The organism is Terrabacter sp. P2_E3 (assembly GCF_056403915.1).
Window position 1 is genome coordinate 336673 of sequence record NZ_JBFUEN010000009.1, and the last position, 56584, is coordinate 393256.

At 72.3% G+C, this 56584-nt stretch carries 56 protein-coding genes and 1 riboswitch (2 of these 57 running past the window's edge); of the genes, 28 read left to right on the top strand and 28 right to left on the bottom strand.

Annotated features, from left to right (window positions below; translation table 11 throughout):
• Positions 1 to 1162, bottom strand: partial view of a leucyl aminopeptidase gene (locus AC1DW8_RS14010; RefSeq protein WP_056825729.1) — the 5' portion only. 308 nt of this gene lie to the left of the window's left edge; the window shows 1162 of its 1470 coding nt (coding positions 1-1162); the start codon lies at positions 1160 to 1162; the stop codon falls past the left edge of the window.
• 186 nt (positions 1163 to 1348) lie between these two features.
• Between AC1DW8_RS14010 and gcvT the strand changes: the two genes are divergently transcribed.
• On the top strand, positions 1349 to 2467 hold the full coding sequence (gene gcvT / locus AC1DW8_RS14015; protein ID WP_478094758.1) for a glycine cleavage system aminomethyltransferase GcvT: 1119 nt from the start codon (positions 1349 to 1351) through the stop codon (positions 2465 to 2467).
• Between the two features lie 81 nt (positions 2468 to 2548).
• Here the strand turns inward: gcvT and AC1DW8_RS14020 are convergent, their stop codons facing one another.
• A complete protein-coding gene (locus tag AC1DW8_RS14020) occupies positions 2549 to 3685 on the bottom strand; it encodes a DmpA family aminopeptidase (protein WP_056781205.1) in 1137 nt (378 codons plus the stop codon).
• Positions 3686 to 3826: 141 nt separating this feature from the next.
• Between AC1DW8_RS14020 and AC1DW8_RS14025 the strand changes: the two genes are divergently transcribed.
• Together AC1DW8_RS14025 and AC1DW8_RS14030 are read left to right on the top strand one after the other, a co-directional pair.
• A complete protein-coding gene (locus AC1DW8_RS14025; protein ID WP_056781201.1) occupies positions 3827 to 5074 on the top strand; it encodes a Mur ligase family protein in 1248 nt (415 codons plus the stop codon).
• Positions 5071 to 5856, top strand: coding sequence for a hypothetical protein (locus AC1DW8_RS14030; RefSeq protein ID WP_478094761.1), 786 nt, complete (start codon positions 5071 to 5073; stop codon positions 5854 to 5856). The genes AC1DW8_RS14025 and AC1DW8_RS14030 overlap by 4 nt, the downstream gene beginning before the upstream one ends.
• A gap of 246 nt (positions 5857 to 6102) precedes the next feature.
• On the opposite strand, the gene AC1DW8_RS14035 is transcribed toward AC1DW8_RS14030, so the two are convergent.
• From AC1DW8_RS14035 to AC1DW8_RS14065, 7 genes are all read right to left on the bottom strand, one after another.
• Positions 6103 to 6321 (bottom strand): hypothetical protein, encoded by a 219-nt coding sequence (locus AC1DW8_RS14035; RefSeq protein ID WP_056781195.1) that lies wholly within the window; start codon positions 6319 to 6321, stop codon positions 6103 to 6105.
• 306 nt (positions 6322 to 6627) lie between these two features.
• On the bottom strand, positions 6628 to 7434 hold the full coding sequence (locus AC1DW8_RS14040) for an adenosylcobinamide-GDP ribazoletransferase (RefSeq protein WP_478094763.1): 807 nt from the start codon (positions 7432 to 7434) through the stop codon (positions 6628 to 6630).
• Entirely contained in the window at positions 7427 to 8023 is a 597-nt protein-coding gene (locus AC1DW8_RS14045; protein WP_478094765.1) for a bifunctional adenosylcobinamide kinase/adenosylcobinamide-phosphate guanylyltransferase, read from the bottom strand. The genes AC1DW8_RS14040 and AC1DW8_RS14045 overlap by 8 nt, the downstream gene beginning before the upstream one ends.
• The gene (locus tag AC1DW8_RS14050; RefSeq protein ID WP_478094767.1) at positions 8020 to 8877 is read right to left on the bottom strand and encodes an ECF transporter S component; all 858 of its coding nucleotides are present in this window, start codon (positions 8875 to 8877) and stop codon (positions 8020 to 8022) included. The genes AC1DW8_RS14045 and AC1DW8_RS14050 overlap by 4 nt, the downstream gene beginning before the upstream one ends.
• Positions 8874 to 10496, bottom strand: coding sequence for an ABC transporter ATP-binding protein (locus AC1DW8_RS14055; RefSeq protein ID WP_056825158.1), 1623 nt, complete (start codon positions 10494 to 10496; stop codon positions 8874 to 8876). Before AC1DW8_RS14055 ends, AC1DW8_RS14050 begins: the two co-directional genes overlap by 4 nt.
• Complete coding sequence (locus AC1DW8_RS14060; protein ID WP_478094770.1) at positions 10493 to 11578, bottom strand: energy-coupling factor transporter transmembrane component T; 1086 nt, start codon at positions 11576 to 11578, stop codon at positions 10493 to 10495. The genes AC1DW8_RS14055 and AC1DW8_RS14060 overlap by 4 nt, the downstream gene beginning before the upstream one ends.
• Before the next feature lie 15 nt (positions 11579 to 11593).
• Positions 11594 to 12337 (bottom strand): SCO2322 family protein, encoded by a 744-nt coding sequence (locus AC1DW8_RS14065; RefSeq protein WP_478094772.1) that lies wholly within the window; start codon positions 12335 to 12337, stop codon positions 11594 to 11596.
• Between the two features lie 110 nt (positions 12338 to 12447).
• A riboswitch (cobalamin riboswitch) is annotated at positions 12448 to 12561 on the bottom strand.
• A 53-nt stretch (positions 12562 to 12614) separates the two neighbouring features.
• Between AC1DW8_RS14065 and AC1DW8_RS14070 the strand changes: the two genes are divergently transcribed.
• Both AC1DW8_RS14070 and AC1DW8_RS14075 read left to right on the top strand, forming a co-directional pair.
• Positions 12615 to 12830, top strand: coding sequence for a hypothetical protein (locus tag AC1DW8_RS14070; RefSeq protein ID WP_056781174.1), 216 nt, complete (start codon positions 12615 to 12617; stop codon positions 12828 to 12830).
• Positions 12827 to 14200: a serine hydrolase domain-containing protein gene (locus AC1DW8_RS14075; protein ID WP_056781172.1), complete on the top strand. Its 1374-nt coding sequence runs from the start codon at positions 12827 to 12829 to the stop codon at positions 14198 to 14200. The genes AC1DW8_RS14070 and AC1DW8_RS14075 overlap by 4 nt, the downstream gene beginning before the upstream one ends.
• A 44-nt stretch (positions 14201 to 14244) precedes the next feature.
• On the opposite strand, the gene AC1DW8_RS14080 is transcribed toward AC1DW8_RS14075, so the two are convergent.
• The 3 genes from AC1DW8_RS14080 to AC1DW8_RS14090 all read right to left on the bottom strand — a co-directional run bounded on the left by AC1DW8_RS14080 (position 14245) and on the right by AC1DW8_RS14090 (position 16365).
• Positions 14245 to 14826: a DUF3043 domain-containing protein gene (locus tag AC1DW8_RS14080; protein ID WP_056781169.1), complete on the bottom strand. Its 582-nt coding sequence runs from the start codon at positions 14824 to 14826 to the stop codon at positions 14245 to 14247.
• Between the two features lie 74 nt (positions 14827 to 14900).
• Complete coding sequence (locus AC1DW8_RS14085) at positions 14901 to 15482, bottom strand: protein-L-isoaspartate O-methyltransferase family protein (protein ID WP_478094775.1); 582 nt, start codon at positions 15480 to 15482, stop codon at positions 14901 to 14903.
• 73 nt (positions 15483 to 15555) lie between these two features.
• Positions 15556 to 16365, bottom strand: coding sequence for a methyltransferase domain-containing protein (locus AC1DW8_RS14090; protein WP_056781163.1), 810 nt, complete (start codon positions 16363 to 16365; stop codon positions 15556 to 15558).
• Positions 16366 to 16479: 114 nt separating this feature from the next.
• Here AC1DW8_RS14090 and AC1DW8_RS14095 point away from each other — a divergent pair, with 114 nt between their 5' ends.
• On the top strand, positions 16480 to 17850 hold the full coding sequence (locus AC1DW8_RS14095; RefSeq protein WP_056825168.1) for a dipeptidase: 1371 nt from the start codon (positions 16480 to 16482) through the stop codon (positions 17848 to 17850).
• A 144-nt stretch (positions 17851 to 17994) separates the two neighbouring features.
• Here the strand turns inward: AC1DW8_RS14095 and AC1DW8_RS14100 are convergent, their stop codons facing one another.
• Positions 17995 to 18774 carry a metallophosphoesterase family protein gene (locus tag AC1DW8_RS14100; RefSeq protein ID WP_056781159.1) on the bottom strand — a complete coding sequence of 260 codons (780 nt, stop codon included), beginning with the start codon at positions 18772 to 18774 and terminating at the stop codon, positions 17995 to 17997.
• Positions 18775 to 18780: 6 nt separating this feature from the next.
• Positions 18781 to 20001, bottom strand: a complete 1221-nt coding sequence (gene nadA, locus AC1DW8_RS14105) for a quinolinate synthase NadA (RefSeq protein WP_478094778.1) — start codon at positions 19999 to 20001, stop codon at positions 18781 to 18783.
• A 109-nt stretch (positions 20002 to 20110) separates the two neighbouring features.
• Here nadA and AC1DW8_RS14110 point away from each other — a divergent pair, with 109 nt between their 5' ends.
• The 6 genes from AC1DW8_RS14110 to aat all read left to right on the top strand — a co-directional run bounded on the left by AC1DW8_RS14110 (position 20111) and on the right by aat (position 25656).
• Positions 20111 to 20833 (top strand): SDR family NAD(P)-dependent oxidoreductase, encoded by a 723-nt coding sequence (locus tag AC1DW8_RS14110; protein ID WP_478094780.1) that lies wholly within the window; start codon positions 20111 to 20113, stop codon positions 20831 to 20833.
• Complete coding sequence (locus AC1DW8_RS14115) at positions 20830 to 21924, top strand: S-adenosylmethionine:tRNA ribosyltransferase-isomerase (protein WP_478094782.1); 1095 nt, start codon at positions 20830 to 20832, stop codon at positions 21922 to 21924. The genes AC1DW8_RS14110 and AC1DW8_RS14115 overlap by 4 nt, the downstream gene beginning before the upstream one ends.
• A gap of 124 nt (positions 21925 to 22048) precedes the next feature.
• Positions 22049 to 23215 (top strand): glycerate kinase family protein, encoded by a 1167-nt coding sequence (locus AC1DW8_RS14120; protein WP_478094953.1) that lies wholly within the window; start codon positions 22049 to 22051, stop codon positions 23213 to 23215.
• A 129-nt stretch (positions 23216 to 23344) separates the two neighbouring features.
• On the top strand, positions 23345 to 23722 hold the full coding sequence (gene erpA / locus AC1DW8_RS14125) for an iron-sulfur cluster insertion protein ErpA (RefSeq protein WP_020145450.1): 378 nt from the start codon (positions 23345 to 23347) through the stop codon (positions 23720 to 23722).
• A gap of 196 nt (positions 23723 to 23918) precedes the next feature.
• Entirely contained in the window at positions 23919 to 24905 is a 987-nt protein-coding gene (locus AC1DW8_RS14130) for a carbohydrate kinase family protein (RefSeq protein ID WP_478094784.1), read from the top strand.
• A gap of 76 nt (positions 24906 to 24981) precedes the next feature.
• Positions 24982 to 25656, top strand: a complete 675-nt coding sequence (gene aat, locus AC1DW8_RS14135; protein ID WP_478094786.1) for a leucyl/phenylalanyl-tRNA--protein transferase — start codon at positions 24982 to 24984, stop codon at positions 25654 to 25656.
• Here the strand turns inward: aat and AC1DW8_RS14140 are convergent.
• Both AC1DW8_RS14140 and AC1DW8_RS14145 read right to left on the bottom strand, forming a co-directional pair.
• The gene (locus tag AC1DW8_RS14140; protein ID WP_056781144.1) at positions 25625 to 25882 is read right to left on the bottom strand and encodes a sulfurtransferase TusA family protein; all 258 of its coding nucleotides are present in this window, start codon (positions 25880 to 25882) and stop codon (positions 25625 to 25627) included. The two genes, aat and AC1DW8_RS14140, sit on opposite strands and share 32 nt — an antisense overlap.
• Positions 25879 to 27117 (bottom strand): cysteine desulfurase family protein, encoded by a 1239-nt coding sequence (locus AC1DW8_RS14145; RefSeq protein WP_478094789.1) that lies wholly within the window; start codon positions 27115 to 27117, stop codon positions 25879 to 25881. The genes AC1DW8_RS14140 and AC1DW8_RS14145 overlap by 4 nt, the downstream gene beginning before the upstream one ends.
• Before the next feature lie 249 nt (positions 27118 to 27366).
• Here AC1DW8_RS14145 and ctaC point away from each other — a divergent pair, with 249 nt between their 5' ends.
• Genes ctaC through AC1DW8_RS14160 form a run of 3 tightly spaced genes read left to right on the top strand, consistent with a single transcriptional unit; the run spans position 27367 to position 30433 of the window.
• The gene (gene ctaC, locus AC1DW8_RS14150) at positions 27367 to 28257 is read left to right on the top strand and encodes an aa3-type cytochrome oxidase subunit II (protein WP_478094955.1); all 891 of its coding nucleotides are present in this window, start codon (positions 27367 to 27369) and stop codon (positions 28255 to 28257) included.
• Positions 28257 to 30026: an aa3-type cytochrome oxidase subunit I gene (ctaD, locus tag AC1DW8_RS14155; protein WP_200959053.1), complete on the top strand. Its 1770-nt coding sequence runs from the start codon at positions 28257 to 28259 to the stop codon at positions 30024 to 30026. The genes ctaC and ctaD overlap by 1 nt, the downstream gene beginning before the upstream one ends.
• Positions 30027 to 30031: 5 nt before the next feature.
• Positions 30032 to 30433, top strand: a complete 402-nt coding sequence (locus tag AC1DW8_RS14160) for a cytochrome c oxidase subunit 4 (RefSeq protein WP_056781137.1) — start codon at positions 30032 to 30034, stop codon at positions 30431 to 30433.
• A 460-nt stretch (positions 30434 to 30893) separates the two neighbouring features.
• Here AC1DW8_RS14160 and AC1DW8_RS14165 read toward each other — a convergent pair whose 3' ends face one another.
• The 6 genes from AC1DW8_RS14165 to ctaE form a co-directional block, all read right to left on the bottom strand.
• Positions 30894 to 31244 (bottom strand): metallopeptidase family protein, encoded by a 351-nt coding sequence (locus AC1DW8_RS14165; RefSeq protein WP_056781133.1) that lies wholly within the window; start codon positions 31242 to 31244, stop codon positions 30894 to 30896.
• Between the two features lie 78 nt (positions 31245 to 31322).
• Positions 31323 to 31883, bottom strand: a complete 561-nt coding sequence (locus AC1DW8_RS14170; RefSeq protein ID WP_478094792.1) for a DUF2231 domain-containing protein — start codon at positions 31881 to 31883, stop codon at positions 31323 to 31325.
• Between the two features lie 177 nt (positions 31884 to 32060).
• Complete coding sequence (qcrB, locus tag AC1DW8_RS14175) at positions 32061 to 33824, bottom strand: cytochrome bc1 complex cytochrome b subunit (protein ID WP_056781126.1); 1764 nt, start codon at positions 33822 to 33824, stop codon at positions 32061 to 32063.
• Entirely contained in the window at positions 33821 to 34930 is a 1110-nt protein-coding gene (qcrA, locus tag AC1DW8_RS14180; RefSeq protein ID WP_056781123.1) for a cytochrome bc1 complex Rieske iron-sulfur subunit, read from the bottom strand. The genes qcrB and qcrA overlap by 4 nt, the downstream gene beginning before the upstream one ends.
• Positions 34931 to 34979: 49 nt before the next feature.
• Positions 34980 to 35789 carry a cytochrome bc1 complex diheme cytochrome c subunit gene (qcrC, locus tag AC1DW8_RS14185; RefSeq protein ID WP_056781121.1) on the bottom strand — a complete coding sequence of 270 codons (810 nt, stop codon included), beginning with the start codon at positions 35787 to 35789 and terminating at the stop codon, positions 34980 to 34982.
• A gap of 61 nt (positions 35790 to 35850) precedes the next feature.
• A complete protein-coding gene (ctaE, locus tag AC1DW8_RS14190) occupies positions 35851 to 36513 on the bottom strand; it encodes an aa3-type cytochrome oxidase subunit III (protein WP_081633962.1) in 663 nt (220 codons plus the stop codon).
• A 214-nt stretch (positions 36514 to 36727) separates the two neighbouring features.
• Between ctaE and AC1DW8_RS14195 the strand changes: the two genes are divergently transcribed.
• A complete protein-coding gene (locus AC1DW8_RS14195) occupies positions 36728 to 37198 on the top strand; it encodes a response regulator (RefSeq protein WP_056781286.1) in 471 nt (156 codons plus the stop codon).
• Positions 37199 to 37201: 3 nt separating this feature from the next.
• Positions 37202 to 38251 carry an anthranilate phosphoribosyltransferase gene (trpD, locus tag AC1DW8_RS14200; protein WP_478094796.1) on the top strand — a complete coding sequence of 350 codons (1050 nt, stop codon included), beginning with the start codon at positions 37202 to 37204 and terminating at the stop codon, positions 38249 to 38251.
• Between the two features lie 93 nt (positions 38252 to 38344).
• Here trpD and AC1DW8_RS14205 read toward each other — a convergent pair whose 3' ends face one another.
• The gene (locus AC1DW8_RS14205; RefSeq protein ID WP_020145466.1) at positions 38345 to 38629 is read right to left on the bottom strand and encodes an Lrp/AsnC family transcriptional regulator; all 285 of its coding nucleotides are present in this window, start codon (positions 38627 to 38629) and stop codon (positions 38345 to 38347) included.
• Between the two features lie 19 nt (positions 38630 to 38648).
• A complete protein-coding gene (locus tag AC1DW8_RS14210) occupies positions 38649 to 40448 on the bottom strand; it encodes a DEDD exonuclease domain-containing protein (RefSeq protein ID WP_478094798.1) in 1800 nt (599 codons plus the stop codon).
• 320 nt (positions 40449 to 40768) lie between these two features.
• Here AC1DW8_RS14210 and AC1DW8_RS14215 point away from each other — a divergent pair, with 320 nt between their 5' ends.
• Together AC1DW8_RS14215 and AC1DW8_RS14220 are read left to right on the top strand one after the other, a co-directional pair.
• Positions 40769 to 41032 (top strand): hypothetical protein, encoded by a 264-nt coding sequence (locus tag AC1DW8_RS14215; RefSeq protein WP_478094800.1) that lies wholly within the window; start codon positions 40769 to 40771, stop codon positions 41030 to 41032.
• Positions 41033 to 41088: 56 nt separating this feature from the next.
• On the top strand, positions 41089 to 42447 hold the full coding sequence (locus AC1DW8_RS14220) for a hypothetical protein (protein ID WP_056825183.1): 1359 nt from the start codon (positions 41089 to 41091) through the stop codon (positions 42445 to 42447).
• Positions 42448 to 42451: 4 nt separating this feature from the next.
• Here AC1DW8_RS14220 and AC1DW8_RS14225 read toward each other — a convergent pair whose 3' ends face one another.
• Entirely contained in the window at positions 42452 to 44242 is a 1791-nt protein-coding gene (locus AC1DW8_RS14225; protein WP_478094802.1) for an AMP-dependent synthetase/ligase, read from the bottom strand.
• A gap of 220 nt (positions 44243 to 44462) precedes the next feature.
• Here AC1DW8_RS14225 and AC1DW8_RS14230 point away from each other — a divergent pair, with 220 nt between their 5' ends.
• The 4 genes from AC1DW8_RS14230 to AC1DW8_RS14245 are packed head-to-tail and all read left to right on the top strand — an operon-like array spanning position 44463 to position 47222.
• Complete coding sequence (locus tag AC1DW8_RS14230) at positions 44463 to 44906, top strand: SRPBCC family protein (protein ID WP_478094804.1); 444 nt, start codon at positions 44463 to 44465, stop codon at positions 44904 to 44906.
• A 6-nt stretch (positions 44907 to 44912) separates the two neighbouring features.
• Positions 44913 to 45524 carry a hypothetical protein gene (locus tag AC1DW8_RS14235; RefSeq protein ID WP_478094806.1) on the top strand — a complete coding sequence of 204 codons (612 nt, stop codon included), beginning with the start codon at positions 44913 to 44915 and terminating at the stop codon, positions 45522 to 45524.
• Complete coding sequence (locus AC1DW8_RS14240; RefSeq protein WP_478094808.1) at positions 45521 to 46489, top strand: ROK family glucokinase; 969 nt, start codon at positions 45521 to 45523, stop codon at positions 46487 to 46489. The genes AC1DW8_RS14235 and AC1DW8_RS14240 overlap by 4 nt, the downstream gene beginning before the upstream one ends.
• Positions 46490 to 46538: 49 nt before the next feature.
• Entirely contained in the window at positions 46539 to 47222 is a 684-nt protein-coding gene (locus AC1DW8_RS14245; protein ID WP_478094810.1) for an endonuclease/exonuclease/phosphatase family protein, read from the top strand.
• Positions 47223 to 47246: 24 nt separating this feature from the next.
• Here AC1DW8_RS14245 and AC1DW8_RS14250 read toward each other — a convergent pair whose 3' ends face one another.
• Positions 47247 to 47936: a hypothetical protein gene (locus tag AC1DW8_RS14250; protein WP_478094812.1), complete on the bottom strand. Its 690-nt coding sequence runs from the start codon at positions 47934 to 47936 to the stop codon at positions 47247 to 47249.
• Positions 47937 to 48125: 189 nt separating this feature from the next.
• Between AC1DW8_RS14250 and AC1DW8_RS14255 the strand changes: the two genes are divergently transcribed.
• From AC1DW8_RS14255 to AC1DW8_RS14275, 5 genes are all read left to right on the top strand, one after another.
• Positions 48126 to 48998, top strand: coding sequence for a lysophospholipid acyltransferase family protein (locus AC1DW8_RS14255; protein WP_478094814.1), 873 nt, complete (start codon positions 48126 to 48128; stop codon positions 48996 to 48998).
• A gap of 4 nt (positions 48999 to 49002) precedes the next feature.
• On the top strand, positions 49003 to 50376 hold the full coding sequence (gene macS, locus AC1DW8_RS14260) for a MacS family sensor histidine kinase (protein ID WP_478094816.1): 1374 nt from the start codon (positions 49003 to 49005) through the stop codon (positions 50374 to 50376).
• Positions 50373 to 51086 carry a response regulator gene (locus tag AC1DW8_RS14265; protein WP_478094818.1) on the top strand — a complete coding sequence of 238 codons (714 nt, stop codon included), beginning with the start codon at positions 50373 to 50375 and terminating at the stop codon, positions 51084 to 51086. The genes macS and AC1DW8_RS14265 overlap by 4 nt, the downstream gene beginning before the upstream one ends.
• Before the next feature lie 86 nt (positions 51087 to 51172).
• A complete protein-coding gene (locus AC1DW8_RS14270; protein WP_056781083.1) occupies positions 51173 to 52609 on the top strand; it encodes a class II 3-deoxy-7-phosphoheptulonate synthase in 1437 nt (478 codons plus the stop codon).
• Between the two features lie 3 nt (positions 52610 to 52612).
• The gene (locus AC1DW8_RS14275; RefSeq protein ID WP_478094820.1) at positions 52613 to 53680 is read left to right on the top strand and encodes a threonine aldolase family protein; all 1068 of its coding nucleotides are present in this window, start codon (positions 52613 to 52615) and stop codon (positions 53678 to 53680) included.
• A gap of 108 nt (positions 53681 to 53788) precedes the next feature.
• Here the strand turns inward: AC1DW8_RS14275 and AC1DW8_RS14280 are convergent, their stop codons facing one another.
• Together AC1DW8_RS14280 and pknB are read right to left on the bottom strand one after the other, a co-directional pair.
• Positions 53789 to 54688 carry a DMT family transporter gene (locus tag AC1DW8_RS14280; protein ID WP_478094821.1) on the bottom strand — a complete coding sequence of 300 codons (900 nt, stop codon included), beginning with the start codon at positions 54686 to 54688 and terminating at the stop codon, positions 53789 to 53791.
• Positions 54689 to 54696: 8 nt separating this feature from the next.
• Positions 54697 to 56584: the 3' portion of a Stk1 family PASTA domain-containing Ser/Thr kinase gene (pknB, locus tag AC1DW8_RS14285; protein WP_478094823.1), read on the bottom strand. 104 nt of this gene lie beyond the right edge of the window; only the last 1888 of its 1992 coding nucleotides appear in the window; the start codon falls outside the window, past its right edge — the gene reads right to left on this strand; the stop codon is at positions 54697 to 54699.

The following is a 56584-nucleotide window of genomic DNA, read 5'->3' on the forward strand; positions in this document are numbered from 1 at the left end:
AGTCGTCGTCGTTGCCCATGACGGCGGCCGTGTTGGCGAGCGCGACGACCTGCGCACCGGTGAGGGTCGCGATGTCGACGATGGCGTCGGGCTTGGTCTCCGAGGCCAGGGCGATGCAGTCACCGAGGACCATGCGGCCCTCGGCGTCGGTGTTGAGCACCTCGACGGTCGTCCCGCCGCGCATCGTCACGACGTCGCTCGGGCGCTGGGCCGTGGAGCTCGGCATGTTCTCGGCCAGGCCGAGGTAGCCGGTGACGGCGATCGGCAGACCGAGCTCGGCGATGGCGAGGACGGCACCGGCCACGGCGGCCGCTCCGGCCATGTCGCACTTCATCGTCAGCATCCCGTTGGCCGGCTTGATGCAGAGGCCGCCCGAGTCGAAGGTGATGCCCTTGCCGACGAAGGCGATGGACGCCTTGGGACGGGTCGGGGTGTAGCTGAGGACGGCGATCCGCGGCTCGTTGGCCGAGCCCTGGCCGACGCCCACGGTGCCCCCGAAGCCACCGGCTCGCAGCGCCTTCATGTCGTAGGACTTGAGCTTGACCTTGGTGCCCTTGACGCGGTCGGCGAGCGAGTCGACGAAGGTCTCCGGGTAGAGCAGGTTCGGCGGGAGGTTGACGAGGTCGCGCGTGTAGGCGACGGCCTCGCCGAGCGCGGCGGCGCGCTTGACCGCGCGACGCGAGGCGGCGTCGGCCGGGCCGACGAGGGCGACCGCGTCGACGGCATCGGTGCTGCGCGTGCCCGCCTTGGACACGGCATACGCCCCGAGGGCCACGCCCTCGGCGACGGCGGAGACGATCTCGACGGACGTGCCGGGCACGACGACCGCGACCTTCTTCTTGCGGCTCAGGCTGCGGATCGCGCCACCGAAGCCCTTGCGGACGTCCTCGAGGGCGGACGCGTCGCCGGACAGCTCGCCGACACCGGCGAGCACGACGAGCTTGGCGGCGACCTCCGGCACGGCCGCGAGGGTCGTGACCTCTCCGACCTTGCCGGCGAGCTCGAGGTCGGTGACGACGGACTTGAGGTGGGCGACGGTCTTGCGGGGGAGTCCGTGGCCGGGGGCCAGAGCGGCACCGCCGTCACCGGGGACGAGCGCGACGACGAGCGCGTCGCCGGCCGTGTCGGCGGCCGAGCGGTTCGAGATGGTCAGGTTGGCCACGAAGGACTCCTTTGTCGAGGTGCTGACGGGCGCACGGGGTCGGAGCACGTCCTGAGGGGTGCGTCGGTGGTGCGTCGCTGGTGCACGGTTTCGTGCGCCGGTCGGCCTCACGACACCGCCGCGGGTGGCGGCGTTCGATGATAACGAGCGGAGGCGGCACACCCGGCGGGCGGTAGGTTGGCGCCCATGACGACAGCGACGTCGGGGACGACCTCCCCGCTGACCTCACCCCTGCACGACCGCCACGTCGCCCTCGGCGCGAAGATGGCCGACTTCGGTGGCTGGGACATGCCGATCGAGTACCCCGGCGGCGGCGTCGTCGCCGAGCACACCGCGGTGCGTGAGCGTGTCGGCGTGTTCGACGTGAGCCACCTCGGAAAGGCCTCGGTGACGGGTCCCGGCGCGGCCGACTTCGTCAACGCGTGCCTGACCAACGACGTGCGCCGCATCCAGCCGGGCTCGGCGCAGTACACCCTGTGCTGCGACGACGCGGGCGGCGTCGTCGACGACCTCATCGTCTACCTCAAGTCCGACGACGACGTCTTCCTCATCCCCAACGCGGCCAACACCGCCGAGGTCGTGCGCCGCCTGCAAACCGCCGCGCCGGAGGGCATCACCGTCACGAACCTGCACCGCGACTACGGCGTCATCGCCGTCCAGGGCACGAAGAGCGACGAGGTGCTCGAGTCCCTGGGGCTGCCGACCGGCCACGACTACATGTCCTTCGTCGAGGCGGACTGGCAGGGCCGGCCCGTCATCGTCTGCCGCACCGGCTACACCGGTGAGCGCGGCTACGAGCTCGTCCCGCTCTGGGACGACGCCCCGGCGCTCTGGGACGCCCTCGTGGCGGCGCTCGAGCCGTTCGACGGCAAGCCGTGCGGTCTCGGCGCGCGCGACACGCTCCGCACCGAGATGGGCTACCCGCTGCACGGACAGGACCTGTCGCTGCAGATCTCTCCCGTCCAGGCGCGCGCCGGCTGGGCCGTGGGCTGGAAGAAGGACGCCTTCTGGGGCAAGCAGGCCCTCGAGGCCGAGCGGGCCAACCCGACGCGCCTCATGCGGGGCCTGCTCGTGACCGGCCGCGGCATCCCGCGGGCGCACTGCACCGTCTCGTGGAACGGCGCGGCGGCCGGCGAGGTCACCTCCGGCACCTTCTCGCCCACGCTCAAGCAGGGCATCGCCCTCGCACTGCTGAACCCCGAGATCGCCGACGGCGAGACGGTGTCGATCGACGTGCGCGGCCGTGCCCTCGAGGCCACCGTGGTCAAGCCGCCGTTCGTCCAGGTGCAGGTCCGCGAGGGCTGAGTCCCCGTCACCGACGACGTATGCCGGGTGGCGCGGTCAGTGCGCCACCCGGCACACGTCGTGGGCGGGGCTGGTCAGTCGCTACTCGCGCAAGGAGAAGCGGCGCCGGCCGTGGCGGTCGAGGATGCTCGCCAGTCGTTCGCCGTCGAGGGCGTGGATCGTCAGTCCGTCGCGGCCCTCCATCGTCTCGGCCTGGAGCATCGCGTTGAGGATGGCCTCGGCCGTGGCCTCGATGACGGCTCCGAACATCGCGTCGAAGTACTCGAGGGCGAGCATCTCGACCTGCATGCCGATCTCGGTGCGGGCGCCGGGGCCCTGGTCGGGCATCCCGTGCGCGGCCGTCGAGAAGGCGATCATGAGGTCGCCGGAGTAGTTGTCACCGCGGGCGCCGAACTTCGCGATGCCGAGCCCGGCTCGCTGGGCAAGCCGGTTGAGCTGGTGGGGGAGGAGGGGCGCGTCCGTGGCGACGACGGCGAGCACCGACCCGGTGCCCGGCGGCGGCACCCGGGTGATCTCGGACATGCGCGGGAAGGGCACGACCTTCTTTGTCAGCACGTGCCCGATCGGCACGCCGTTGACCTCGAAGTGCTTGCGGTCGCCGTGGTTGGCCTGGACGAGGACGCCGACCGTGAAGTGGCGGTCGCCGAGGTCGACGACCCGCGAGGCCGTGCCGGTGCCGCCCTTGAAGCCGTAGCACTGCGTGCCCGTGCCACCGCCGACGTTGCCCTCCGCGATGGCGCCCGTGCGCGCGTCGTCGAAGGCGGTATGGACGTGCTCGCGGGTGACGTGCTGTCCGCTGATGTCGTTGAGGATGCCGTCCCACGTCTCGCCGACGACCGGCAGCATGATCGGCATCCGCCCGGGCACGCGGGTCTCGCGGGCGATGAGGGAGTCGCGCACGACCCCGACGCTGTCGGTGTTGGTCAGGGCGATGGGGCTCGAGAGCATGCCCGACTCGTGCAGCCACTCGAGGCCGGTCAGCTCGCCGAACCCGTTGAGCCGGTGGTAGCCGGCGAAGACCGGCTCGGTGGAGGCGCGGCCGCCGTGGGGGAGCACGACGGTGACGCCGGTGCGCACCGGTCCCTGGCCGACCGTCATCTCGCCCTCACCGTGAACGATCGTGCTGTAACCGACCCGGACGCCCTCGACGTCGGTGATCGCGTTGAGTGGACCCGAGCGCCCCGTCCCGATCTCGATCCCGACATCGGTGGCTCGCACGCGGTCTCCTCCTCGTCCACCCGCGGACCGGGAGAACCGGTGCTGCGGCTACGATCTGGCTTGTCGATCTGGCATGTCACCGAGCGGTCGCCCCTCGCTGCCGAGCGGCGCGACCCACGATGTCGAGAAGGGTAACCGCTTTTGTCTGACGCACGCGATCCGCTCCGCGCCCGCCTGGCGCTGGCCACGGGACGGTCGGCGGGACGGCTCTCACAGGCCCTCGGCAAGGGCTCCGGCTCCATGATCGGTGGCCGCCTCGCCCTCCGCGTCGACCCTCAGGTGCTCCGCGCCGTGGCCGGTGACCGGCGCAGCGTCCTCGTCACCGGGACGAACGGCAAGAGCACCGTCACGGCACTCGTGGCGGCGGCGATCACCCCCGGCGGCGCGGTGGTGAGCAACACGACCGGCGCCAACATGACCGACGGGATCGTGACCGCCCTCTCGGCCGACCGCACGTCCGGGCTCGCGGCCCTCGAGGTCGACGAGGTCTACCTCGAGCCCGTCGCACGCGGCACCCGGCCCAAGGCGGTCGTCGTGCTCAACAGCTCGCGCGAGTACACCCGCGGCGTCTCGCTCAGGAGCACGCTCGAGCACTGGCGCCGCACCGCTGCCGCCCTGCCCGACGACTGCGTCGCCATCGTCAACGTCGACGACCCGCTCGTCAGCTGGGCCTTCGAGACCGCGCCGCACCGCATCGGCGTCAGCGGCGGCCTCTACTGGCGCGGCGACGCCCTCATCTGCCCGGCCTGCGGCTCGGTCCAGGACTTCACCGACGACTCGTGGAGCTGCCCCGGCTGCCGGCGTTCGCGGCCCGAGCCCGACTGGAAGGTCGTGCCCGACGGGAACGGCTGGGCCGTCGAGCACGCCGGCCAGCGCACCCGGATCGAGGTCACGGTGCCCGGCCGCACCGGCCCGGTGGGTGGCGCCTTCGCGCTCGCGGCCGCCGACGCCCTCGGCGTCGACGTGGCCGAGGCCGCCGAGCGGGTCAGCGCCGTCGCCGACGTCGACGGCCGCTACGCGCCCTACCGCCTCGGCGACCACGCCGCCCGCCTGCTCATGCTCAAGAACCCCGCCGGGTGGGCCGAGGCGATCGACGTCGCCGTCTCGACCGACCGGCCGCTCGTCGTGGCCGTCGACCCCTTCGGACCCAAGGACACCGCCACGATGTGGGAGGCGCCGTTCCAGCGCCTCGCCGGCGAGCGCGTCGCCGTCACGGGCGGGCGCACGGCGGACGCGGTGGCGATCCTCGACGCGGCCGGCGCCGACGTCGTCGAGGCCCCCGACATCGAGTCGGCCGTTCGCGCGCACGCACCGGGCGAGGTGATGGTGGCCTGCAACTACCCGGCCTTCCGACGCATCTCCAAGCAGTTCCGAGGAGGCACCCATTGAGCAGGGCACTCACCGTCGCCACGCTCTTCCCGCTCGCCACGGTCGCCGCGGCCGACGAGGCCAACGCGAGTGCGCTCGTGCGCCGCGGGGCCGCCCGTGACCTGTCGGTCGAGACCGTCACCGTCGACCGGGCCGACTCCTTCGTCGACGCCGACGTCTACTTCGTCGGCGGCACCGGACGTGGCGGTGTGGCGGCGCTCGTCGAGGCGCTGACCTCGACCGACCTCGCGGCACGGGTCTCGGACGGCGCGGTGCTGCTCGCCGTCGACGCCGGTCTCGACGCGGTCGCCCGCTCGTGGGTCGACCCGGCCGGTGCTCGGCACCAGGGGCTCGGTCTCGCGCCGGTCAGGATCCACTCGGCTCCCGAGGTCACCGGCACCGTCGTGACCCGACCGGATGCCTCCCTCGACCTGCCCGCCCTCATCGGCTGGGAGGCCAACGACCTGCGCACGGTCCGCGAGGACGGCGCGCGCGCCCTCTTCACGCTCGAGGTCGGGTCGGGCAACCGCACCGAGGACGCCCTCGGTGGCACGACCGAGGGTGTGCTCGCCGGGTCGATCCTCGGCACTCGTCTGCACGGCCCGCTGCTGGCGCTCAACCCGGAGCTGGCCGACCTCGTGCTGGCCCGCGCCACCCAGCGGTCCGAGCCGTGGCCCGCGCTCGAGTCCCCGGCGGTCGAACGTGCCCGTCGCGAGCGCATCGCCGAGGTGCGGCGCGAGTCGCCCAAGGCCGACTGGCGCAGCCGGCTCCCGGGACCCGTCGCGGCGCGCCTTCGCCGCTGACCCACCCGACGTCAACCGTCGAGACGCCAGCGGCGTTCGACATGGGAGGGCAGGGCGGACGCGGCCGTTCGACGGGCGGGAGGTGCACAGGCGTACTCGCCGGCCGTCGGCTACCCGCAGGCGGACGGAGCTGCAGAGGCTGCTGCATCGTGTGTGCTGTGACACACGTCGTATGCGGGCGAGCGTCACGCAGCCGACACCACAAGCGCCCGAGCGGGTTGTCGTCGGACGCTGTGGGATGGTGCGTCACAGGGCCGACGTGGCCGCAGCGCCCCCGTACATGAGGAAGAACACGACGATGGAGGCGAGCGCTGTCACGAGCCCGGTGATCGCCATCCCGCGACCGGGGTACTTCTTCGCGAGAGCGATGCCACTGAAGACGATGGCGAGGATCGCCAGTGGCCACAGGCCGATGTTCAGGAACGGAACGAACGATAAGAGCACGGCGAGGATCCCGAGGATCATGCTCGTGACAGCGAAGCCGGTGCCGGGGCGTGTCGTGGATGCTGCGACGTTCGTTGCAGCCGGGCCAGGGATTGTTTGACTCATGACGTCTCTCCTGCAGATGAGTCGAGAACTCGACTCCGATGTGGGTCAGATTGCCCACGAGCCAAGTCAACCGCCCCCGTGCCCCCCGCGGATGGGCTGGAAGTCCCCCGAGGTCGGACCGAAGGTCCTGACTACAAGCCCGGAGGTCGCTCATGCGGGGCGTGCCCGGCGCGGGCGTCAATCCGTGACGGCCACGGCGTCCTGGACGTGGCCTTTCGACGGTCAGGGGTGGGGGAGGGCAGTGACGACCAGAGTGGCCGTGACGAGACCGGCGGCCAGGGCGACCTCGATCGCGGCACCGATGACGTCTCCGGTGACCCCGCCCAGGCGCCGGACCGCGTGCCGTCGCGTGCCGACGGCCCCGGCGACCGAGACGAGGACGACAGCGACCGCACCGACGCCCCCGGCCCACGACGTGCCGCCGAGCACAGCCGACACCCCCGCGACCGCGAGGCCGGCCAGCAGGGCGACCGCGGCGACGAGGCCCAGCAGGTGCGCCCGGGACACGGTGCCGGCGACGCCCTGACCGAGCCCGTCGGCACGGGCCGGAGGTATGCCGTCCCGCGTGCACACCGCGCACGCGATGCGGCTCGCCACGAGGGCCACGACGGCCATCGCCGTGCCGAGGGCACCGCCGAGGAGGGTCGTGAGGCAGGCGGCGTCGAGCAGGAGGGCCAGGACGACCGCCGCAGCACCGGCCGGACCGGTGTCGCCGCGTCGCATGACCTCGAGCGAGCGCGCAGGCTCGTGCCCGGAGGTGAGCCCGTCGGCGAGGTCCGCGAGCCCGTCGAGGTGCAGCGCCCGCGACAGCAGCGCCGTGACGACGAGGGCCAGCACGGCCACGACGCCGGCGGGAGCCCACCCCGTCGTCGACACCGTCCCCAGGGCGGCCCAGGCGAGGAGGGCGGGCGCCGTCGTCAGGGGCGCGATCAGCATGGCGCGGCCGAGCACGACGTCGGTGACGTGCTCCGGAGGGCCGACGCGGAGCGCGGTGAAGGTGCCGAACGCGAGACGCCAGGCGTCACGCATCGAGCGTCCTCGGCCGGGGCTCGCGAGGCACGACGGGGGCGTCGCTGAGGTCGACGACGCGTCCGGCGACGACGAGATGCACGCGCGCCGCCACCGCCGCGACGAGGGCGTTGAGGCGGCCCAGCTCGTCCTGGAAGAGGCGCCCCGAGGCCGTCGTCGCCACGAGGGACCAGCCGACCTCGTTCGTCACGATGACGACGGGCACCGTTGCGGTGCAGAGTGACTCGACGAGCCGGTCGCCCTCGCGACGCACGGCGTCGGCAGCAGCGTCGAGGTCGTCCCAGCTCGCGGCATCGACGAGCGCCGTGAGCCACGTGCCGAGGCAGTCGACAAGAACCGGGCCCGTGGCAGCGTCGAGCACCCTGACCACGTCCGTCGTCTCGACGGTCCGCCACGTCGCGGGACGGCGCGTCCGGTGGTCCTCCACGCGCCGGCTCCACTCGGGGTCGGACGCATCGGCCCGACGACCGGTCGCGACATAGGTGACGTCGTCGTGGTCCGCGACGAGGTCCTCGGCGTGCCGGCTCTTGCCGCTGCGCACCGGCCCCGTGACGAGGGTCGTCGTGCGGGCTCCGTGCGCGCGGCTCATCGGGCGCCCCCGGCGCCCTGCAGCCGCGAGTCGACGTCGGCGCCCGCCGCCCGTGTCGGCTCGAAGACGACCGGCACCCCGAAGGCCGCCCGTCGGGCTCCGCGGCGGAAGACGCGGAGCAGCGCCGGACCGGCCAGCAGGACGAGGACCGCGTTGAGCACGCCCCGCGGCAGGTCCCACGCGAGGGACGTGGCGAGGTAGAAGAGGCCGTAGTGGGCGAGGTTCTCCGAGAGCGGTGCTCCGGGGACGAAGCCCATCCCGCTGGGCGCGTTGGTCCCGAGGAAGGGCCAGAACCAGAGGTTCATGAAGAGCCCGAAGGCGAGTCCCGTCACGAGGGCGTATGCCGCGAGCACCCACCGCTCGGCGCGTCCTCCCGCGCGGGCCGGCAGCAGACCGGCACCGAGCCCGATGCCCCCGGCGCAGATCATCTGGAAGGGCAGCCACGGGCCGACGCCACCCGTGAGCAGCGCCCCTGTGGTGACGGCGAGGGCGCCGGAGACGAAGCCGACGCCGGGCCCGAGCACGCGCCCGGCCACGATGACGATGAAGAACATCGGCTCGAGCCCGGCGGTGCCGGCGCTGAGCAGGCGCAGCCCACCGCCGGCCGCTGCCGCCACCCCGAGGACGGCGATCGTCTTGGCGTCGAGGCGTCCGGCCGTGACCTCCGCGAGGCAGACGACCGCGAGCAGCCCGAGGAGGACGGCGAAGAGCCAGGGCGCGTCGTTGCCGTGGTCGCGCGCGAAGTCCCCGGTGACGAAGAAGGGCCAGGTGAACGCCACCAGCCCGACGACGCCGACCACCGCGACGGCGACGACCGCCGGCCAGCGCAGCGGGATGACCCGGCGCCCGGTCATGCGATCCTCGCGAGGGCGCCCGCGACCTCGGCCACGGTGAGCCAGGTCTGGGGGAGGAGCACCTTCGTCACCTGCGGGGCGAAGGCCGGCGAGGACGCGAGGACCTCGCGTGCCGGGCCGTCGGTGACGACCTCCCCGTCGGCGAGGATGACGACACGGTCGGCGACCTCGGCCGCGAGCTCGACGTCGTGGGTGGCGAGCACGACGGTCGTCCCCTGTGCTGCGAGGCCGGTGAGCATCTCGCCGAGCCGCTTCTTGGCCCCGTAGTCGAGCCCGCGCGTCGGCTCGTCGAGCAGGAGCACCTCCGGTGACCCCGAGAGGATGACGGCCAGCGCGAGCTCGAGCCGCTGACCCTCGGAGAGGTCGCGCGGGTGCACCGCGGGGTCGATGCCCCCGGAGATGCGGTCGAGCAGGCCGCGGGCCGTGCCCGGGGCGGCGCCGAAGTCCTCGTCGGCCGCGGTGCACTCGGCCGCCACGGTGTCGGCGTAGAGGAGCAGCTCGGGCTGCTGCGGCACGAGCCCGACGGTGCGGACCCGCTCGCGGGCGGATCTCGCGTGCGGGTCGACGACTCCTGCCCCGACGCGCACCGTCCCCCCGGCCAGCCGGTGCTGGGCCGCGATGGCTCCGAGGAGCGTCGACTTGCCCGCGCCGTTGCGGCCCATGAGGGTCGTCACCGAGCCACGCGCCACGGCGAGGTCGACACCGTCGAGGACGACCCGGCCGCCGCGCGAGACGCGAAGGCCGTCGACGGTGACCGCGTCGGCGGGCCCGATCACCCTGAGGTCTGCCACGGGGCGCGGTGTGCTCGTGCCGAGGGCTTCGCGCAGGGCGGCCGCCTTGCGGCGCGCGTCGCGGATGGACAGCGGCGTCGGCGACCACCCGACGAGGCGGGAGAGACCGACGACGGGCGGGTAGATCTGGGAGCGGAGCATCGCCTCGGCGGGGTCGAGCAGCTCGGACACGTGTCCTTCGTCGACGAGGACGACGCGGTCGGCATGGTGCACGACGCGTTCGAGCCGGTGCTCGGCCAGCACGACGGTGACCCCGAGGTCGTGCACGATGCGATGGAGCGAGGCCAGGACCTCTTCTGCCGCAACGGGATCCAGGGCCGACGTCGGCTCGTCGAGCACGAGGACTCGAGGGCCGGCGGCGAAGAGCGCGGCGATCGCGACCCGCTGCTGCTGACCACCCGAGAGGGTGCGCAACGCCCGGGCGCGCAGCGGCGTCAGCCCGAAGAGGTCGAGGGTCTCCTCGACGCGGCGGCGGATCGTGGTCGAGTCCAGCCCCATCGTCTCCATGCCGTAGGCGACCTCGTCCTCGACGACATCGGTGACAAAGGTCGAGGACGGGTTCTGCTCGACGAGGCCGACCACCGTCGCGAGGTCGCGAGGACGGTGCTCGGCCGTGTCGAGCCCGTCGACGGTGACGCGTCCGGTGAGCGTGCCGCCGCTGAAGTGCGGGACCAGCCCGTTGATGGTGCGCAGCAGCGTGGACTTGCCGCTTCCCGTGGGGCCGACGACGAGGACGAGCTCGCCCTCGGGGATCTCGAGCGTGACGTCGTGGAGGCTGGGAGCGGGGGCGTCGGCATACTGCACCGACACGTGCTCGAAGGTGATCACGGTGCGACCTCCCGGGGACGGGGCGACAGCCAGGCGGGGAGGGCGGCCACGAGCAGCGCGAGGACGGCGATGAGGGGCACGGCGGGCAGCTCGCCCTGCTGGCTCGGCACGATGCCCTCCCAGCCCTGCACCGAGCCGACGACGAGGACCGCGGCGGGCACGGCGCCCGCGACGACCGTCACGGTCTCGGTCCACGTCCAGCGGTCGCGGCGGTGGCCCGACCGGGGGTCGCGCGACGCACCGACGAGCAGGCTCGAGCCGGCGAGGAGCGCGCCGAGCACGAGGACCGGCAGCCCGAGCACCCCTCCGGCCGAGGAGTCGAGGAGGCCGTAGAGACCGGCGAGGACCCCGACGAGGCCGGCGAGGGCGAGCCCCGTCGCGGCCCGACGGCTCGTCGTCGTGGAGCGGACGGCGCGGCCGTAGCCACGGGACTCCATCGACGCCGCCAGCCCGAGCGACCGCTCGAACGCGGTCTCGAGCACGGGCACCGTGAGCCGGGCCATCTCGCGCAGGCCGCGGCCGTCACGACCGCGCAGCGTGCGCGCTGCGCGCACCTCGCGGGCGTCGGTCAGCAGCTGCGGCGCGAACGTCAGCCCCACGACGACGGCGGTGCCGACGTCGTAGAGGGTGGCGGGCAGGTATCTCAGCAGTCGGCGCGGGCTCGCCAGCGCGTTGGCGGCACCGAGGCACGCGAGGACCGCGGCGAGGCGCAGGGCGTCGTAGGCGGCATACAGCAGGGACTCGAGGGTCACCGTCCCGCCGATGCGCACGCCCGCCGCCCAGTCCGGCAGCGGCACGCTCGGCAGGGTCATGACGACGGTCTCACCGACGATGCCGTTGCCCAGCAGGGCCGTCATGACGATGCGGAACGCGACGATGACGGCACCGATGGCGAGGAAGGCGGGCAGCGGGTTGACCGTGGCAGGGTCATGGCGCTCGTCGACGACGAGGACGCAGACCCCGATGACGAGCAGCAACAGCACCGGGTTGGTCGTGCGCGACGCAGCGGTGGCCAGGCCCAGCCCCCACAGCCACCAGGCTGCGGGGTGCTGGAGCCGGGCCCTGCGCTGGAGTCGCGCCACGCTCGTCGTGGCTCCTCAGCCGTCCTGGCGAGCGCGCGACCGCGAGCGCATCAGCAGGTAGCCGATGAGCGCGAGCAGGACGAGGCCCGCGATGACGTAGGCCGCAACGGTCCCGCCCGACGTACCGGACGTCGGCGCCGCGGCGACGTCGGTGCCCGAGGCGGCCGGGGTCGAGGCCGACACGGACGGCGTGGCCGCCGGAGCGGCGATGGTCACCGGCTGGTCGGCGGCCTTGGCTTCGGGGCTGACCTCCTTGACGGCACCGCCGCAGTCGCTCGTCGGGTAGCCGTCGACGCCGCAGACGAGGCCCTTCTCGGTGCGCACGTCACCGGCGACGGCGAGCACCGCCGCGCTCGTCGCGTCCGTGGCGACGACCGCGCACAGGGCCTTGGGCTCGGGCGGCGTGGCGCCGTCGGCGGCATCGGCCGGGCGGCCGAAGTCGACGACGAGGCCGACGCGCTTCTTGCCCGACACGGCCGCAGTGGTGCCACAGACCTGCTCGAACGTCAGGACGGCGCGCGGGTAGCGGGTCGAGGCCTCGTCGGCGACCGCGAAGCGCCAGCCGTCGACGCTGCCGTCCTTGGGGGTCGTCTGGTCCGGGCCCTTCTGCGCGAAGGTCCAGGCGCCGTCGGAGAGCTGGTAGAAGCCCCAGTAGCGGTACGCAGCGGCGTGGGCCGGCGCGATGGTGAGGGCCGAGAGGCAGGCGGCGACGAGCGCGGCGAGCACGACCCGGAGCGGGGCACGACGGACAGGGGACACGGTTTCCTCCTCGCGGTGGGACACCATGTCGGGTCTGCTGGCTGCGGCCGGCCCGGCGGGGTGACTCCGGTCCGCATTCCACGACAGACTGACAAAGGAGCCGGTGGGACGCGGGTTTTCCGGCTGGTCACCCCGGGCCGCACGGCGGCGGGAGGTGGCATCACGGTTGCGGGTCAGCGCCGGAGTCACACCGGCTTGCCCCATCGTCCTTCGGTTAGGCGAACCGTCGCACGCGGGGCCTGCGCCCGTCAAACGGCGTGCCAACTAGGGTGGCCGCATGAGTGCTGACTGGTCCTGGCTGTTCCTCGATGCGCACGGCAACCCGGTGGAGGGTGAGGGCGTGACGACCTCGGGATTCCCGACCCAGAGCGACGCCGAGAGCTACCTGGGGGAGTCGTGGCGCGAGCTGCTCGACGCTGGGGTCGAGGCGGTCACCCTGCGCGAGAACGACACCGTCGTCTACGGCCCGATGAGCCTGCGGGCCGCGGAGTGAGCGCGCCGCACGGGGCCGGCAGCCCGTCGGAGACGGCGCTGTCGGCGGGGCTCGAGCGCGACCTGCTCGCCCGGGTCGTCACGGCCCAGCGCACCTGGCGCTCTCCCGGCGTCAGCGTCGGCGTCGTGCGCGAGGGCGCGCTCGTCTGGTCGGCGCACGTGGGGTCGGCCCGGCTCGGGTCGCAGCCCGCGCCCGCCACCGACGACACGCAGTTCATGATCGGCTCGGTCACGAAGACGTTCACGGCCCTGACCGTCATGTCGCTGCGCGACGAGGGCCTGCTGTCCCTCGACGACGCGCTCGAGACGTACGTGCCGGGCACGAAGCACGCGCGGGTCCCGCTGCGGCAGATGCTGGCCCACGCCTCCGGGCTGCAGCGTGAGCCGGTCGGCAACATCTGGGAGAGCCTCGTGGCCCCCGAGCGCGACGAGTTCCTCGCCGGCGTCGAGGAGGCGGAGCAGGTGCTCCCCGCCCACCACGCCTTCCACTACTCCAACCTCGCCTACGGCCTCCTCGGCCAGGTCGTGGAGCGCGTCACGGGCCGGGACTGGGAGCACGTCGTCCGCGAGCGGGTGCTCGAGCCGCTCGGGATGGACCGCACCGGCCTGACGCCCGCCGACGACCGGGCACTCGGCTACCAGGTCGACCCGTACGCCGGCACCGCGAGCGAGGAGCCGCTCTTCACGCTCAACGCGACGGCACCGCTGGGTGGCCTGTGGTCGACCGTGGCCGACATGGCGCGCTACGCCGCCTACGTCGCGAACCCCGACGACCGGGTCGTGCGACCCGAGACCGTCGAGGAGATGTGCCGGCCGATCATCATGACCGACGTCGACGGCTGGAGCGGTGCCTACGGCCTCGGCTTCGGGATGGGCCGCCGCGGCGACCGGGTCTATGTCGGCCACGGCGGCGCGATGCCCGGCTTCCTCACCGGCCTGCGGGTCCGGCGCAAGGACGGTGTCGGCGCGATCGTCTTCGCCAATGCCACCTCCGGCGCCCTGACCCTCGGGCTCGCGACCGACCTCGTCGAGGCCGTCGTCGACGCCGAACCGGCTCTGACCGCGGCGTGGGTGCCCGAGACGGCTCAGCCCGCCCTGACCGAGCTCCTCGGCCTCTGGTGGTCGGAGGGGTCGCCGATCACGTTCTTCGTGCGCGGCGGCGAGCTGTGGTCCAGGCTCGCCGACGACGAGCCGCTGTCGGAGACGCGGTATGCCGCGGAGGGCACCGACCGCTTCCGCGCCGTGGCGGGCCGGGAGCGCGGCGAGGTGCTCGAGGTCGTGCGTGCCGCCGACGGCTCCGTCGACAAGCTCTACTTCGCGACGTATGCCGTGACGCGGGCGCCGCTGGCGTTCGCCGACCTGCAGGGCTGACCGAGGCGGTCGGCCGTCACCCCGTCCGACCCGGCACGGGCGGATCAGGCGGGGTGCTCGCCGCGGGCGACCTGCGGCTTCGGCATGCGCGTGCGGCGCATCTGGAAGGCGCGCATGATGGCGTACCACGCGTCGCCCTTCTCGGCGCCGCCGAACTTGTCGTCCATCTTGCGGCGCGTGCGGCGCCACATGAGGAGGGCGTCGCCGATGGCCACGAGGATGAGGCCGTAGACGAGGACGAAGACGAGCAGCAGGGCCCAGTTCGTCCGGACGAAGCTGAGCAGCAGCACGATGAGCATGATCGGCAGCATGAACTCGCCGATGTTCCAGCGGGCGTCGACCGTGTCGCGGATGAACCGGCGACGGGGGCCCTTGTCGCGGGCCGGGAGGTACTTCTCGTCACCCGTCATCATGCCGGCGCGCTGCTTGGCCATCGCCTCGCGGCGGGCCGTCTTGTCCTGCTTCGTCGCGGCCTTGCGGTCGGTGACGATGAGGGGACGCTTGTTGAGGGCCTCCTGCTCGCGCCGCTTCGGCGTGGGCCGGTTCTTCGCCCCGGCGCGTGCCGACGCGTCGGTCGAGGCCGTGGGTGCGAGGTCTTCGTTGAGGGTCTTCTTGCGTCCGAACACGGGGACACTCTAAGCCGAAGGGCGTCCTGGGCCCGCATCGCGCCCGCGGCCACCCGGCATACGACCCCTCGCGGTCAGTCCCCGGGGGTCGTGCGGAGCGGGACGAAGCGGTAGTGCCCGTGCCGGCTCGTCACGAGCGTGCCGTGGTCGCGCACGACGAGCGTCATCGAGCCGGCGACGGGGAGGACGAGCCGCCCGGGGTCGCCGAGCTGGTCGACGAGCGGCTGGGGCAGGGTCTGCGCCTCGGCGGACACGAGGATGCGGTCCCAGGGGCCACGGTCCGGGGCGCCGAGCACCCCGGCGGCGGCCTCGTGGATCTCGGCCCACGCCATCCGGGTGGCGGCGAGGTTCGCGGCACCCCATCGCGCGAGGGCGGGCTCGAGCTCGACGCCGACGACCTCGCCGGTGGGTCCGGTGAGGTGGGCGAGCAGGGCGGTCGTCCATCCGGAGCCCGAGCCGACGTCGAGGACGCGCTGCCCGGGCTGCACGTCGAGGAGGCGCAACATGTCGGCGACCGTCCGCGGCTGCGAGTTCGTCTGCCCGTGCCCGATGAGGATGGGGCCGTCGTGACCCGCGCGGGACCGGGCGCCGCGGGGGAGGAAGCCGGCCCGAGGCACGGCGGCGAAGGCCTGCTGCACCCGGTCGACGGCGTCCATGGTCCGAGCCAAGCACGCCCGGGTCCGGACGTCAGCCCCGGAGCCGGGTCCCGCGCGGGTCACGACGGTTGAGTCAGGCCGTGCGGCGGGCGATGACGTGCACGAGGGTGCCGAGGGCGCGGTAGGGGTCGGTCGAGCCGAGCCGCTCCTCGACGTCGAGCAGCGTCGCCAGCTCGTCGCCCGTGGGTGCGGGCTCGTCCACCCCGACGTCGTCGCTCGCGACGCGGATGCCGTACCACGCGACGAGCTCGAGGCCCGCGACCTCGCAGTCGACCGTCAACGAGGCGAGCGTGTCTGCGCGCGCGTCGACGCCGATCTCGTTGCGGTAGCGGGCATCCCGGCCCTGCTCGGCTGCGCGGCGCGTCTCGTCGAGCATCGCCAGGGCAGCGGACCAGTCATGCCGGCCGGCCGGGCGCCAGGCCATGGCGTCGCCGTTGCGGGCCGCGATCGACACGATGCCGCCCGGCGCGACCCGGCGGGCCAGGCCGGCGACCGCGGCGCGGCTGTCGGGGAGGTACATGAGCACGCCGTGGCACATGACGACGTCGTATGCCGTCGGCCGCGTCACGCTCGCGAGCCCGGCGAGGTCGGTGGCCACGAGGGTCACGTGGTCGCGCTGCTCCGGGGTGAGCCCGGCAGCGGCCTGCTCGAAGGTGGCGCGCATGCGCCCGTCCGGCTCGACGGCGGTGACCGTGTGGCCGAGGCGCGCCAGACGCAGCGCCTGGGTGCCCTGGCCGGCGCCGACGTCGAGGACGCGGAGCGGACCACGAGGCAGGTGTGCAGCGAGCTGTCGGGTGACCATCTCCTGGCGTACGACGTTGCGCAGGTTGCCCAGTCTCTCGAGCCAGGGGTCCTGCCCGGCCACGAAGGTGTTGTCGGCCATCGGCCGAACCTACCCACAGGGGACGACACCTGCCGAGGCGGGCGCCCCCGGGAGCGGCTGACACGGTCCTCGCCTGCCTCGTGGGCCCGCCCGTGGCGTGGGTAGGGTCGGCTCGTGACTGACGACGCCCTCACCCCCGACCAGATCCAGCAGATCCGCGACCGCGTGGCCGAGCTCATGCCGCAGGTGCGGGCCGACCTCGAGGAGCTCGTGCGCATCCCGAGCGTCTCGGCCTCCTCCTTCGACCAGAGCCAGGTGGCGCACAGCGCCGAGGCCGTCGCCGAGCTGCTCCGCCGCGAGGGCCTCGACGTCGAGGTCGTCGTCGAGGGCGGCCGCCCGGCGGTCATCGGGCACCTCGACGGTCCCGCTGGCGCCCCGACCGTGACGCTCTACGCGCACCACGACGTGCAGCCCCCCGGCGACGACGCCGACTGGGACAGCTCGCCGTTCGAGCCCGTCGAGCGCGACGGGCGCCTCTACGGCCGCGGCGCGGCCGACGACAAGGCCGGCGTCATGGCCCACGTCGCGGCACTGCGCGCGCACGCCGGCAACCTGCCGGTCGGCGTCACGGTCTTCGTCGAGGGGGAGGAGGAGTCCGGCTCGCCGTCGCTCGGCACGATCCTCGAGAAGCACGGCGACCGCCTCGCTGCCGACGCCATCGTCATCGCCGACTCCGGCAACTGGGACATCGGCACGCCCGCCCTCACCACGACCCTGCGCGGCGGCATCCGCGTCGTCGTCCGCGTCCAGACGCTCGACCACTCCGTGCACTCGGGCATGTTCGGCGGCGCGGCACCCGACGCCACCACCGCCCTCGTGCGCCTCCTCGCCTCGCTCCACGACGCCGACGGCAACGTGGCCGTGGCCGGTCTCGACGCGGGCGAGGCCGCCGACATCGACTATGACGAGCAGCGCTTCCGCGCGGAGTCGGGCCTGCTCGACGACGTGTCGCTCATCGGGTCCGGCTCGATCCTCAGCCGGCTCTGGAACAAGCCCTCGATCACGACGATCGGTATCGACGCGACGTCCATCGACAAGGCGTCGAACACCCTGTCCGCCAAGGCCGCTGCCAAGATCTCCGTCCGCCTCGCCCCGACCCAGGACCCCCTCGTGGCCTTTGACCGCGTGCGTGAGCACCTCGAGGCCAACGCTCCCTGGGGGGCCAGGCTCACGGTCGAGCTCGAGGAGCACGGCTCGGGCTTCGCCGCCGACGCGAACGGACCCGTCTACGACGAGGCGCGTGCGTCGTTCGCCGACGCCTGGGGCACCGAGCCCGTCGACATGGGGGTCGGTGGCTCGATCCCGTTCATCTCCGACTTCTCGGCCCGCTTCCCCGACGCGTCGATCATCGTCACGGGCGTCGAGGACCCCGACACGCGCGCCCACGGCGCGAACGAGTCGCTGCACCTCGGCGAGTTCGAGAAGGTCTGCGTGGCCGAGGCGGTCTTCCTCGCCCGGCTGGGAGCGCTGCGGCCCACCCGCTGAGGCGGACGGCATACGCCATCGGTGGACGGGCAGCCGATGACCCGCGCGATGGTGCTGCGTCTGGTGGGGCGATCACCCCACCAGACGCAGCACCATCGGTAGGACCATCCACACCGGAACGGCGGGCCAGGGCCGGCCGGCGGCTCAGGTGGCAGGGACCGCCGAGCCGCGGTAGCGCTGCTCGCGCAGCTCGAGGGCGTACGCGTCCGCGCCCGGCATCCCGAGCTCCTCGGCCACCGCGACCTCGGCCTCGACGTCGTAGGGCACCCGGACGAAGGTGATGCCGACGTGGCCCGCGGGCTCGTCGAGGTCCGCACGGGGCAGCGCGCCCTCGAGGACGACGTAAGGGGCGCCGGGACCGTCGAGGGCGTTGCCGACCGACCCGGCGTTGAAGACGGTGATGCCGTAGTCGACGGCGAGGTAGGCGCCGTGGATGTCGCCGTAGCCGACGATGGTCGGCACCGGCCCGTCGCCCGTGAACGCGGTCTGCGCGACGAAGGCCCGGTGCTCCTCCTCGGTCGTCGGGGCGAAGACGCGGTGGAACTCGCTCACCGGCGAGGCGTGGAAGAAGCGGATCGGCTGGCCGCTCAGCACGATCTCGTGGACGTTGGGCAGCGTTGCGAGCCAATGCCGCTCGTCCTCTGACAGCGTGTCGCGCACCCACTGGCCGTGCTCCCACGGCTGCACGGTGTCGCGCGCGATGAAGGTGTCCCAGTTGCCCCGGACGGTCGGGATGGCGCGCTCCCGCGTCATCCGGATGCACTCCGACCCACGCGGGCCCTTGCCGATGAGGTCGCCGAGGTTGACGACGTACTCGATGCCGCGGCGGGCGATGTCGGCGAGCACGGCTTCGTACGCCGTGACGTTCCCGTGCACGTCGGAGACGACGGCGACCCGGTGGAGGTCGCCTGCGGTGGCCGCCACCGGGCGTCAGTCCTTGTGGGTGGTGCCGGGCAGGGCGAGCATCCGGTCGAGCGCGGCTCGCGCCTCGGCGGCCACGGTCGGGTCGACGCGGATCGGGTTGACGACCCGGCCCTCGACGAGGGACTCGAGCGCCCACACGAGGTGCGGGAGGTCGATGCGGTTCATCGTCGAGCAGTAGCAGACGTTCTTCTCCAGGAAGGCGATCCGCTGCTCGGGGAACTGCTGGGCGAGGCGGCGCACGAGGTTGAGCTCGGTGCCGACGACCCACGACGTGCCGGCCGGGGCGGCGGCGATCGTCTGGATGATCTTCTCCGTCGAGCCGACCTCGTCGGCCCGCTCGACGACCTCGTACTGGCACTCGGGGTGGACGATGACCTTGACGCCGGGGATCTCGCGGCGGGCGGCCTCGACGGCGTCGACGGAGAAACGGCCGTGCACGGAGCAGTGTCCACGCCAGAGGATCATCCGGGCGTTCTCGAGCTGCTCCCGGGTCAGGCCGCCGTTCGGGCGGTGCGGGTCCCAGACGACGCAGTCGTCGAGCGACAGGCCGAGCTCGCGCACGGCCGTGTTGCGGCCGAGGTGCTGGTCGGGCAGGAAGAGCACCTTGCCGGTGCCGGTCCCGTCCAGCCCGACGCCACCGACCTGCTCGAAGGCCCAGTCGAGGGCGGTGCGGGCGTTGGAGCTCGTGCAGATCGTGCCGCCGTGGCGCCCGGTGAAGGCCTTGATCGCGGCGGCGGAGTTCATGTAGGTGACCGGGATCGTCTGCGCGGCGACGCCGGCCGCGGTCAGCTGCTCCCAGCAGTCCTCGACCTGGGCGATCGCGGCCATGTCGGCCATCGAGCAGCCGGCGGCGAGGTCGGGCAGGATCACGGTCTGCTCGTCGCTCGTGAGGATGTCGGCGGACTCGGCCATGAAGTGCACGCCGCAGAAGACGATGTAGGGCGCGTCCGGCCGGGCGGCGGCGTCGCGGGCGAGCTTGAACGAGTCACCGGTGACGTCGGCGAACTCGATGACCTCGTCGCGCTGGTAGTGGTGCCCGAGGACGAAGACGCGGTCCCCGAGCGCGGCCTTGGCCGCGCGCGCCCGCTCGACGAGGTCGGGGTCGGACGCCGCCGGAAGGTCGCCCGGGCACTCGACGCCGCGCTCGGTGTGCAGGTCGGTGCCCTGCCCGAGCACGAGGAGGGGGAGCGGAGCGGGAGCCGGGGCCGATGCCGTGTCGGTCGTCATGTGCAGATCGTATGCCGCCCCGAGCGCTGCCAGCGCTCGGGCACTTGACCTCAAGTGAACTTGATGTCTGACGCTGTGGCCATCGACCCACGACCACACAGGAGTCATGATGCCCACCGCACTCGTCACCGGTGCCACCCAGGGGCTCGGCCGGGCCCTCGCCGAGGCCCTCGCCGTCCGGGGCTGGGACCTCGTCGTCACCGCCCGCCTCGCCGACCGTCTCGCCGAGACCGTCTCCGCCCTGCGCGACCACGGTCACGACGTCGTCGGCCTCGCCGGCGACGTCAGCGACGCCGTCCACCGTGACGACGTCGCCCACGTCGTCACCGGGCCGGCCGGTCCGGACGGCCTCGACCTGCTCGTCCACAACGCGAGCACCCTCGGCCCGCTCCCGCTGCGTCCGCTGCGCGACCTGACAACGGACGACCTCGCGGCCGTGCTCGCCGTCAACGTCGTCGCGCCGCACGCCCTGACCTGCTCGCTGCTGCCGTCGCTCGAGGCCGCCGGAGGGACGGTCCTCGCGATCTCGTCCGACGCCGGCGTCGAGCACTACGAGACGTGGGGCGCCTACGGCGCCAGCAAGGCCGCGCTCGACCATCTGACGCTGACCCTCGGGGCGGAGGTGCCCTCGATCCGCGCCTACGCCCTCGACCCCGGCGACATGCGTACCGCGATGCACCAGGCGGCGTTCCCCAGGGAGGACATCGGCGACCGGCCGCTGCCGGAGGAGGTCGCCCTGCCCGGGATCCTGGCGCTGCTCGCGTCGCGACCCGCCAGCGGTCGGTACCGGGCTGCCGAGCTGCTCGCGGCGACGTCGGGGGTGGCCTCGTGACCGCGGCCCTCGCGCACGTCCCGCACACCGTCTTCCGCGTCACCGACGACCTCACGGCCGACGCGCCGCCCGAGCGGAGAGGTCTCGACCGGGACGGCGTCCGCCTGCTCGTCGCCTCGGGGTCCTCCTCGGGAACCGTGCGCGTCGAGCACACGACCTTCGCCGCCATCGGCGACCACCTGTCGCCCGGCGACCTGCTCCTCGTCAACAACTCGGCGACCGTGGCGGGCGAGATCGACGGTCGGGTGGTCGGACGCGGCGCCGTCGTCGTCCACGTGGCCTCCGAGCTCGACGACTGCACCTGGGTCGTGGAGCTGCGCACCGCCCCCGACGCGCGGCACCCGGTGCTCGACGCGCTCGAGGGCGACGTCGTCGACCTCGCGGCGGGCGGCCCCCGGCTGCGCCTCGAGGCTCCCTACCCGAGGCCCGACTCGTCCCCGACGGGACACGGCAACCGGCTGTGGCGGGCGACGCAGCTCGACGACTGCACCCTCGCGGAGCACCTCGTGACGCACGGCCGGCCCGTCGCCTACGGCTACCTCCGTTCGAGGTTCCCGCTCGAGGACTACCAGACGGTCTTCGCCCGGCTGCCGGGCAGCGCCGAGATGGCGAGCGCCGCCAGACCGTTCACCGCCGACCTCGTGACCGGGCTCGTGTCGTCGGGCGTCCTCGTCGCTCCCGTGACGCTGCACACCGGCCTGTCGTCACAGGAGGCCGGTGAGGCGCCGCAGCCCGGACGGTTCGCCGTGTCAGGGGAGACGGCAGCCCTCGTCAACCTCGTGCGCGACCGCGGGGGCCGGGTCGTCGCCGTCGGCACGACGGCGACGCGGGCCATCGAGTCGGCGACCGGTCCGGACGGCCGGGCGCGCGCGGCGGCGGGCTGGACCGAGGTCGTCATCTCGCCGGACCGTCCGGCCCGCGTCGTCGACGGGCTCGTCACCGGCTGGCACAACCCGGACGCCTCGCACCTGCTCCTCGTCGAGTCGGTCGCGGGGGCCGACCTGGCCCAGCAGGCGTACGACGAGGCGGTGGCGCGCCGCTATGCCTGGCACGAGTTCGGCGACGCCGGCCTCTTCCTGCCGCACCGTTGACTTCCGCCCCTCGCGCCGACATCCACTGCGGGTCGAGGTGATCGCGTCGCCCACGGTCGTGCCGCGATCACCTCGGCCGCGGGTGGGACGCGGCACGACCTGGCCGGATGGGAGGATGCCGCACGTGCACGTCATCTTCGCTCCCGACTGCTACACCGGCACGCTCACCGCGTCCCAGGCCGCGGCCGCGATGGCCGAGGGCTGGGGGCGGACGGCGCCGGGCGACCGTGTCACGCTCGTGCCGCTCTCCGACGGCGGACCCGGCTTCGTCGACGTCCTCGCCGAGACGCTCGCGGGGGAGGTCCACGCCGTCGTGACCACCGACCCGCTCGGCCGTGAGGTGCCCGGCACCATCCTGCTGACGACGGGCGCGGGCGGCCGGACGGCATACGTGGAGTCGGCGCAGGCGGCCGGTCTGCACCTGCTCGCCCCGGACGAGCGCGACCCCACGGTGACGTCGACCTCGGGGGTCGGCACGCTCGTGCTCGCGGCCCTCGACGCCGGCGCCCGGCGCATCGTCATCGGGCTCGGCGGGTCGGGCACCAACGACGCGGGGGCCGGCCTGCTCGGCGCCCTCGGGGTCGGGCCCTCCGCCCGCCTCGGGCGCGGCGGGCTGGCGCTCGCCGCCGCGACGCCCGACGACGTCGCCGGCCTGGACGCCGCGCGCGACCGGCTGCGGGGCGTCGACCTCGTCATCGCCAGCGACGTCGACTCGCCGCTGCTCGGCCTCAAGGGGGCGAGCGCGGTCTTCGGCCCCCAGAAGGGCGCGTCCGAGGAGGACGCCCAACGGCTCGAGAACGCGCTGGGCCACTTCGCGAGCGTCGTGGCCCGGGTTCGGCCGCCGGCCAAGGACCTGCTGACCGGCACCCTGCTCAAGCCGGAGCGCGAACCCGGAGCCGGAGCAGCCGGTGGGCTCGGCTACGCCCTGCACCTGCTCGGAGCGCGCCGCGTGTCCGGGGTCGAGGCGGTGCTCGACGCCGTCGGGTTCGCCGACCTCGTGGCCTCCGCCGACCTCGTCGTCACGGGCGAGGGCAGCTTCGACTGGCAGTCGCTGCGCGGGAAGGTCGTCGTCGGCGTCGCCGAGGCGGCTGCGCGCGTCGGTGTGCCGGTCATCGCCGTCCCTGGTCAGTCGCTCGTCGGCCGCCGTGAGGCCATGACGGCCGGCCTCTCCGGGGTGTATGCCGTGGCGGAGCGTCCCGACCAGGTCGCCGCCGCCATCGCCGAGCCCGCCGCACGCCTCGCCGACCGCACGGCACGCGTCGCGCGCACCTGGTCGCCGTCCACATCCTGAGCCGCCGGACGGGGGGAGGATGCACGATTCGGGTGGGGGGCGACGTATCCTTGGAGACGTCGGGAACACATCCGGCGCGGCATGGGTTCTCTCTTCCGACCCATGCTCCACGACGTGAAGGACCAACACATGAGTGTCGAGACGAACGCATCTCCCGCCGAGGTTCAGACCGAGGCTCCCGCCCACGGTGTCGTCCTGACGGACGTCGCGGCCACGAAGGTCAAGAGCCTGCTCGAGCAGGAGGGTCGTGACGACCTCCGCCTGCGCGTCGGTGTCCAGCCCGGCGGATGCTCGGGCCTGATCTACCAGCTCTACTTCGACGAGCGCAGCCTCGACGGTGACCTCGTCCGCGACTTCGACGGTGTCGAGGTCGTCGTCGACCGCATGAGCTCCCCCTACCTCGAGGGCGCCACGATCGACTTCGCCGACACGATCGAGAAGCAGGGCTTCACCATCGACAACCCCAACGCGGGCAGCAGCTGCGCCTGCGGCGACTCCTTCAGCTGAGCCGCCCGCGCCACGGCGCACGCCGCACCGCACGTCCGAAGGGCCCGACCGTCACGGTCGGGCCCTTCGCCGTCGGCGGGCGTCATCGGGCCGGTGTCGAGCCGTCACCGAGCCGTCACCGGGCCGGCGTCGGGCCGGCGTCGGGCCGGCGTCGGGCCGGCGTCGGTGGGGCAGCGATCCCGGGTAGGTTCGTGCTGTGCAGATCGCCATCACCGGTTCCATCGCCACCGACCACCTCATGACCTTCGACGGACTCTTCGCCGACTCGCTCGTCGTCGAGCAGCTCGACAAGATCTCCCTGTCGTTCCTCACCTCGGACCTGCAGGTCCGCCGGGGCGGGGTCGCCGCGAACATCGCGTTCGGCATGGCCAACCTCGGTCAGCGTCCGCTGCTCGTCGGCGCGGTCGGCGAGGACTTCACCGACTACCGCAGCTGGCTCGAGCGCCACGGCGTCGACTGCGGCGCGGTGCACTACTCCGAGTCCCAGCACACGGCGCGCTTCATCTGCACGACCGACCGCGACATGGCCCAGATAGCGACGTTCTACGCGGGGGCCATGACCGAGGCGCGCGACATCGAGCTCGCGCCGGTCGCCCAGCGGGTCGGCGGCCTCGACCTCGTCGTCGTGGGCGCCAACGACCCGGAGGCGATGCTGCGCCATTCGGACGAGTGCCGCTCGCGCGGCATCCCGTTCGCGGCCGACCCCTCGCAGCAGCTCGCGTTCTGCGACGGGCCGACCATCGCACGCCTGATCGACGGGGCCGAGTACCTCTTCACCAACGAGTACGAGAGCCACCTCGCCTGCCAGAAGACCGGTTGGAGCGAGGACGAGCTCGCCGACCGCGTCCGGGTGCAGGTCAAGACCCGCGGCAAGGACGGCGTCACCGTCCGCGTGCGCGGCGAGGAGCCCGTCGAGGTGGGGATCGCCCGCGAGGTGCGCAAGGCCGACCCGACCGGCGTCGGCGACGCCTTCCGGGCCGGCTACCTCACCGGTCTCGCGGCGGGTCTGCCGGTCCGGCGCTGCGCCGAGCTCGGCTCGATGCTCGCCACCTATGTCATCGAGACGGTCGGCACGCAGGAGTACGCCCTGGGCAAGGAGCGCTTCCTCGAGCGGCTCGCCGGGGCCTACGGCGCCGAGTCCGCCGACGAGATCGGGCCCCACATCACCTGTCCACGGCCATGACGCCGCCGCCGGCCCGGCGCTGACGGTCATCGCGAGCCGCTGAGCAGCCCACCCCCACGAGAGCCGGAGCCCGTCAGTGCCCACGCCGCCGCCGTCCACCCCCTGGGACTTCGCGCTCGACCGCGTCCCCCCGGGGGAGGACCTCATCGGCATCGGCGCCGACCTCGACGTCGCGACGCTCTTCGAGGCCTACTCCGTCGGCGTGTTCCCCATGGGGATCGGTGACCACGGCGCCGAGCCGATCGGGTGGTGGTCACCGGACCCCCGCGGCATCCTGCGGCCGCGCGAGCTGCGCGTCAGCCGGTCGCTGCGCAAGGCCGTGGCCCGGTTCGAGGTGCGCGTCGACTCCGACTTCCGCGGGGTCGTCGAGGCCTGCGCGGCCCCGGACCGGGACGGTCGCTGGATCACCCCCGAGATCGTCGACGCCTACGTCGAGCTCCACGACGCCGGGTGGGCCCACTCGGTCGAGACGTGGCAGGACGGCGAGCTCGTCGGCGGCCTCTACGGCGTCGCCATCGGCGGACTCTTCGCGGGCGAGTCGATGTTCCACCACGAGCGTGACGCCTCGAAGGTCGCCCTCGTCGGTCTGCGCGACCTGCTCATCGCCGACGGGGACCCCCGCCGCCTCGTCGACGTCCAGTGGCAGACGCCGCACCTGGCCACGCTCGGCGTGCGCGAGGTCCCGCGCGACGAGTACCTCGCGATCCTGCCGACCGTGCTCAACGCGCCGCTCCCGGCCCGCTGGGCCTGACCACCTCGACGAGGTATGCCGTGTGGTCGCCCTCCGCACGCGCCTCGACGAAGCGGTGGCCCCGCATCCGGCACCAGGCCGGGACGTCGTGGGCGGCGGCCGGGTCGGTCGCCAGGACCGTGACGGTCGCGAGGTCCGGCCGGTCGCGGACGAGGCGGGCGAGGCGGATGACGGGCAGGGGGCAGCGTTCGCCGCGCGCGTCGACGACGCTCGGGTCGTCGGTCACAGGTCACCGACCCCGAGCTGGTCGCGCACGGCGCGGACGGTCGGGGCGAGGGCGGCCGTGAAGACGCTGACGTCGTCGGCGAGGGCGGGGGAGACCGCGGGCAAAGGCAGGGTGACGCGCACGTTGCCGTGGGTCAGGACCCCCATCGCCGCGAGCACGTGGCTCGGCTCCAGCGTGCTCGACGTGCAGGCCGACCCGCTCGCCACCGCGAAGCCGGCGGCGTCGAAGGCCCCGACGACGGCCTCCCCGTCGACGTAGAGGCTGGAGAAGGTGACGACGTGGGGGAGCCGGTCGTCCGGGTCCCCGACGACCTCGGTGTCGGGCACCGCGGAGGCGGCGCGGCGGATGTCGTCGACGAGCGCGCGCGTCACCTGTGTGTCCGCGGCACGGGTGGCCGTCGTCTGCTGCCACGCCTCGGCCGCGGCGAGGGCCAGCGGCACCCACGGCGTGACGTCCGCACGGCCGTGCTCGACGTCGGCGCGGGCCTCGGACCAGTGCCAGCGCACGCCCTCGCGGACGACGAGCACACCGAGCGGTGGTCCGCCCCACGACCGTGCGTCACCGACGAGGACGTCCCAGTCCGCAGGCACGTCGTCGCGTCCGAGGGACGCCGTGGCGTCGACCACGAGGGGTGTGCCGTGGGCCGCGGCGGCATCACGGGCCGCCCCGAGAGGCTGGCGCGTGCCCACCTCGCCGTTCGCGCTCTGCAACGCCGCCACGACGGTGCCGGGGACCGCGAGGGCGCTCCGCCACGCGTCGAGGTCGAGCCGCCCCAGGGGGTCGACCTCGACCTCCGCGAACAGGGACGCGTCGTCGGCCGCGGCCGCCCGCGCCCGTCCCGGGACGAGGACGGCGGAGTGCTCCACCGCGGAGGCCACGGTGCGCCCCCCACGCCGGCGGGCGGCATACGCCACCCCGTCGACGGCCCGGGCCAGCGCGGTCGGCCCGCTGGGCAGGAAGCTCACCTCGGTGGGTCGCACCCCCAGACCGGCGGCGACGATCTCGCGGGAGCGGTCGAGCAGGGCCCGGGCCCGGCGCCCCTCGGCGTGCAGGCGGGCGGGGTCGGCCCAGCCGACCTCGATCGCGGCCTGCAAGGTGTCGCGTGCGACGGGGTGGAGCGGGCCGGACGAGGCGTCGAGCAGCCGCCGCACGCCCGGTGACCGGGTCGACCGGGGCGTCGCCACCGGTGCCGGCTCGCGGTCGTGCTGACGGTCGTCGGGGAGCCCGCCGGACACCCGCTGGGAGCCTCCGGAAGGGGCGGACGGACGGGGTCCAACGTTCGTGCCCGGATCGTGACTGACCACTCCGCAACGTTAGCCGCCCCCTGCGGACAGCGTGACAAGAGGGACGGTAGGGTTGCGCCGTGGGCCTTGGTGCCCAGACGGTTTGACGTGAACACGTTCGACGCGCGCCCTGCGCGCCCACGTACGGAACGAAAGGTGCACCTGGTGCCTGAGCACGAAGACACCCCAGCGGCAACGCCGGTGGTGACGACGGTGGTGGGGGAGACCGGGCGGCGACGCACCGGGCTGCGCCTCGCCGGGATCGCCGGCCTCGCCGCACTGGCCCTCAGCGGTTGCCAGGGACAGGTGTCCAACGGATACCTGCCCCCGGTGGTCTCCGACAGCGGCCAGCGGGTCACCGACCTGTGGATCGGCAGTTGGATCGCCGTCCTCCTGGTGGGGGCCCTCACGTGGGGCCTGATGCTCTACGCCGCCATCCGCTTCCGCAAGCGCAAGGGCGACGAGACGCTTCCCGTCCAGCTGCGCTACAACGTGCCGATGGAGATGCTCTACACGGTCATCCCCGTCTTCATGGTGGCCGTCTTCTTTTACTACACCGCGCGTGACGAGGCCAGGCTCGTCGACACGAGCACGAAGAAGGACCTCACGGTCAGCGTCGTCGCGAAGCAGTGGAGCTGGGACTTCAACTACGTCGACTCCAACGTCCACGAGACCGGAGTCCACACCGAGCTCGACGGCACCGAGGGCAAGCGCGCGCAGATGCCCGTGCTCTACCTGCCGGTCAACAAGCGCGTCGAGTTCGTCCTCAACGCCCGCGACGTCATCCACAGCTTCTGGGTGCCGGCGTTCATGATGAAGATGGACATGCTCCCGGGCAAGACGAACAAGTTCCAGCTGACGCCCACGCAGGTCGGCACGTTCCAGGGCAAGTGCGCCGAGCTCTGTGGCGCCTACCACTCGCAGATGCTCTTCATGGTCAAGGTCGTCCCGCAGGCCGAGTACGACCAGGAGATGGCCCACCTCAAGGCCATCGGCCAGGAGGGCCTCATCCCGGTCGACGTGAGCCGCGAGAAGATGGTCCAGGCTGACATCGACAAGATCCCCGCACCGGCTCGCACTGGGAGCAACTGATGACCTCCGCAACGTACAACCGCGAGGCGCAGGCCCCGAGCATGACGGCCGCGGCCCGCCCGCGCCTGGCCAAGGGCCAGACCTTCGTCAAGTGGGTGACGACGACCGACCACAAGGTCATCGGCAACCTCTACTTCATCACGTCGTTCATCTTCTTCCTGCTCGGCGGCCTCATGGCGCTGCTCATCCGCGCCGAGCTCATGGCCCCCGGCCTGCAGATCGTGGACAACCCCGAGCAGTACAACCAGCTCTTCACGATGCACGGCACGATCATGCTGCTGCTCTTCGCCACGCCGCTCTTCGCCGGCTTCGCCAACGCCGTCATGCCGCTGCAGATCGGTGCGCCCGACGTCGCGTTCCCGCGCCTCAACATGTTCGCGTACTGGCTCTACCTCTTCGGTGGCCTCATCGCGTCCATCGGCTTCCTGACGCCCCAGGGTGCTGCCGCGTTCGGCTGGTTCGCCTACGCGCCGCTGTCCGACGTCAGCTACTCGCCCGGTGTCGGCGGTGACCTGTGGGTCTTCGGTCTCGCGCTCGCAGGTTTCGGCACGATCCTCGGTGCCGTCAACTTCATCACGACGATCATCTGCCTCCGCGCGCCCGGCATGACGATGTTCCGCATGCCGATCTTCACGTGGACCGTGCTCATCACCTCGCTGCTCGCGATCCTCGTGTTCCCGATCCTCGCGGCTGCCCTCTTCGCCCTCGGCGGTGACCGGCGCTTCGGGATGCACATCTTCGACGCCGAGAACGGTGGGGCCATGCTCTGGCAGCACCTGTTCTGGTTCTTCGGGCACCCAGAGGTCTACATCATCGCGCTGCCGTTCTTCGGCATCATCAGCGAGGTCCTGCCGGTCTTCTCGCGCAAGCCGATCTTCGGCTACAAGACCCTCGTCTTCGCCACGATCGCCATCGCGGCCCTGTCGGCGAGCGTCTGGGCGCACCACATGTACGTCACCGGACAGGTGCTCCTCCCGTTCTTCGCGGTCATGACGATGCTGATCGCCGTGCCGACCGGCGTGAAGTTCTTCAACTGGATCGGCACCATGTGGGGCGGCAAGGTCGTCATGGCCACGCCGATGCTGTGGGCGATGGGCTTCCTCGTCACGTTCCTCTTCGGCGGTCTGACCGGCATCATCCTGTCCAGCCCGGCGCTCGACTTCCACCTGTCCGACAGCTACTTCGTCGTCGCGCACTTCCACTACACCGTCTTCGGCACGGTGGTGTTCGCGATGTTCGCCGGCTACTACTTCTGGTGGCCCAAGCTCACCGGTCGGATGCTCGACGAGACGCTCGGCAAGATCCACTTCTGGATGCTCTTCATCGGCTTCCACATGACGTTCCTCATCCAGCACTGGCTCGGTGTCGAGGGCATGGCCCGTCGCTACGCCGACTACCTGCCGGAAGAGGGCTTCCAGCTCGCGAACATCGTCTCGAGCCTGGGCGCGTTCCTGCTCGGTGCCTCGATGATCCCGTTCGTCTACAACGTCTGGAAGACGTGGCGCACGGCGCCGCTCGTCGAGTCCGACGACCCGTGGGGCTACGGCGCGTCGCTCGAGTGGGCCACCTCGTGCCCGCCGCCCCGCCACAACTTCACGTCGCTGCCTCGCATCCGGTCCGAGCGCCCCGCGTTCGACCTGCACCACCCCGAGTCCGCAACGGGTGTCGCGCCCGTCGCCGACCAGGGCACTCTCGTCCAGGTCATGGGCCCGGCCGACGTGGCCGGCTCCGAGAAGGCCACCGCCAGCACCCAGAAGCGTGAGGACTGATCCCGATGCGCGTCGAGACCAAGCTCTTCCTCTACCTGTTCGTCTTCTTCGTCCCCGTCGTGCTCATGTACGGCTTCTGGTCCAAGTGGGAGGAGCCGATCGGCGTCACGGCGCTGATCCTCACCGCACTGCTGTTCGCGCTCACCGGCTTCTACCTCTGGATGACCGGCAAGAAGCTGCCGCTGCGCCCCGAGGACAACGCCGCCGGTGAGATCGAGGACGCCGAGGGCAACTACGGCTACTTCGTCGCCAGCTCCTGGACGCCCCTGTGGCTCGCCGGCTCCGGCGCCATCATGTTCGCCGGCCTCGCGATCGGTTGGTGGCTCTTCATCATCGGCGCCGTCTTCGCGGTCGTCGCGGTGTGCCTGTGGGTCTTCGAGTCCTTCTCGGGCGAGTACTCCATCTGATCTCGAGCCTGACGTCGCAAGGGCCCCGGTCGCCGACCGGGGCCCTTCGTCGCGGTCGGCCGGAGCTCGTCGGGTCGACGAGCCTCCACGCCGGACGTACGAACGTGCTGCGGAGATGACGTCGTCGCCCGACCCTGACGACGGGTCCTCCGGGTCCGGACAGCGCGAAGGGGAAGGCCGTGGCCTTCCCCTTCGATCCGACCCTGACCTTCACGGCCCGAGCGGCTCGCAGTGCGATCGTGTGGGAGAGAACATCTGACGCACCTCCATCCGATCGGTTGAACGGTTCCTCGACGGTATCCCCGGCAGGCTGCGACGACAAGGGGCGCTCGGGGTGGACCGGACAAAACTGTCCCGCCTGCGAGACGTCGCGCGGCGCGACGCCGCAGGTGGCCGCGCTGTGGCCCAACTGTGGCCCGCTGTGGCCCGCTGTGGCCCCGACGGTGGCCCGGTGCGGAGCTCAGCCCCAGCCCAGCTCGTGGAGATGGTCGTCGTCGATGCCGAAGTGGTGGGCCACCTCGTGCACGACGGTGATGGCGATCTCCTCGCGCAGCGTGGCGGCGGTGTCGCACATCCGCTCCAGGGGGCCCTGGAAGATCGTGATGCGGTCAGGGAGCGAGCCAGCGTCCCACCAGCCGTCCCGCTCGGTCAGCGGGGTCCCGTCGTAGACGCCGAGCAGCTCGGGGTCATCGGGCGGGGGCTCCTGCTCGACGAGGACCACGACGTTGTCCATCGCGCGGGCGAGCTCCTCGGGGATCGAGTCGAGGGCGTCCCCGACCGCCTCCTCGAACTCGGCCTCGGACAGGTGCATGGGCCGAGTCTGTCACGCGGGCCGAACGGCCCCGAGGGGTGGCCGTGGCCCGCTGCTGCGCGGAGCACGGCTGCGTCCTCAGTTGCCGTCGTCGCCGCCGGCCGGCGCCGGGGTCTGGGACACGGAGTCGGACCAGGCGGCCTGCGCGCCGCTGTGGCCGATGCGCACGACCTGCACGGTCGTCCCGAGGGCCGCCACGAGGCCGACGACCGCGCCGGCGACGAGGAGCCAGCGCGGCACGAGCGAGGTGCGGGCGGGCGTCTCGTCGGTCGGGTCTGCGGCCGAGGCGCTCGGCGCGACGGTGGGCACGGCCCGACGCTCCCGGCGGGCCACGACGAAGAGCAGGGCCGCCGCGACGGCGAGTCCGAGGACCCACGGAAGCAACCCCTCGGCGAGCTGTGAGTGCGTCTCGATGAGGTCGCTGTGCTCCACGTGTCGTTCGAGGGACTCACCCGACTCGGTCGACAGGGGAGTGAGCACCACCGCGAGGACGGACAGCGCCAGCGGCATCCAGGCGGCCCACCGACGGAAGCGCGGCCACACGGCGGAGAGCAGCACCGTGACGGCGGCGGCCGGAACGACGACGGTCGCGTGGACGATGAGGGGATGGACGGGGAGGCCGAAGATCGTGTCGAGCATGGAACCTGCCTGTCGTTGGGGGACGGGGGTACGGCCGTGCGCCCAGATGCTCTCGACGACATCTCAGAAAGTTCTCATAACCGACATCTCGGGTCACGGTGCGTCGCCGGACGCCGAGAGGGACCTCCCGCACCGGGAGGTCCCTCTCGTGTCGGTGTCGCCGGAGGCGACCAGGCGTCAGCCGTGCTGCTTGTCGGCCTTGATCGTCTCGCGCTCTTGGCCGGCCCCTGCGGGCTCGATGGCCTCGTGCCCGCCGTCGGGCGCGGCCGCGTGGTCCTCGTGCTCGTGGTGGGCCGCCTCGAGCTCGGACGGGGTGGCCGGGGCGACGCGGTCGCGGAAGTAGAAGTTCGAGAACTTCGCCCGGAGGCGCTCCTTGCCGGCGATGGGGCTGTCGACGCCGTTGGCGTCCTTGCCCGCCGTGAGCTCGAGCGGCTCGTGGGACTCATGCTGGACCAGGGCCCAGCGCTCGTCGGGGGTGAGCGGAGCGTGGATCTCCTCGAAGCGACCGTCGGCGTGCCGCCAGATCGTGCCCGTCTCACGACCGTGGAGGACCTTCTGGCGGTCGGCGCGCTGCAGGCTGAGGCAGATGCGCTTGGTGATCCAGAAGGCGACCGGCGGCGCGACGAAGAAGAGCACGCGCAGCGTCTGCGTGATGTCGTTGATCGACAGGTGCAGCTTGATCGCCATGAGGTCGTTGCCGGCAGCGAGGAACAGCACGACGTACATCGAGATGCCGGCGATGCCGATGGCGGTGCGCGTCGGCGCGTTGCGCGGACGGTCGAGCAGGTGGTGCTCGCGCTTGTCACCGGTCACCCACGACTCGACGAAGGGGTAGACGCCGATGATCGTCCACATGAGCGGCAGCAGGATGAGCGAGCCCGGGAAGATGTTCATGCTCCACGTGAAGCCGAACGTCTCGAACTCGAGGAAGCCGGGCAGCAGTCGCAGCGCACCGTCGGCGAAGCCCATGTACCAGTCGGGCTGGGAGCCCGCGGTGATGGGGGAGGGGTCGTACGGACCGTAGGCCCAGATCGGGTTGATCGTCACGACCGCCGAGATGAGGGCGATGACGCCGAAGACGATGAAGAAGAAGCCACCGGCCTTGGCGATGTACACCGGCAGGAGCGGGTAGCCGACGACGTTCTTGTTGGTGCGGCCCGGTCCGGGGAACTGCGTGTGCTTGTGCAGGAAGACGAGCAGGATGTGCGCCGTGAAGAGGCCCACGAGGATGGCCGGGATGAGCAGCACGTGCGCCGAGTAGAGGCGCGGGATGATCGCCTCGCCGGGGAACGCGCCTCCGAAGATGAAGTACGACAGGTAGGAGCCGATGACCGGCGCCGACTGGATGAAGCCGTTCATGGCGCGGATGCCGGTGCCCGAGAGCAGGTCGTCGGGGAGCGAGTAGCCCGCGAAGCCCTCGATGCACGCCAGCAGCGACAGGATGGTGCCGAAGACCCAGTTGATCTCACGCGGCTTGCGGAAGGCGCCGGTGAAGAAGACGCGCGCCATGTGGACGAAGACCGACACGACGAAGATCAGGGCGGCCCAGTGGTGGATCTGACGGATGAGCAGACCGCCGCGGATGTCGAAGGAGATCCCGAGCGTCGAACGGTAGGCGTCCGACATCGTCACGCCCTGGAGCGGGACGTAGGAGCCGTCGTAGACGACCTGGCTGGCGCTGGGCACGAACCAGAAGGTGAGGAACGCACCGGTCAGCAGACAGACGATCATCGAGTACATCGCGATCTCGCCGAGCATGAACGACCAGTGGTCGGGGAAGACCTTCTTGGCGAGGAAGGAGACACCCTTCGCACCGCCGAGGCGGTCGTCCATCCAGCCGGCGATGCCGCCGAGCGGCTTGGTGGCGGACGCGCGCTCGTCGGCCTGGCGGTCGCCGGCGCGGAGTGCGTCCGCGGGACGAGTCTCGTTGATGGTGCTCATCGCGCACGCTCCCAGAAGCTCGGTCCCACGGGCTCTGCGAAGCCTGCGGGGGCGACGAGGTAGCCCGCGTCGTCGACGGTGATCTTGAGTTGCGGCAGCGGCCGCTTGGCCGGGCCGAAGATGACGGCGCAGTCCTCGGTGAGGTCGAAGGTCGACTGGTGGCACGGGCAGAGCAGGTGGTGCGTCTGCTGCTCGTACAGGCCGACCGCGCAGCCCACGTGGGTGCAGATCTTGGAGTAGGCGACGACGCCGTCGACGCCCCAGTCCTTGGCCTTCTGCACCTTGATCAGGTCGGGGTCGAGGCGGATCAGGATGACCGCCGCCTTGGCCTTGGCCTCGAGGACGTGCTTGCCCTCGTCGATGTACTTCTGGAGTGTCTCGGGCATCACGTGGAAGACCGAGCCGGACGTGACCTCGTCGAAGCGGATCGGCGTCATCTCCGGGTCACGCATGAGCCGGATCGGCTTGCCGCCGTTGTCCTTCGGGTCCCAGATGGTGTGCTTGAGCTCCTCGACGTTGGTCGGGCCGAGCGAACCGGCGACCTGCAGGCCGAGGGGGAGGGCGAAGAGGCCGAGCGCCCCACCGAGGGAGTACTTCAGGAGCGGGCGGCGGTTGAGCTGCGTCGACGCGACGCCCTCGTTGACGACGGCGACGGCCTTGGCGCGCTGCTCGGTCGTCGAGGCCTGCTCGTGGCGCTCCTCGACGATCTCCTCGTCGGACATCAGCGTCTTGGCCCAGTGCACGGCGCCGATGCCGATGAGGAAGATGGCGAAGCCGAGCGACAGGCCGAGCACGACGTTCTGGGTCTTGGCGATCCCGATACCGGGGAAGAAGAAGGTCGCCTCGTCGGGGATGGCGAAGTAGCTGACCAAGAAGACGAGCGTGGCGAGCATCGACAGACCGAACATCGTCGCGACCTGGCGCTCGGCGCGCTTGGCCGCCGCGGGGTCGTCGTCGGCGGCGCGGTGCACGTGTGCCGGCAGACCGGGGTTCTCGAACTGGTCCACCCCCCTGATCAGCGACGCCGGGAGTCGCTCGGTTCCGGCGTCGGACGCCGGGACGAGGGACGTGCTGGTCCCGTGGTCCGTGGTGTCGTTCTCGTTCATCGGGTCGTGGTCCTGTCGTCGTTCGTGATCGAGGCGATGCAGCGCGGGCTCATGCTGCCTTCTTGCCGAGCCAGACGGCGCAGCCGATGAGGATGCCGAGCGCGAACACCCACGCGAAGAGCCCCTCGGACACCGGGCCGAGGTTGCCCAGCGTGAGGCCGCCGACGTTCGTCTCGTTCTCCTGCGCCTTGAGGTAGGAGATGACCTTCTGCTTCGCCTCGGGCGTGAGGTTCATGTCGTTGAAGACCGGCATCGACTGCGGCCCGGTCACCATCGCCTCGTAGATGTGCTTCGGCGTGGTGCCCTCGAGCGCCGGGGCGTACTTGCCGCGGGTCAGGGCGCCGCCCGCACCGGCGAAGTTGTGGCACATCGCGCAGTTGACGCGGAAGATCTGGCCACCCTCGGCGATGGCCTTGTTGTTCTCCGGCGTGCCGGGCTCGATGACCGTCGTGTACTTCTCCTCCGGGATCGCCGGGCCGGGGCCGAGCGAGGCGACGTAGGCCGCGAGGGCGGAGATCTGGGCGTCGTCGAACTTCACCTTGTTCTGGGGCGCCTGGACGTTCGGGCCGGCGAGCGGCATACGTCCGGTGCCGACCTGGAAGTCGACCGAGGCGGCGCCCACGCCGACGAGCGACGGGCCGGACTTCGTGCCCTGGGCACCGACGCCGTGGCAGGTGGCGCAGTTGGCGATGAAGAGGTCCTTGCCGTGGGCGACGTCGTCGGCGGCCGCCGTGGGAGCCGCCGCGTTGGCGTCCTTGGGGGCGAGGAAGGAGTAGGCGCCACCGGTCACGAGGAGGCCGAGCAGCAGCAGCACCGCGATCGCGGCGGGGTGTCGGCGTCGGGCGGCCAAGGCGTTCACTGTGGGTTCCTGTCGTCCATGGAGGTGGGGGTCGGGTGCAGCTGCGCGATCATGCCGGGGGTCAGCGCAGGATGTAGATGGTCGCGAAGAGCGCGATCCACACGACGTCGACGAAGTGCCAGTAGTACGACGTCACGACGGCGCCCGTGGCGTTGGCGTGCGTGTAGCGCCGCGTCGTGAAGGTGCGGGCGATGATGAGCAGGAAGGCGATGAGGCCGCCGGTCACGTGCAGACCGTGGAAGCCGGTCGCCATGTAGAAGACCGAGCCGTAGGCGTCGGAGCTCAGCGTGACGTTCTCGTGGACGAGCTCGGAGTACTCCATGACCTGGCCGGCGATGAAGAAGGCGCCGAAGAGGTACGTCAGGACGTACCACTCGCGCATGCCCCAGCCCTTGATGTCGAGGAGCTTGCCGGTGCGGGCCTTCTGGCCGCGCTCGGCCTTCCAGACGCCGAGCTGGCACCACACGGAGGAGATGACGAGCACGAGGCAGTTGACGCTCGCGAAGGGCAGGTTGAGCTTCTCGGTCTGCACCGCCCAGAGGTCACCGCGGACCGACCTGAGCTGGAAGTAGACCGCGAAGAGACCCGCGAAGAACATGAGTTCGCTGGAGAGCCACACGATGGTGCCGACGGCAACCATGTTGGGGCGGGTCGCCGGCCCGTGATGGGCCGGATTCGCTACTGCGCTTGAAGGAACTGCCGATGCTGTCGCCACGTTGGACATTATTCCCACATTCCTGTCCGGCTGTGCGAGGGACCCCCCGCTTCGGGGCCCTTTCTCGCGCGGGTGTAGAGGATTCGTGACCATTCCGACATGAACCCTGAACAGCCGTGTCGTGGGCCGTCCGGGACCACCCTCCCACGTCGGTCTGAGGCGTCGTCTCGCGGGTGGGGAGGTCGGTGCGGTCGGTCGCGACCCGCCCGGTAGCATCGGTCGCATGACCGCCTCGAACGACAGCGCAGCGCAGGGCACGTCCACCGACATCGCGACGACGACCGGCGCGCAGCGGCCGGTGGCGCGGGTCAGCGTCCTGCTCTACAGCGACGACATCACGACCCGTGACGCGGTGCGCGCGGCGGTCGGCCGTCGCCCCGCCAGGGACGTCGAGGTGGTCCGCTGGCACGAGTGCGCGACGGCCGACGCCGTGATCAGCTCGGTCGAGTCCGAGCGCTTCGACATCCTCGTCCTCGACGGCGAGGCCGCCAAGGTCGGCGGCCTGGGCCTGGCCAAGCAGCTCAAGAACGAGATCTTCGACTGCCCCCCGATCGTCGTGCTCACGGGCCGTCCGCAGGACAGCTGGCTCGCCGCCTGGTCCCAGGCCGACCTGGCCGTCCCGCACCCGCTCGACCCGATCGCGCTGACGTCGGCCATCGCCACGCTCGCGCGTTCGGGCGTGCCCACGGCCTGACGCATGGCGCCCGACGCGACGACCTGGCCTGCACTGCTGACCGACCTCATCGCCGGTCGTGACCTCGATCGGCCGACGGCCGAGTGGGCCATGGGGCAGATCATGAGCGGGGAGGCCACGCCCTCTCAGGTCGCGGGCTTCCTCATCGGCCTGCGCGCCAAGGGCGAGAGCATCGAGGAGATGCGGGGCCTGGCCGAGCAGATGCTCGCCCACGCGCGGCGGATCGAGGTGCCGGGGCCGAGCCTCGACATCGTCGGCACCGGCGGCGACCGGGCCCACACGGTCAACATCTCGACGATGTCCGCGATGGTGGCCGCGGCTGCCGGCGTGCGTCTCGTCAAGCACGGCAACCGGGCCGCCTCGTCGTCGTCCGGCTCGGCGGACGTGCTCGAGGCCCTCGGCGTCGACCTGTCCCTGCCTCCCGAGCGTGTCGTCGAGGTGGCGTCGGAGGCCGGCATCACCTTCTGCTTCGCGCAGACCTTCCACCCCTCGTTCCGTCACACCGCGGTGCCGCGCCGCGACCTCGGCATCGGGACGGCGTTCAACTTCCTCGGTCCACTGACCAACCCGGCCCAGCCGACGTATGCCGCCGTGGGCTGCGCGGACGCCCGCATGGCCCCGTTGCTGGCCGGCGTCTTCGCGCACCGTGGCAAGGACGCCGCGGTGTTCCGCGGCGACGACGGTCTCGACGAGGTCACCGTCTCGACGACGACGCACGTGTGGTGGGTCCGCGAGGGCTCCATCACCGAACGCTCGCTCGACCCCACTCGCCTCGGCGTCGAGCTGCACCCGATCGAGGAGCTGCGCGGCGGCGACGCGGCGCACAACGCCGGCGTGGTCCGTGACGTGTTCGCCGGCGCGACGGGAGCCGTCCGGGACGCCGTGCTCCTCAACGCCGGGATCGCGCTCGCGCTGACGCGTCCGGACACGGGGGCGTCGGAGGGCGACTTCGACCGTGACGTGCGTGCCGGGATGGACCGTGCGGCCGAGGCCATCGACAGCGGAGCCGCGACCGGCCTCGTCGAACGCTGGGTGGCCGCGACCCGACGCTGAGCCGGTCGGACAGTCAGCCGGTCGGCTCGCTCAGGCGTCCACTCGGTCGGCTCGGCCGGGGTCCGCGACGAGGCGAGGGTCTGTGTCGACCTGCTACTCGCCCTCGAGCCCGAGGCTGAAGGCGGCCTCGAGGTCGTGCGACGAGTAGGTGCGGAAGGCGATGTGCGTCGACGTTCCGACGATGCCCTGCACCTTGTTGAGCCGGTCGGCGATGACGTCCGCGAACTCCTCGTGCGCCTTGACCCGCACCATGGCGATGAGGTCGGCGTCGCCCGTCACCGAGTAGACCTCGGACACGGCCGGGATGTCGGCGATGGCCTCGGCCACCTCCGGGATGCGGTCGACCTCGCAGCTGATCATGACGATGGCGGTGATCACGGGACCACCCTAGCCGGGCCTACCCCGCGCGACGCAGGCCGCCGCCTCGGCCCGGGCGACCGGMGCGGCCGGGTCGGTCGCCGTGCGGGGAGCCGGCACGCGGTCCGGGCACGTCGTGGTCGAACCCGACGACCTCGTGCGCCGATGCGACGGCGGGCTCGAGCTCGCTGCGCACCGAACCGGCGCCGCCGACGGGGCACGTCCAGGTCCCCTCGAGCTCGACGATGCGCACGCCCGGCGCCTCGAGCCACCGGAGCAGGATCTCCGTCTCCTCGGTGAGGGCGGACGGACGGTCGGGCGTCGGTGCGGGCACGACCTCGGCCGTGGCCTGCATCGACCGGACGTAGGGCATCGGGTCGGCGCCGCGCGGGCTCACCACGACGCCGGCGAGGCGTCCGTGGCGGACGGAGACGAGCTCCCACCCACCGACGTCGCTGCGGCGCGCGGCGATGATTTCGGGAGAGCGGACCAGGGGGGCCAGCCGCTGGGCGCGAGCGGCTCCGCGGACGAGCTGGAGGAAGCGGTCGCGCACCCGCGCCGCATCCTCGAACCGCTCCTGCGAGGCCAGCTCCTCGAGGCGGACCCGGAGCAGCTCGGCGCTGGGCCGGGCGTTGCCGGTGAAGATGGCGCGGCACTCGGCGACGACGACGGCGTAGTCACCCTCGGACTGCGCGCCGGTGCACGGGGCGCCGCACCGGCCCATGTCGGCGAGGGCGCAGGCGGTGCCTCGGCCGGTGAGCCGGCCGGTGCACTGACGCAGCGGGACGACCTCGTGGACGGCGTCGATGGCCGCCTGGGCCGTCGCCCGGGACCGGAACGGCCCGATGTAGTGGGCGTCGTCGTCGCGGACCTGCTTGACGATCGACAGGCGGGGGAAGCGCTCCTGGGTGAGCTTGACCCAGATGACCTTGCGGCCGTCCTTGGACCGGCGGTTGAACCGCGGCTTGTGCTCGTCGATGAGCCGCAGCTCGCGCACCTGGGCCTCGAGCGAGGTCTGGCAGACGACGGGGTGGACGACGTGGGCGAGGCGCACCATCTCGGCCATCCGGCTGCGCTGCTCCGAGGCCGTGAAGTAGGTGCGCACCCGGGTGCGGATGTCGCGACTCGTGCCGACGTAGAGGACGCGGTCGCTGCCGTCCTTGAAGAGGTAGACGCCGGGGGCGCTGGGCAGGGGATCGGCGAGGAAGCGCTTCCGTCGCTGCGACGGGGTGACCCGAGAGCTGTAGCTCGACAGCTCCTCGAGCGTGTGCACGCCGAGGTTGCCGACGCGTTCGATGAGTCCGTGGAGGACGTCGACCGTGGCTCGGGCGTCGTGCAGGGCCCGGTGGTCGGGTGCCGTCGTGGAGCCGAAGACCTGGGCGAGCGACGAGAGCCGGTGGTTGGGCGACTCGTCGCGCACGACGAGCTGCCGGGCCAGCTGGAGCGTGTCGAGGACCGGGAAGCCGGGCCACGGAGCGCCGACCCGGGCGGCAGCGGCCTTGAGGAAGCCGATGTCGAACCCGGCGTTGTGGGCGACGAGGACGCTGCCGGCGGCGAACTCGAGGAAGGCGGGCAGGGCGCTCTCGATGCGCGGCGCGTCGCGGACCATGGAGTCGGTGATGCCCGTGAGGACGGAGATGAACGCCGGGATGGGCTCGGCCGGGTCGACGAGGGTCTGGAACTCGCCGAGCACCTCGCCGCCGCGCACCTTGACGGCGCCGATCTCGGTGATGCCGCACTGGGCGGGTGAGCCACCGGTGGTCTCGAGGTCGACGACGACGAACGTGACGCCGGCAAGGGGGGTGCCGAGGTCGTCGAACGTCGCCTGGATCGCCTGCATGACCTCGACGGTATGCCGGGGCGCCGACAATGCCTCGGAGGCGCGTCGGTCGCAAGCCCTTCTGGCACAAGGGGGCCGGACGGCGCCTGAGGATCACGGTGCCCCGGGGCGTTGCCCTCCCGTGCGGCTCGACGCCGGTCCCGCGGCCATCCGGCGGAGGCCGGGAGGCGAGTCGACGACCGAGTGTCCCGGGGCAGTGTCAGTGGGGCCACCTAGCGTCTTTCACGACAGATCGCAACGAGAGACGAAGGGGTTGGACCACGATGATGCTCGTCGACTGCCAGACCTGCCCGGTGCGGGACGTCCACTGCGCAGACTGCATGGTGACCGCGCTGGCGGGGATCCCGCTGCGTCCGGGCGCCACCGCACCCGGCGCCGACACGCGACCCGGCCGCCCGCGGCCGGTCGACGACCGCCGTGAGGTCGACGGGGTCATGACCGCACCCCTCGACCGAGCGGAGCGACGGGCCGTGTCTGCCTTCGTGGCGGCAGGGCTCGTCTCCGTGTCCACGGCCAACACGGCTCGCGCCGAGCTCGAGCCCGCCGAGGTCGTGACGCACCACCGAGCGCGCCACGCCGTCTGACCCCACGGGCGACGGGGACGGGCCACAGCAACAGCTCCGCATGACACGATGTCGCGGTGTCGGGCACCCGTCGTCGCGGACCTGCGCGGGAGGCCGCCTCGGCGGCGTTGGCCGCGCTGCTCGTCCTGACCCTGACGGCGTGCACGGCGGCCGGTCCGCACTCGGGGCCCCCGGCGACGGCAGCACCGCACCCGACCTCGCCCAGCGGCGGGCTCGGCGCAGACGCCGAGGTCACTCCGGAGGCGTGGGCGTCGTCCCGTCAGCGTGCGGTGACGGAGCTGCTGCGCGCCCGCTTCGCCGCTGCGGAGCGGTCTGACGAGAGCGGGTGGCTCGCACCCCTGCAGGCGGCGTCATCCGCGGCGCTGCGCCCGACACAGGTCGCCGTCCTCGACCGCATGACGCGCATGGCGGTGGAGAGCATCCGGCTCGTCGGCGTCCGCGAGACCACCGCGCCGGTTCCGGCAGCCCGGGGGACCACGGTCGAGTGGGACGTCAGGGCGAGCCTCACCTACAGGCTTCGGGGCTTCGACGCTCGTCCTCGGTCCTTCGACCTCGACCTCACCTTCAAGGCTGACCCCAGTCGGCCCGCAAGCCTGGCCATCACGGCGTCGGCTCCCTCCGGGCGCCCGCAGCCCTGGGATCTCGCGGGCCTCGTCGTCCGGAGGTCGGACACCGCGCTGGTGCTGGGCGTCGGCGACGACGACCGGATCGAGGAGGTCGTCCGTCGGGCGCGCACGGCGGCCTCGCGGGTCGCGAGCGTGTGGGGAGAGGTGCGCCCCGCGGTCTGGATCGCCCCGGCCACCGACGCCGACGCCGCCCGGTTGCTCGGACGCGCGGCCGGCGACCTCGACGGCGTCGCCGCGGCCACTGACGGTCCGCTGACGCCGGGGGAGAGAGCCGGGGCAGACCGCATCGTGCTCGTCCCGGGAGCGTGGGCCTCGCTGCGTCCCGACGGCCGCGACGTCGTCATGACGCACGAGCTGACCCATGTCACCGTGCGGGCCTCGACGACACGGGCCGTGCCCGTCTGGCTGTCCGAGGGCTTCGCCGAGCTCGTCGCGTACGAGCCGATCGACCTGCCGGAGGCGACGATCGTCGCTCCGGCGCTCGAACGTGTGCGAGCGTCCGGCCTGCCGCAGGCACTGCCGGCCGACGCGGACTTCGACCCGGGCACCCACGCGCTCGCGGCGGCATACGGCCTCTCGCTGCTGGCCCTGCGCACCCTCGCCGACGCGCACGGCACCCAGGCCGTCGTCCGTCTCTACCGGGCCACAGCCGGCGGGCTCGACGTCCCGACCTCCCGGCTCGACGACCGCGAGGCAGCCGTCGACGCCGCCCTGCGCAGCACGACCGGAACGACACGGGCAGCCCTCGTCACGGACTGGCAGGCGCGCATCCGCCACCTGCTCCGCTGAGCCCTCAGGCGTAGAGCCTCTCGACCTCGTCGGCGTAGTCCTTCATGACGACGTTGCGCTTGAGCTTGAGCGACGGCGTCAGGTAGCCGTTGGCCTCGGTGAAGTCGCCGGGCAGCACCGCGAACTTGCGGATCGACTCGGCCTTGGAGACCGCCTCGTTGGCCCGGTCGACGGCCTCCTGCAGCGCCTCGAGGACCTTCGGGTCGGTGCGGGCCTGGTCGAGTGACACTCCCTCGATGCCGTGCGTCTTGGCCCAGAGCGGCCACATCTCCTCGTCGAGCGTCACGAGGACGGCGACGAAGGGCTTCTGGTCGCCGACGACGATGCACTGCGAGACGAGGGGGTGTGCGCGGAGGCGGTCCTCGAGCACGGCCGGGGCGACGTTCTTGCCACCCGCCGTCACGAGGATCTCCTTCTTGCGGCCGGTGATCCGCAGGTAGCCGTCCTCGTCCATCTCGCCGATGTCGCCGGTGTGGAACCACCCGTCGACGATGGCGTCGGCCGTCGCGGTCGGGTTGTCGTGGTACGCGTTGAAGACGCCGACACCCTTGAGCAGGATCTCGCCGTCCTCGGCGATCCGGATGCCCGTGCCCGGCAACGGCGGTCCGACGGTGCCGATCTTGATCTTGTCCGGCGTGTTGACCGCGACGGGCGCGGTCGTCTCGGTGAGGCCGTAGCCCTCGAGGATGACGACCCCGATGCCCCGGTAGAAGTGGCCGAGGCGCGTGCCGAGGGGCGCCCCGCCGGAGACGGCGTAGCGCACGTGCCCGCCCATGGCTGCGCGCAGCTTGCCGTAGACGAGACGGTCGAAGACCGCGTGCTGGATCCGCAGTCCGAGGCCGGGTCGGCCGGCGTCGAGGGCCTCGCTGTAGGCGATCGCGACGGTGGCCGCGCGCAGGAAGATCTTGCCCTTGCCCTCGGAGGACGCCTTGGCCTCGGCCGAGTTGAAGATCTTCTCGAAGACGCGGGGGACGGCGAGCACGAAGGTCGGCTGGAAGCCGGCGAAGTCGTCGAGCAGCGTCTTGATGTCGGCCGAGTGGCCCATCCGTGCGCGACCCTCGACGCAGAGCACCTCGATGAAGCGGGCGAAGACGTGCGCGAGGGGCAGGAAGAGCAGGGTCGAGGCGTTCTCGGTGAGGACGACCTGGCCGAGCTTCTCGATGGCATTCTCGGCGAGGTCGAGGAAGTTGCCGTGGGTCAGCTCGCAGCCCTTGGGTCGGCCCGTCGTGCCCGAGGTGTAGATGATCGTCGCGACCGCCCGTCGGTCGAGTCCGGCCCGGCGCGCGGCCAGATCGGCGTCCGAGACCTCGCGGCCCTTCTCGCGCAGGGCGTCGAGACCACCGGCGTCCATGGTGACGACGTCGCGGAGCGACGGCAGGTCGCCCCGGACCTGCTCGACGACCGAGCGGTGTGCGTCGGTCTCGACGACGACGACCTGGGCGTCGGAGTCCGAGAGGATCCACTGGACCTGCTCGGCCGAGGAGGTCTCGTAGATCGGCACGACCACGGCGCCCGCACTCCACGCGGCGAAGTCGACGAGGGTCCACTCGTAGCGCGTGCGCGACATGAGGGCGACCCGGTCGCCGGGCTGGAGCCCCTCGGCGATGAGGCCCCTGGCGACGGCGGCGACGTCGTCGGCGAACTGGGCCCACGTCACGTGCGTCCAGCCCCCGGAGGGCGTCTTGCGGGAGAACGCGGTCTCGCTCGCGTTCTCCGCGGCGTTGCGCACGGGGAGGTCGGCGAGGCTTCCCTCCGTCGTGACGGGGGCGAGTGGTGCGACGACGTTGTCCTTCACTGTCACTCCTGATGGCGGGGCCGGGGAACTGTGCTGCACCTTACCGATCGGTAACCGCGCAGACCACGTCAGCATCATCACAGGGTGGGCTCGGCGGTCGGGCGCGCCGCCCCGCGGCGCAGGGCTGCCGTCGTCCCCATCTTGGCACGCGGCCGACGCGGGATGACACCGGCGGGGACAACCGCGGTCGGCCCGCTGACGACGCGATAGCCTTCGGCGCATGGCCGATCGCACCGAGTCCTCCATCGTCATCGACGCCCCGCCCGGCGAGGTGCTCGACGTCATCGCGGACTTCGAGGCCTACCCCGAGTGGGCGGGCGAGGTGAAGGACGTCACCGTGCTCGCCGAGGAGGGTGACGGCTGGGCCGACCAGGTCCAGTTCACCCTCGACGCAGGCGCCATCAAGGACACCTACGTCCTGGACTACGAGTGGGACGTCGTCGAGGACGGCACGGGCGTCGTCTCGTGGTCCCTCGTCTCCGCGCAGGTGCTCAAGGCGATGAACGGCTCCTACACCCTCGCCGATGACGGCGACGGCACGAAGGTCACCTACCGCCTCTCCGTCGACGTCAAGATCCCCATGATCGGGCTGCTCAAGCGCAAGGCGGAGAAGGTCATCGTCGACACCGCGCTCAAGGAGCTGAAGAAGCGCGTCGAGGCCTGACCGACCGTGATACCGAACGACGGTCCCGACGCGGCACCCGCCGCCCCCGACCAGCCCCACCGGCTCGACGCCGACGAGTCGTCGCGCCCCGACGACGCGCCCCCCGGCAGCGTCGCGGCAGAGGCTGCGCTGCTCGTCGACCTGCTCTCCCGCCGCACCTGGTCGGGAAGCTCGCGTATGCCGTCCGGTGACTCCCGGGGTGAGCGTGCGGGCGGCGCAGCGCACGGCCACGACCGCGCCGCAGGCCCGGCGTCGCCGGCGGGTGACCCAACGGGCCCGGACGCAGCGCGTCGACCCGACGGGTCGGCGGGGGAGTGCACGTGCGGGGGCACGAAGCCCGCTGCGTGCCGCGTGTGTCCCGTCTGCCAGCTCATCGCCTTCGTCCAGCAGGTCAACCCCGACACCATCGAGAAGGTCGCCGACTTCGTCGGCTTCGCGGCCACGGCCCTGCGCGACCTCGCGACGGCGCAGCGGGAGCGGCGCGCCGAGCCTGCGCCCGACCGTGACACGGACCGCGACAACGCCCACCCCAGCGCCGACGCCAACGACATCGACGCCGACGACATCGACGCCGACGACATCGACGCCGACGAGAACGGGCCCGGAGGCAGCGCATGAGCAGGCGTCTCGCGATCGGCATCGACATCGGCGGCACGAAGGTCGCGGGTGGTGTCGTCGACGAGTCCGGCGTCATCACCCATCGCACCCGTCGTGACACCCCCCACCGCTCGACGTCTCCGGCGGTCGTCGAGAACACCATCGTCGAGTCGGTCGAGGAGCTGCTCGGCCACGTCGACGCCGACGACGTCGTGGCCGTCGGCATCGGCGCGGCGGGCTTCGTCGCCGAGGACCGCGCGACCGTCGTCTTCGCGCCGCACCTGTCCTGGCGCAACGAGCCGCTGCGTGACGCGCTCTCCCAGCGCATCGCCCTGCCGATCACCGTCGACAACGACGCCAATGCCGCGGCCTGGGCCGAGGCGACCTTCGGTGCCGCCCGGGGTGAGTCGCACGTCGTCGTCATCACGCTCGGCACCGGCATCGGCGGCGCCCTCATCATCGACGGCAACGTCCAGCGCGGCCGGCACGGCATCGCCGGCGAGTTCGGCCACATGCAGATCATGCCGGGCGGCGCGCGCTGCGAGTGCGGCAACCGTGGCTGCTGGGAGCAGTACGCCAGCGGCAACGCGCTCGTGCGCGAGGCCCGCGCCATGATCGAGGCCGGGTCTCCCGTCGTCGCCGACCTGCTCGCCCGTCTCGGCGGCGACGCCAACGCGCTGACCGGTCCCTTCATCACCGAGGCCGCCCGCGAGGGCGACCCCACCGCGCGCGAGCTGCTCGCCGACATCGGCGAGTGGCTCGGTATCGGGCTGGCCAACCTCGCCTCGGCCTTCGACCCCGGCCTCTTCGTCATCGGCGGTGGCGTGAGCGCGGCCGACGAGATGCTCATCGGCCCGGCCCGCGAGGCCTTCCGCCGGCAGCTCCCGGGGCGCGGCTACCGTCCGGAGGCGCGGATCGTGCGCGCCGTGCTCGGCAGCGACGCCGGTCTCATCGGCGCCGCCGAGCTCGCGCGCGCCGGCCGCTGAGCCGGTGGCCGCGCGGCCCGGTGGCCGACCGGAGCATGTGCTGCGGATCATGAGCTACAACGTCCACGACCTGCTCGACGACCGGGCAGCAGCGGCACGCGTCGTGCGTGCCGTCGCCCCCGACGTGCTGTGCCTCCAGGAGGTCCCGCGCCGGCTCACGACGGAGCTCCGCCTCCCGCCGTTCGCGCGTGACTGCGGTCTGCACTGGCACCGGGGCCGCCTCGGCACTGGCGGGACGGCGGTCCTGACGGACGCACGGGTGGTCGTCCACGGCACGTCGCGTGGCCGTCTGCCGGTCCGCTTCCCCGACCGCACGCGAGGGTATGCCGCCGCGACCGTCTCGCTCCCGACCGGCGGTCCGTCGCGTCGTGCCGTCACCGTCGTCAGCGTGCACCTCGGGCTGCGCGCCTCCGAGCGGGCGAGGCACGCGGCCACCGTCCTCGCCGGTCTCACCCGGCTCGCTGGGCTCGACGACCGGGCCGTCATCGCAGGGGATCTCAACGAGGGACCCGGCGGGACGGCATACGCAATGTTCGCCGAGCACCACCTGCCGGTGTCCGGCAACGCGCCCACGTTTCCCGCGCTCGACCCGAGGACCGCCCTCGACGTCGTCTTCGCCGGGCCGGGACTGCGGGTCGTCGAATCGGCCGAGACCGTCGTGGACGAGGGTGACCTCGTAGCGGGGTCGGACCACCGGCCGGTCTGGGTCGACCTCGACCTCGGGTCCGACTGACGTGTCGGACCGCCTCGCGAGCGGCTAGAGGCGGGTGCCGTCGTCGAACGGGTCCCGCTCGGTGCCGCCGCGCAGGACGAGCAGCACGAAGCCGACGACGACCATGGTCAGGGCCGTCACGACCCACCAGCCGCTGCCGTCACGGTCGAAGAAGAGGACGTAGAGGAGCAGCAGCGGGCCGCCGGCGAGGCCGCCGACGATCGCCCAGAACATCGGGTCGGTCTCGGCCGACGGGAGGTCGATCTCGGAAGGGGGGACGAAGTGGTCGTCGCCGTCCGATGCGGCGTCGGCGTCGTCGCGGCGGGACGTCGGGCCGCGCCACTCGTGGGACGTCGTCGGGGCGATCGGCAGCTCGAGCAGACCGGACGACCCCGACGGGGTCGACGCGCCGGCTCCGGGCTGCTGCGGCGGTGCCGCGGGGTCGGTGCCCCGGCCGGCCTGCGGGCGTTCCACCGGCGAGGGTGAGGCGTCCGGGGCCGACGTCGGACCGGGCTGGTCGGCCGCGTCGGCCACGTCGGCCGTGTCGGCCGTGTCGACCGTGTCGGCCGCGGTCGGCGAGACCGACGGTGGCGCAGGGTCGGCGACCTGCTCGGCCGCCGGCTGGACCACCTGGTCGGTCGACGCCGGGGCGTCACGACGCTGTGGCTCGGGTGCCTCGTCGTCCCATCCCGCGATGATCCGCGCGAACTCCGCGTCGAGGTCGCGGTCACTCATCGTCCGCCCCCGGCGACGGTCGTGCGGAGGGGCTGGAAAGACATGCCGAAGCCCGTTGCGGCGTCGGGACGGACCGTCACGGTGGGGCTCCTCGGGCGAAGCGGCTGGACCTGCTGATCCTCGCATGCGCCGCTGTCAGTGCGCGAGTGTCGTAGAGTTCGAGCCGTCACAGACGGAAGGCGGACACGGTTGTTCTACTGGTTCCTCAAGACGATCGTCATCGGGCCGATCATCAAGCTCCTCTTCCGTCCGTGGGTGGAGGGGGAGGAGAACATCCCCGAGGAGGGTGCCGCGATCTTCGCGAGCAACCACCTGTCCTTCTCCGACTCGATCTTCCTCCCGCTCGTCGTGTCCCGCCGCGTCACGTTCCTCGCCAAGAGCGACTACTTCACCGGCCGAGGCATCAAGGGCCGGCTCACCGCTGCCTTCTTCAAGGGCGTCGGGCAGCTGCCCGTCGACCGGTCGGGCGGCAAGGCGAGCAACGCCGCGCTGACCTCGGGCCTCAAGGTGCTGCGTCGCGGTGACCTGCTCGGCATCTACCCCGAAGGCACCCGGTCACCCGACGGCCGTCTCTACCGCGGCCGCACGGGCGTGGCGCGGATGGCGCTCGAGGGCAAGGTCACCGTCATCCCCGTGGCCATGATCGGCACCGACAAGGCCCAGCCCACCGGCAAGGTCATCCCGCGGATCATGCGGGTCGGGGTGCGGGTCGGCAAGCCGCTCGACTTCTCGCGCTACGAGGGCATGGAGGACGACCGCTTCGTCCTGCGCTCGATCACGGACGAGATCATGTACGAGCTGATGCTGCTCTCGGGCCAGGAGTACGTCGACATGTACGCCACGTCGATGAAGGACCGGCTCGTCTCCGCGGCTCGGGCCAAGGCCCGTGAGCTGCAGGAGGCTGCCAAGCCCGGCAGCGCCGCGCCCGAGCTGGAGGAGGCGCTCGACGCCGCCGAGGGCAAGGCCCGGCCGGCCCAGGCCTCCGAGTCGTCCGGAGCGACCTCGGCCTCGACAGCCGAGGACGACAGCGACGGCGACGCTCCCGTCGTGGCGGCGTCCTGACGTCATGGCTCGCACGCGGCACGGCGCGGGCCCGGAGCACGACGGTGTGCCCGACGGCGAGCCAGGCGATGTGCCGGGCGGCCCTGACACCGACCTGATCCCGGCTCCGGCGCCGCTGTCCGACGACGAGCTCCCCGCCGCCGTCTCGGCGCCGACGGTGGCGGTGCTCGACGACGAGCACGCCATCGTTCGCGGGCTCTGGCGCGGCATCGACGTCTTCCGCTGCCTCGCCCTCGCGTATGCCGTGTGGTCGGTCTGGGAGCGGCACGAGCAGATCGCGCACCTCGTCGGGGCGGTCGCCATCCTCGGGGTCCTCGCCGGCTGGACGCTCGCGGTCACGTTGCGACCGGTGCGCACGGTCCGCGCCTACACCATCGAGCTCGCCATCGGCTGCTCCGCGATCCTCGCGACCCGGCTCGTCGACGACCCCGACGTCATCACTGCCGGGGCCAAGACCATCCCCTCGATCTGGCCCACCGCAGCCGTCATCGGGTTCGCGGTGCTGCGCGGCTGGCGCGGTGGTCTCGCGGCCGCCTCGCTCGTCGCGGCGTGCTCCTTCGTCGAGGTGGTTGAGCCGACGCCCAACACCATCACCAACTCGATCTTCGGGCTCCTGCTCGGTGGCTGCATCGGCTACTGCGTCGACCTCGCCCGGTCGAGCCACGCGGCGCTCGCCGAGGCCATGCGGCTCGACGCCGCCCGCGCCGAGCGCGACCGGCTCGCCCGGACCGTGCACGACGGCGTCCTCCAGACGCTCGCCTTCATCAACCGGCGCGCGAGCGACATCGGCGGGGAGACGGCGCGGCTCGGTGCGATGGCCGGTGAGCAGGAGCGGATCCTGCGCACGCTCGTGAGCCAGACCGACCTCGCCGAGGTGGGCCGGGCCGTCAGCGGTGACGCCGACCTGCGCACCCTGCTGCGCCACGTCGAGGGCGACAGTGTCCAGCTCGTCTCGCCCGCCGACGCCGTGCTCCTGCCACGAAGGGTCGCCGACGAGGTCGTCGCCGCCGTCGAGGCCGCCCTCGACAACGTCCGCCAGCATGCCGGCGACGACGCGCGGGCCTGGGTGCTGCTCGACGACGACGGCGACGAGATCGCCGTGACGATCCGCGACTCCGGTCGAGGCGTTCCGGAGGGTCGGCTCGAGGAGGCCGTCGGGCAGGGGCGTCTCGGTGTCTCGTCGAGCATCCTCGGCCGCCTCGCCGACCTCGGCGGCACCGCGACCATCACGTCCGGGTCCGCCGGTGGGACGACCGTCGAGCTGCGGATCCCCAATCGCCGGACGACACGTCTTACGAACCGGCACCATGGTCGCCGGACGCCCGCGACGACCGAACGCGGGCCGCAGGTTCGCACCCGGGGACAAGGAGCATCGTGACGGAGCAGGAGGACGCCATGCCGCAGCAGGGGAGCAGCACGCCGCCCGAGCACATCCGGGTCGTCGTCGCCGACGACCACCCGATGTGGCGCGATGCCGTCGCCCGTGACCTCGCCGACGCCGGCTTCGAGGTCCTCGCGACCGCGGACGACGGCCGGTCGGCGGTTGCGAGGACCCGGGCCACGGTGCCGGACGTCCTCGTCCTCGACCTCAACCTCCCGGGCCTGTCCGGCGCCCAGGTCTGCGCCGCCCTCGCCGCGGCCCAGGTGCCGACCCGCATCCTCATCCTCTCGGCGAGCGGCGACCACCAGGACGTCCTCGACGCGGTCAAGGCCGGCGCGCTCGGCTACCTCGTGAAGTCGGCCGGACGTGAGGAGTTCCTCGCCGCGGTGCGGGCCACGGCCGCGGGGGAGCCGGTCTTCACCGCCGGCCTCGCCGGCCTCGTCCTCGGCGAGTTCCGGCGGGTCAAGGCCGCGGGTGGAGGCACCCCGGAGCGACCCATCCCCGAGCTGACCGACCGCGAGACCGAGATCCTCAAGTACGTCGCGACGGGCATGGGCTACAAGGAGATCGCGTCGACACTGTTCCTCTCGCACCGCACCGTGCAGAACCACGTGCAGAACATCTTCGGCAAGCTCCAGATGCACAACCGCGTCGAGCTCGTCCGCTTCGCGATGGAGCGCGGTCTCGACCTCGCCGACCCGACGTGACCCGCATCGACCCGAGCTGACCCGGCCCCGCCGGCCGGACGGCATACGTCCTCGGTGGAGCGACCGCGGCGCTCGAAGGTTTCGGGATGCGGACCCGGGCGGGGGCACCCCCGTGCGACGTCTACGCTGGCGGGGTGAACACGAGGACCGCCACCGCCGATGCCGGCCTCGAACCCGTTGACGGGTCCGAGGCCCTCGCCGCCCTCACGGCCGCGGCCACCGAGCTCGAGGCCCAGCAGCAGCCTGCCTGGCCCGACACGGCTGCCCTGGCCGAGGTGATCGAGACCCTCGCCTCGTATCCTCCGCTCGTCTTCGCGGGCGAGTGCGACATCCTCACCGACCGGATGGCCAAGGCCGCCGTGGGTGAGGCCTTCGTGCTCCAGGGTGGCGACTGCGCCGAGACCTTCGCCTCCGCGACGGCCGACAACATCCGCGACCGCATCAAGACGATCCTCCAGATGGCCGCGGTGCTGACCTACGGCGCATCGGTGCCCGTCATCAAGATCGGGCGCATGGCCGGGCAGTACGCCAAGCCGCGCAGCTCGACCGTCGAGACCCGCGAGGGCGTGACCCTGCCTGCCTTCCGCGGCGACATGGTCAACGACTTCGCGTTCCACGAGACCGCCCGCATCCCCGACCCGCAGCGCCTCGTCCGGGCCTACCACGCGAGCTCGGCGACCCTCAACCTCGTGCGCGCTTTCACGACCGGTGGATTCGCCGACCTGCGGCACGTCCACGACTGGAACCGTGGTTTCGTCGCCAACTCGGCCAACCAGCGCTACGAGAAGATCGCCAAGGACATCGACAAGGCGATGCGCTTCATGTGGGCCTGTGGTGCCGACTTCGACGCCATGCGCACCGTCGAGTTCTACGCCGCCCACGAGGCGCTGCTGCTCGACTACGAGCGGCCCCTGACGCGCATCGACTCGCGCTCGGGGCGTCTCTACGACACGTCCGGCCACTTCGTCTGGGTCGGCGAGCGCACCCGTCAGCTCGACGGCGCCCACGTCGACTTCGTCTCGCGCATCAGCAACCCCATCGGCGTCAAGCTCGGGCCCAAGGCCGACATCGACGAGGTGCTGCGCCTCATCGACACGGTCGACCCGAACCGCACGCCGGGCCGCCTGACCTTCATCACCCGCATGGGCGCGGGTACGATCCGCGACGCCCTGCCGGCTCTCGTCGACAAGGTGACGGCGTCCGGTGCCACCGTGACGTGGATCTGCGACCCGATGCACGGCAACACCTTCGAGAGCCCGTCCGGCTACAAGACGCGTGACTTCGAGGACATCGTGGAGGAGGTGCGCGGCTTCTTCGAGGTGCACCAGTCCCTCGGCACGATCCCCGGCGGCATCCACGTCGAGCTCACCGGCAACGACGTCACCGAGTGCCTCGGCGGCGCGGAGAAGATCATCGACTCCGACCTCGAGAAGCGCTACGAGTCCGTGTGCGACCCCCGCCTGAACCACCAGCAGTCACTGGAGCTCGCGTTCCTCGTCGCCGAGATGCTCGGCCAGGCCTGAGCGGTGGCGGCGACGAGTCCCTTCCGGGCAGACCTGCTCAGCGACACCCTGACCCGGCCCTCCGAGGCCATGCGCGAGGCCATGGCGCGCGCGGAGGTCGGCGACGACGTCTTCGGCGAGGACCCGACGCTGCGCGCCCTCGAGGAGCGCGTCGCCGGGATGCTCGGGCACGAGGCCGCGCTCTTCACGCCCTCGGGCTCGATGGCCAACCAGCTCGGCGTGCGGCTGCACGTCAAGCCGGGCGAGGAGCTCATCGGCGACTCGCTCGCCCACGTCGTGCGGGCCGAGCTCGGAGCCGCCGCGGTGCTCTCGGGCATCTCGTCGCGCACCTGGGTCTCCGAGCGCGGTCGCTTCCGCGCCGACGACGCCGCGTCCCTCATGATCACCGGCGTCGGGCCGTACCAGGTCTGCACGTCGCTCGTGATCGTCGAGAACACCCACAACTTCGGCGGCGGCACCGTGCAGTCGCTCGACGAGATCCGCCGGGCGCGGGAGGTCACGCGTCAGCGCGGGGTCGCCATGCACCTCGACGGGGCGCGGCTCTTCAACGCGCACGTCGCCTCCGGAGTGCCGGTCGGTGACTACGGCCGTGAGTTCGACACCGTCTCGATCTGTTTGAGCAAGGGTCTCGGCGCTCCGGTCGGCAGCGTGCTCGTGGGCTCGGCCGATGCCATGGCCGAGTCGCGCATCTGGCGTAAGCGCTTCGGCGGAGGCATGAGGCAGGCCGGGATCCTCGCTGCCGCAGGCCTTTTCGCGCTCGACCACAACGTCGAGCGCTTGGCCGACGACCACGCCCGGGCGCGACGAGCCGCCGAGGCGATGGCGGAGGCCGCCCCCGGCGCCGTCGACCTGGCCACGGTCGAGACCAACATCGTCATCGTCGACGTGGCCGCGGTCGGCTGGACCTCCGCCGCCTTCGTCGACGCAGCCCTCGCCGCCGGCGTGAGGACGTATGCCGTGGGGCCGGGTGCCGTGCGTCTCGTCTGGCACCTCGACGTCGACGACGCCGGCACCGACGTCGCGATCGACGTCCTCACCGGCCTGCTGCGCGCGGCGCCCGAGGCCGCCTGACCCGGACGCACGCCTCCCCGCACCGAACGCCGCGTTCGGTGCCGAACTCACTGGTAGAACAGCGCTTTCGCCACCGAACGCCGCGTTCGGTGGGGAGGGTGGGTGGTCTCAGACCTCGTGGTGGAGGGCCTCGCTGGGCAGCTCGCCCGGGCGCCGCCGCGCGAGGAGCTCGACGGCGTACATCGCGGTGAGCACGAGCGCGCCGCCGATGACCATCCGCAGCGTCGCGGTCTCGTCGCCCAGGGTCACGGCGAAGAACGCCGCGAAGACCGGCTCGAGCGTCATGACGATGGCCGCCCGCGTGGCCGGCATGTGCGCCTGCGCCCACGTCTGGACCCACAGGGCCAGGATGCTGGCGAAGACGACCATGTAGAGCACCGACGCCCACTGGCCCGGCCCGCTCGGCAGGACGACGCCACCGGGCAGGGCGCCGACGACGCAGAGCACGGCGATGACGACCATCTGCACGACGGACAGACCGGTCGCGATCTCGGAGGCGCTGTAGCGGCCGAGGCCGACGATGTGCAGGGCGTAGAGAGCGGCGGCGAGCAGGGTGAGGGCCTCGCCGACCCCGACGGAGAAGCCGTTGAGCGAGAGCAGGGCCAGGCCCACGGTCGCGAGCCCGACTGCCGCCCAAGTGGATCCGGCCACGCGCTCGCGCAGCAGGACGGCGGTGAAGACCGGGGTGAGCACGACGTAGGTGCCGGTGATGAAGCCCGACACGGAGGCCGGTGTCGTCGCGAGGCCCTGCGTCTGGAAGATCTGGGCCAGACCGTAGAGGGCGCCGAGACCGACTCCCACGAGGACCTGACGACGGCTCAGGGCCCGCACCGGCCGCCAGAACACGAGAAGCATGATGACTGCGGACAGGCTGAAACGCACCGCGAGGAAGTCGACGGGCGGGACGGTCTCGACCAGATCGCGGATGAGGAAGAACGTCGAGCCCCACACGGCGGTGAGGGCGACGAGGAGCAGGGTGGCCAGGCGCGTGCGCGCCGCAGGTGTCACGGACGGCCTCAGACGATCGTCAGGTGGATCGTCGTGCCCTTGGGCACGGGCGTGCCCGCTGCGGGGTCCTGGGCTCGGACCTTCTTCTCGAAGAGCTCACCGAAGGGGTACTGCTTGTCGACCTTGAAGCCGAGGTCGGTCAACGTCTTCTCGGCGGGGGTGTCCTGCTGGTCGACGACGTTGGGCACGGGCACCAGCACCGGCCCCTTCGACACGACGACCGTGACGGCGTCGCCACGGTGCAGCGTGCCCCTGTCGGGTGACTGTGAGACGACCTGGCCGGCGGGCACGGCGTCGCTGTTGACGTCCTCGCCGCGCTGCACCGTGAGCCCGGCCCTCGTGATGGCTGCCGAGGCCGCGTCGAACGGTGCGCCGGTGACCGTGGGCACCTCGATCGGCTCGCGCCCCTTCGAGACGACGACGGACACCGAGGTGCTGCGCCTGACGGACTCGCCGGGTGCGGGGTCCTGGGCGATGACGACTCCCTTGGCCACCGTCTCGCTCCACTCCTCGGAGCGGTCGCCGAGCCGGAGCGTCAGGGGTGACAGGGTCGCCCCGACGTCGCCGAGCCGGGCGCCGACGAGCTTCGGGACGGCATACCGCTCCTTGCCCTTGGAGACGACGAGACGGACGGTCGACTCCTTGCCGAGCTCGCTCCCCGCGCCGGGCTCGACGCGGAGCACGACGCCCTTGGCCCTGCCCTCGGAGAACTCCTCGACGGTCTCGACCGTCAGGGCGGCCTGTTCGATCGCGCCCTCGGCCTGAGCGACCGGCTGGCCGACCACGGCCGGCACGACGGTCGAGCCTCCCGGTCCGGCCGTGAACCACCAGCCTCCGAACGCGACACCGCCGACGACGAGGAGGGCCGCGAGCCAGAGCGGCCACCGTCGTCGGCGGCCGGCCCGTCGGTCGATCGGCATGGCTGCGGTGTGCTCGAGGGCGGGACCGTCGTCGTGGACGGGCATCCCGGCGAGGGCCGCGCGTCCGACCTCGTTGGGTCGGGTGCGGTGGCGCTCGGGGGAGCTCGGCAGGTCGGCCCGCTCCGGCCGAGCCGGGGCGGGCAGGTGCGTCGTCGACGAGACGGACGGCAGCACCGAGGTGGTGGCGGGGTCGGTGGCGACCGCGTTGCCACGTCGGTCGAGCTCGTCGGCCGTGAGGCCGCGGCGCACCCCCCGCAGCGCAGCGACAAACGCGGCGGCCGACTCGAAGCGGTCCTCGGGCTCGAGTGCCGTCGCGCGGGCGACGAGCTGGTCGAGCTCGGCGGGGACACCGGGGACGACCGAGCTCGGCGTGACGATCGATCCGTGGACGTGGTTGTACGCGATCTGGATCGGAGTGCCGCCGGTGACGGCCTTGCGCCCGGTGAGCATCTCGAAGAGGAGCAGACCGGCGGCATACACGTCGCTGCGGGTGTCGGCGACTCCGCGCTCGACCTGCTCGGGGGAGAGGTAGGAGACCGTGCCGAGCAGGACGCCAGTCTGGCTCGTCGCGGCCTGGTTGGTGATCGCGCGCGCGAGGCCGAAGTCGGCGACCTTTACCTCGCCGTCGCGTCGCACGATGACGTTCTCGGGCTTGACGTCGCGGTGGATCATGCCGGCCACGTGGGCCGCCCTGAGCGCCAGGAGGATGGGCTCGAGGATGGCGAGCGCCTCACGTGCCGTGAGGGGCGCCTCCTCGTGGATGACGTCACGCAGGGTCTTGCCCTCGACGAGCTCCATGGCGAGGAAGACCTCGCCGTCGTCCTCGCCCTGGTCGAAGACGGCCACGACGTTGGGGTGGCTCAGGCGGGCCGCGGACCGGGCCTCGGCGCGGAAGCGCTCGACGAAGACGTCGTCGGTGGCGAGGCCGGGGCGCATGATCTTGAGCGCCACCTCCCGGTCGAGCCGTCCGTCCAGC

Coding starts and splice junctions, on each gene's coding strand:
- AC1DW8_RS14110 (WP_478094780.1), top strand. CDS start 20,111: ATGCCCACCGCACTCGTCACCGGTGCCACCCAGGGGCTCGGCCGGGCC.
- ctaD (WP_200959053.1), top strand. CDS start 28,257: ATGACCTCCGCAACGTACAACCGCGAGGCGCAGGCCCCGAGCATGACG.
- erpA (WP_020145450.1), top strand. CDS start 23,345: ATGAGTGTCGAGACGAACGCATCTCCCGCCGAGGTTCAGACCGAGGCT.
- AC1DW8_RS14040 (WP_478094763.1), bottom strand. CDS start 7,434: ATGCGTGACGCCTGGCGTCTCGCGTTCGGCACCTTCACCGCGCTCCGC.
- AC1DW8_RS14195 (WP_056781286.1), top strand. CDS start 36,728: ATGACCGCCTCGAACGACAGCGCAGCGCAGGGCACGTCCACCGACATC.
- AC1DW8_RS14230 (WP_478094804.1), top strand. CDS start 44,463: ATGGCCGATCGCACCGAGTCCTCCATCGTCATCGACGCCCCGCCCGGC.
- AC1DW8_RS14090 (WP_056781163.1), bottom strand. CDS start 16,365: ATGGCCGACAACACCTTCGTGGCCGGGCAGGACCCCTGGCTCGAGAGA.
- AC1DW8_RS14170 (WP_478094792.1), bottom strand. CDS start 31,883: ATGCTCGACACGATCTTCGGCCTCCCCGTCCATCCCCTCATCGTCCAC.
- qcrB (WP_056781126.1), bottom strand. CDS start 33,824: ATGAGCACCATCAACGAGACTCGTCCCGCGGACGCACTCCGCGCCGGC.
- gcvT (WP_478094758.1), top strand. CDS start 1,349: ATGACGACAGCGACGTCGGGGACGACCTCCCCGCTGACCTCACCCCTG.
- AC1DW8_RS14070 (WP_056781174.1), top strand. CDS start 12,615: ATGAGTGCTGACTGGTCCTGGCTGTTCCTCGATGCGCACGGCAACCCG.
- trpD (WP_478094796.1), top strand. CDS start 37,202: ATGGCGCCCGACGCGACGACCTGGCCTGCACTGCTGACCGACCTCATC.
- AC1DW8_RS14085 (WP_478094775.1), bottom strand. CDS start 15,482: ATGGACGCCGTCGACCGGGTGCAGCAGGCCTTCGCCGCCGTGCCTCGG.
- AC1DW8_RS14215 (WP_478094800.1), top strand. CDS start 40,769: ATGGTGACCGCGCTGGCGGGGATCCCGCTGCGTCCGGGCGCCACCGCA.
- AC1DW8_RS14245 (WP_478094810.1), top strand. CDS start 46,539: ATGAGCTACAACGTCCACGACCTGCTCGACGACCGGGCAGCAGCGGCA.
- AC1DW8_RS14050 (WP_478094767.1), bottom strand. CDS start 8,877: ATGACCGGGCGCCGGGTCATCCCGCTGCGCTGGCCGGCGGTCGTCGCC.
- AC1DW8_RS14270 (WP_056781083.1), top strand. CDS start 51,173: ATGCGGACCCGGGCGGGGGCACCCCCGTGCGACGTCTACGCTGGCGGG.
- qcrA (WP_056781123.1), bottom strand. CDS start 34,930: ATGAACGAGAACGACACCACGGACCACGGGACCAGCACGTCCCTCGTC.
- nadA (WP_478094778.1), bottom strand. CDS start 20,001: ATGACGACCGACACGGCATCGGCCCCGGCTCCCGCTCCGCTCCCCCTC.
- AC1DW8_RS14240 (WP_478094808.1), top strand. CDS start 45,521: ATGAGCAGGCGTCTCGCGATCGGCATCGACATCGGCGGCACGAAGGTC.
- AC1DW8_RS14045 (WP_478094765.1), bottom strand. CDS start 8,023: ATGAGCCGCGCGCACGGAGCCCGCACGACGACCCTCGTCACGGGGCCG.
- AC1DW8_RS14160 (WP_056781137.1), top strand. CDS start 30,032: ATGCGCGTCGAGACCAAGCTCTTCCTCTACCTGTTCGTCTTCTTCGTC.
- ctaE (WP_081633962.1), bottom strand. CDS start 36,513: ATGTCCAACGTGGCGACAGCATCGGCAGTTCCTTCAAGCGCAGTAGCG.
- AC1DW8_RS14035 (WP_056781195.1), bottom strand. CDS start 6,321: ATGATCCTCGGGATCCTCGCCGTGCTCTTATCGTTCGTTCCGTTCCTG.
- AC1DW8_RS14250 (WP_478094812.1), bottom strand. CDS start 47,936: ATGAGTGACCGCGACCTCGACGCGGAGTTCGCGCGGATCATCGCGGGA.
- macS (WP_478094816.1), top strand. CDS start 49,003: ATGGCTCGCACGCGGCACGGCGCGGGCCCGGAGCACGACGGTGTGCCC.
- AC1DW8_RS14165 (WP_056781133.1), bottom strand. CDS start 31,244: ATGCACCTGTCCGAGGCCGAGTTCGAGGAGGCGGTCGGGGACGCCCTC.